Annotated in this window: 64 protein-coding genes (2 of these 64 cut by a window edge); 19 read left to right on the top strand and 45 right to left on the bottom strand. The window is 73.6% G+C overall.

The annotated features are described in order from the left end of the window. On the top strand, positions 1-569 hold the 3' portion of the coding sequence (locus B0I33_RS00975; protein WP_106176567.1) for a TRM11 family SAM-dependent methyltransferase. Its footprint begins 478 nt before the window's first position; 569 of the gene's 1047 nt are visible here — the last part of the coding sequence; its start codon lies off the left edge, out of view; the stop codon is at positions 567-569. 181 nt (positions 570-750) lie between these two features. On the opposite strand, the gene rbfA is transcribed toward B0I33_RS00975, so the two are convergent. The 6 genes from rbfA to rimP all read right to left on the bottom strand — a co-directional run bounded on the left by rbfA (position 751) and on the right by rimP (position 6579). Beyond that, positions 751-1230 carry a 30S ribosome-binding factor RbfA gene (gene rbfA, locus B0I33_RS00970; protein ID WP_106176566.1) on the bottom strand — a complete coding sequence of 160 codons (480 nt, stop codon included), beginning with the start codon at positions 1228-1230 and terminating at the stop codon, positions 751-753. A 33-nt stretch (positions 1231-1263) separates the two neighbouring features. Beyond that, positions 1264-1560 (bottom strand): DUF503 domain-containing protein, encoded by a 297-nt coding sequence (locus B0I33_RS00965; RefSeq protein ID WP_106176979.1) that lies wholly within the window; start codon positions 1558-1560, stop codon positions 1264-1266. Between the two features lie 74 nt (positions 1561-1634). After that, the gene (gene infB, locus B0I33_RS00960) at positions 1635-4523 is read right to left on the bottom strand and encodes a translation initiation factor IF-2 (protein WP_106176565.1); all 2889 of its coding nucleotides are present in this window, start codon (positions 4521-4523) and stop codon (positions 1635-1637) included. Positions 4524-4586: 63 nt separating this feature from the next. After that, the gene (locus B0I33_RS00955; protein WP_245900413.1) at positions 4587-4856 is read right to left on the bottom strand and encodes a YlxR family protein; all 270 of its coding nucleotides are present in this window, start codon (positions 4854-4856) and stop codon (positions 4587-4589) included. 140 nt (positions 4857-4996) lie between these two features. After that, on the bottom strand, positions 4997-6043 hold the full coding sequence (gene nusA, locus B0I33_RS00950; protein ID WP_106176564.1) for a transcription termination factor NusA: 1047 nt from the start codon (positions 6041-6043) through the stop codon (positions 4997-4999). After that, positions 6040-6579: a ribosome maturation factor RimP gene (gene rimP / locus B0I33_RS00945; RefSeq protein ID WP_106176563.1), complete on the bottom strand. Its 540-nt coding sequence runs from the start codon at positions 6577-6579 to the stop codon at positions 6040-6042. The genes nusA and rimP overlap by 4 nt, the downstream gene beginning before the upstream one ends. Positions 6580-6680: 101 nt before the next feature. Here rimP and B0I33_RS00940 point away from each other — a divergent pair, with 101 nt between their 5' ends. Continuing rightward, complete coding sequence (locus tag B0I33_RS00940) at positions 6681-7628, top strand: ferritin-like domain-containing protein (RefSeq protein ID WP_106176562.1); 948 nt, start codon at positions 6681-6683, stop codon at positions 7626-7628. Positions 7629-7661: 33 nt separating this feature from the next. Here the strand turns inward: B0I33_RS00940 and B0I33_RS00935 are convergent, their stop codons facing one another. The 5 genes from B0I33_RS00935 to B0I33_RS00915 all read right to left on the bottom strand — a co-directional run bounded on the left by B0I33_RS00935 (position 7662) and on the right by B0I33_RS00915 (position 12541). Beyond that, positions 7662-8321, bottom strand: a complete 660-nt coding sequence (locus B0I33_RS00935; protein WP_181193133.1) for a hypothetical protein — start codon at positions 8319-8321, stop codon at positions 7662-7664. Between the two features lie 25 nt (positions 8322-8346). Then, positions 8347-9375 (bottom strand): aminotransferase class V-fold PLP-dependent enzyme, encoded by a 1029-nt coding sequence (locus tag B0I33_RS00930; protein ID WP_106176561.1) that lies wholly within the window; start codon positions 9373-9375, stop codon positions 8347-8349. A gap of 134 nt (positions 9376-9509) precedes the next feature. Next, positions 9510-11015 (bottom strand): PH domain-containing protein, encoded by a 1506-nt coding sequence (locus B0I33_RS00925; RefSeq protein WP_106176560.1) that lies wholly within the window; start codon positions 11013-11015, stop codon positions 9510-9512. Beyond that, positions 11012-11566, bottom strand: coding sequence for a PH domain-containing protein (locus B0I33_RS00920; protein WP_106176559.1), 555 nt, complete (start codon positions 11564-11566; stop codon positions 11012-11014). Before B0I33_RS00920 ends, B0I33_RS00925 begins: the two co-directional genes overlap by 4 nt. Before the next feature lie 9 nt (positions 11567-11575). Continuing rightward, positions 11576-12541: a threonine ammonia-lyase gene (locus tag B0I33_RS00915; RefSeq protein WP_106176558.1), complete on the bottom strand. Its 966-nt coding sequence runs from the start codon at positions 12539-12541 to the stop codon at positions 11576-11578. Between the two features lie 71 nt (positions 12542-12612). Between B0I33_RS00915 and B0I33_RS00910 the strand changes: the two genes are divergently transcribed. After that, on the top strand, positions 12613-13551 hold the full coding sequence (locus B0I33_RS00910; protein ID WP_106176557.1) for a LysR family transcriptional regulator: 939 nt from the start codon (positions 12613-12615) through the stop codon (positions 13549-13551). Here B0I33_RS00910 and B0I33_RS00905 read toward each other — a convergent pair. The 6 genes from B0I33_RS00905 to B0I33_RS00880 all read right to left on the bottom strand — a co-directional run bounded on the left by B0I33_RS00905 (position 13505) and on the right by B0I33_RS00880 (position 19815). Next, positions 13505-14653 carry a CapA family protein gene (locus B0I33_RS00905; protein WP_106176556.1) on the bottom strand — a complete coding sequence of 383 codons (1149 nt, stop codon included), beginning with the start codon at positions 14651-14653 and terminating at the stop codon, positions 13505-13507. The genes B0I33_RS00910 and B0I33_RS00905 overlap by 47 nt on opposite strands. Positions 14654-14693: 40 nt before the next feature. Next, a complete protein-coding gene (locus B0I33_RS00900; protein WP_106176976.1) occupies positions 14694-15800 on the bottom strand; it encodes an MBL fold metallo-hydrolase in 1107 nt (368 codons plus the stop codon). Between the two features lie 140 nt (positions 15801-15940). Further along, on the bottom strand, positions 15941-17500 hold the full coding sequence (locus tag B0I33_RS00895) for an AMP-binding protein (RefSeq protein ID WP_106176555.1): 1560 nt from the start codon (positions 17498-17500) through the stop codon (positions 15941-15943). Between the two features lie 61 nt (positions 17501-17561). Then, positions 17562-18017 (bottom strand): MaoC family dehydratase, encoded by a 456-nt coding sequence (locus B0I33_RS00890; RefSeq protein WP_106176554.1) that lies wholly within the window; start codon positions 18015-18017, stop codon positions 17562-17564. Continuing rightward, the gene (locus B0I33_RS00885; protein ID WP_106176553.1) at positions 18014-18892 is read right to left on the bottom strand and encodes an amidohydrolase family protein; all 879 of its coding nucleotides are present in this window, start codon (positions 18890-18892) and stop codon (positions 18014-18016) included. Before B0I33_RS00885 ends, B0I33_RS00890 begins: the two co-directional genes overlap by 4 nt. Positions 18893-18903: 11 nt before the next feature. Further along, complete coding sequence (locus tag B0I33_RS00880; protein ID WP_181193132.1) at positions 18904-19815, bottom strand: SDR family NAD(P)-dependent oxidoreductase; 912 nt, start codon at positions 19813-19815, stop codon at positions 18904-18906. Positions 19816-19885: 70 nt separating this feature from the next. On the opposite strand from B0I33_RS00880, the gene B0I33_RS00875 reads away from it, so the two are divergent. Further along, positions 19886-20338 (top strand): MarR family winged helix-turn-helix transcriptional regulator, encoded by a 453-nt coding sequence (locus B0I33_RS00875; RefSeq protein WP_245900377.1) that lies wholly within the window; start codon positions 19886-19888, stop codon positions 20336-20338. A 285-nt stretch (positions 20339-20623) separates the two neighbouring features. Here B0I33_RS00875 and polX read toward each other — a convergent pair whose 3' ends face one another. Further along, positions 20624-22345 (bottom strand): DNA polymerase/3'-5' exonuclease PolX, encoded by a 1722-nt coding sequence (polX, locus tag B0I33_RS00870; RefSeq protein WP_106176551.1) that lies wholly within the window; start codon positions 22343-22345, stop codon positions 20624-20626. Positions 22346-22466: 121 nt separating this feature from the next. Between polX and B0I33_RS29805 the strand changes: the two genes are divergently transcribed. Beyond that, positions 22467-23060, top strand: a complete 594-nt coding sequence (locus B0I33_RS29805; protein ID WP_181193131.1) for a hypothetical protein — start codon at positions 22467-22469, stop codon at positions 23058-23060. Further along, positions 23057-23395 (top strand): transcriptional regulator, encoded by a 339-nt coding sequence (locus B0I33_RS29800; RefSeq protein WP_181193130.1) that lies wholly within the window; start codon positions 23057-23059, stop codon positions 23393-23395. Before B0I33_RS29805 ends, B0I33_RS29800 begins: the two co-directional genes overlap by 4 nt. A gap of 12 nt (positions 23396-23407) precedes the next feature. Here the strand turns inward: B0I33_RS29800 and B0I33_RS00860 are convergent, their stop codons facing one another. Next, on the bottom strand, positions 23408-24901 hold the full coding sequence (locus B0I33_RS00860; RefSeq protein WP_106176549.1) for an aminotransferase-like domain-containing protein: 1494 nt from the start codon (positions 24899-24901) through the stop codon (positions 23408-23410). A 115-nt stretch (positions 24902-25016) separates the two neighbouring features. On the opposite strand from B0I33_RS00860, the gene B0I33_RS00855 reads away from it, so the two are divergent. Next, positions 25017-25235 (top strand): hypothetical protein, encoded by a 219-nt coding sequence (locus B0I33_RS00855; RefSeq protein ID WP_245900376.1) that lies wholly within the window; start codon positions 25017-25019, stop codon positions 25233-25235. Here B0I33_RS00855 and B0I33_RS00850 read toward each other — a convergent pair. Further along, positions 25226-25993 (bottom strand): NAD(P)H-dependent oxidoreductase, encoded by a 768-nt coding sequence (locus B0I33_RS00850; RefSeq protein WP_106176547.1) that lies wholly within the window; start codon positions 25991-25993, stop codon positions 25226-25228. The two genes, B0I33_RS00855 and B0I33_RS00850, sit on opposite strands and share 10 nt — an antisense overlap. Positions 25994-26064: 71 nt before the next feature. On the opposite strand from B0I33_RS00850, the gene B0I33_RS00845 reads away from it, so the two are divergent. The 7 genes from B0I33_RS00845 to B0I33_RS00815 all read left to right on the top strand — a co-directional run bounded on the left by B0I33_RS00845 (position 26065) and on the right by B0I33_RS00815 (position 32588). Further along, positions 26065-27084: a GlxA family transcriptional regulator gene (locus B0I33_RS00845; RefSeq protein ID WP_106176974.1), complete on the top strand. Its 1020-nt coding sequence runs from the start codon at positions 26065-26067 to the stop codon at positions 27082-27084. A 118-nt stretch (positions 27085-27202) separates the two neighbouring features. Next, on the top strand, positions 27203-28171 hold the full coding sequence (locus tag B0I33_RS00840) for a sigma-70 family RNA polymerase sigma factor (RefSeq protein WP_106176546.1): 969 nt from the start codon (positions 27203-27205) through the stop codon (positions 28169-28171). Between the two features lie 173 nt (positions 28172-28344). Beyond that, a complete protein-coding gene (locus B0I33_RS00835; protein WP_106176545.1) occupies positions 28345-29421 on the top strand; it encodes an ATP-dependent DNA ligase in 1077 nt (358 codons plus the stop codon). Beyond that, a complete protein-coding gene (gene ligD / locus B0I33_RS00830; RefSeq protein WP_106176544.1) occupies positions 29418-30422 on the top strand; it encodes a non-homologous end-joining DNA ligase in 1005 nt (334 codons plus the stop codon). The genes B0I33_RS00835 and ligD overlap by 4 nt, the downstream gene beginning before the upstream one ends. Positions 30423-30503: 81 nt before the next feature. Further along, positions 30504-31055 (top strand): TetR/AcrR family transcriptional regulator, encoded by a 552-nt coding sequence (locus tag B0I33_RS00825; protein WP_106176543.1) that lies wholly within the window; start codon positions 30504-30506, stop codon positions 31053-31055. Further along, positions 31048-31782, top strand: coding sequence for an ABC transporter ATP-binding protein (locus B0I33_RS00820; protein WP_106176542.1), 735 nt, complete (start codon positions 31048-31050; stop codon positions 31780-31782). Before B0I33_RS00825 ends, B0I33_RS00820 begins: the two co-directional genes overlap by 8 nt. Beyond that, positions 31779-32588, top strand: coding sequence for an ABC transporter permease (locus B0I33_RS00815; protein WP_219927099.1), 810 nt, complete (start codon positions 31779-31781; stop codon positions 32586-32588). The genes B0I33_RS00820 and B0I33_RS00815 overlap by 4 nt, the downstream gene beginning before the upstream one ends. A gap of 36 nt (positions 32589-32624) precedes the next feature. On the opposite strand, the gene B0I33_RS00810 is transcribed toward B0I33_RS00815, so the two are convergent. Beyond that, positions 32625-32927: a hypothetical protein gene (locus tag B0I33_RS00810; protein WP_106176541.1), complete on the bottom strand. Its 303-nt coding sequence runs from the start codon at positions 32925-32927 to the stop codon at positions 32625-32627. Positions 32928-33024: 97 nt separating this feature from the next. On the opposite strand from B0I33_RS00810, the gene B0I33_RS00805 reads away from it, so the two are divergent. Further along, positions 33025-33615, top strand: a complete 591-nt coding sequence (locus B0I33_RS00805) for an SIS domain-containing protein (RefSeq protein ID WP_106176540.1) — start codon at positions 33025-33027, stop codon at positions 33613-33615. 46 nt (positions 33616-33661) lie between these two features. Here the strand turns inward: B0I33_RS00805 and B0I33_RS00800 are convergent, their stop codons facing one another. Continuing rightward, complete coding sequence (locus tag B0I33_RS00800; protein ID WP_106176539.1) at positions 33662-34063, bottom strand: ChaB family protein; 402 nt, start codon at positions 34061-34063, stop codon at positions 33662-33664. Positions 34064-34154: 91 nt separating this feature from the next. Next, positions 34155-34409: a hypothetical protein gene (locus tag B0I33_RS00795; protein ID WP_106176538.1), complete on the bottom strand. Its 255-nt coding sequence runs from the start codon at positions 34407-34409 to the stop codon at positions 34155-34157. 234 nt (positions 34410-34643) lie between these two features. Between B0I33_RS00795 and B0I33_RS00790 the strand changes: the two genes are divergently transcribed. Further along, the gene (locus B0I33_RS00790; RefSeq protein WP_106176537.1) at positions 34644-35120 is read left to right on the top strand and encodes a hypothetical protein; all 477 of its coding nucleotides are present in this window, start codon (positions 34644-34646) and stop codon (positions 35118-35120) included. A 16-nt stretch (positions 35121-35136) separates the two neighbouring features. On the opposite strand, the gene hypB is transcribed toward B0I33_RS00790, so the two are convergent. The 19 genes from hypB to B0I33_RS00700 form a co-directional block, all read right to left on the bottom strand. Continuing rightward, positions 35137-35937, bottom strand: a complete 801-nt coding sequence (hypB, locus tag B0I33_RS00785; RefSeq protein WP_106176536.1) for a hydrogenase nickel incorporation protein HypB — start codon at positions 35935-35937, stop codon at positions 35137-35139. Then, positions 35915-36268 carry a hydrogenase maturation nickel metallochaperone HypA/HybF gene (locus tag B0I33_RS00780; RefSeq protein ID WP_106176535.1) on the bottom strand — a complete coding sequence of 118 codons (354 nt, stop codon included), beginning with the start codon at positions 36266-36268 and terminating at the stop codon, positions 35915-35917. Before B0I33_RS00780 ends, hypB begins: the two co-directional genes overlap by 23 nt. A 10-nt stretch (positions 36269-36278) precedes the next feature. Continuing rightward, entirely contained in the window at positions 36279-37442 is a 1164-nt protein-coding gene (hypE, locus tag B0I33_RS00775; RefSeq protein WP_106176534.1) for a hydrogenase expression/formation protein HypE, read from the bottom strand. Beyond that, entirely contained in the window at positions 37439-38566 is a 1128-nt protein-coding gene (hypD, locus tag B0I33_RS00770) for a hydrogenase formation protein HypD (protein ID WP_106176533.1), read from the bottom strand. The genes hypE and hypD overlap by 4 nt, the downstream gene beginning before the upstream one ends. Positions 38567-38627: 61 nt before the next feature. Beyond that, positions 38628-38900, bottom strand: a complete 273-nt coding sequence (locus B0I33_RS00765; RefSeq protein WP_106176532.1) for a HypC/HybG/HupF family hydrogenase formation chaperone — start codon at positions 38898-38900, stop codon at positions 38628-38630. A 5-nt stretch (positions 38901-38905) separates the two neighbouring features. Beyond that, a complete protein-coding gene (locus tag B0I33_RS00760; RefSeq protein WP_106176531.1) occupies positions 38906-39403 on the bottom strand; it encodes a hydrogenase maturation protease in 498 nt (165 codons plus the stop codon). Continuing rightward, complete coding sequence (locus tag B0I33_RS00755) at positions 39400-39699, bottom strand: hypothetical protein (RefSeq protein WP_181193129.1); 300 nt, start codon at positions 39697-39699, stop codon at positions 39400-39402. Before B0I33_RS00755 ends, B0I33_RS00760 begins: the two co-directional genes overlap by 4 nt. Then, positions 39696-40400: a D-sedoheptulose-7-phosphate isomerase gene (locus tag B0I33_RS00750; protein ID WP_106176530.1), complete on the bottom strand. Its 705-nt coding sequence runs from the start codon at positions 40398-40400 to the stop codon at positions 39696-39698. Before B0I33_RS00750 ends, B0I33_RS00755 begins: the two co-directional genes overlap by 4 nt. Beyond that, positions 40397-40633 (bottom strand): HypC/HybG/HupF family hydrogenase formation chaperone, encoded by a 237-nt coding sequence (locus B0I33_RS00745; protein WP_106176529.1) that lies wholly within the window; start codon positions 40631-40633, stop codon positions 40397-40399. The genes B0I33_RS00750 and B0I33_RS00745 overlap by 4 nt, the downstream gene beginning before the upstream one ends. Beyond that, the gene (locus B0I33_RS00740; protein ID WP_106176528.1) at positions 40630-41268 is read right to left on the bottom strand and encodes a D-sedoheptulose-7-phosphate isomerase; all 639 of its coding nucleotides are present in this window, start codon (positions 41266-41268) and stop codon (positions 40630-40632) included. Before B0I33_RS00740 ends, B0I33_RS00745 begins: the two co-directional genes overlap by 4 nt. A 16-nt stretch (positions 41269-41284) precedes the next feature. Beyond that, positions 41285-41413: a hypothetical protein gene (locus B0I33_RS30650; protein WP_281259331.1), complete on the bottom strand. Its 129-nt coding sequence runs from the start codon at positions 41411-41413 to the stop codon at positions 41285-41287. Between the two features lie 26 nt (positions 41414-41439). Beyond that, on the bottom strand, positions 41440-41646 hold the full coding sequence (locus B0I33_RS00735; RefSeq protein ID WP_106176527.1) for a hypothetical protein: 207 nt from the start codon (positions 41644-41646) through the stop codon (positions 41440-41442). A 45-nt stretch (positions 41647-41691) separates the two neighbouring features. Beyond that, positions 41692-42282, bottom strand: a complete 591-nt coding sequence (locus tag B0I33_RS00730) for a DUF5947 family protein (RefSeq protein WP_106176526.1) — start codon at positions 42280-42282, stop codon at positions 41692-41694. Beyond that, on the bottom strand, positions 42279-42851 hold the full coding sequence (locus B0I33_RS00725) for a NifU family protein (RefSeq protein WP_106176525.1): 573 nt from the start codon (positions 42849-42851) through the stop codon (positions 42279-42281). Before B0I33_RS00725 ends, B0I33_RS00730 begins: the two co-directional genes overlap by 4 nt. After that, positions 42844-44652 carry a nickel-dependent hydrogenase large subunit gene (locus tag B0I33_RS00720; RefSeq protein ID WP_106176524.1) on the bottom strand — a complete coding sequence of 603 codons (1809 nt, stop codon included), beginning with the start codon at positions 44650-44652 and terminating at the stop codon, positions 42844-42846. Before B0I33_RS00720 ends, B0I33_RS00725 begins: the two co-directional genes overlap by 8 nt. Positions 44653-44698: 46 nt before the next feature. Then, positions 44699-45781 (bottom strand): NADH-quinone oxidoreductase subunit B family protein, encoded by a 1083-nt coding sequence (locus B0I33_RS00715; protein ID WP_106176523.1) that lies wholly within the window; start codon positions 45779-45781, stop codon positions 44699-44701. Then, positions 45778-46332: a hemerythrin domain-containing protein gene (locus B0I33_RS00710; protein WP_219927098.1), complete on the bottom strand. Its 555-nt coding sequence runs from the start codon at positions 46330-46332 to the stop codon at positions 45778-45780. The genes B0I33_RS00715 and B0I33_RS00710 overlap by 4 nt, the downstream gene beginning before the upstream one ends. Further along, the gene (locus B0I33_RS00705) at positions 46332-47477 is read right to left on the bottom strand and encodes a hypothetical protein (RefSeq protein WP_106176522.1); all 1146 of its coding nucleotides are present in this window, start codon (positions 47475-47477) and stop codon (positions 46332-46334) included. The genes B0I33_RS00710 and B0I33_RS00705 overlap by 1 nt, the downstream gene beginning before the upstream one ends. A 53-nt stretch (positions 47478-47530) precedes the next feature. After that, a complete protein-coding gene (locus B0I33_RS00700; RefSeq protein ID WP_106176521.1) occupies positions 47531-47959 on the bottom strand; it encodes a PadR family transcriptional regulator in 429 nt (142 codons plus the stop codon). A gap of 221 nt (positions 47960-48180) precedes the next feature. On the opposite strand from B0I33_RS00700, the gene B0I33_RS00695 reads away from it, so the two are divergent. After that, on the top strand, positions 48181-49308 hold the full coding sequence (locus B0I33_RS00695; protein ID WP_219927097.1) for a glycosyltransferase family 9 protein: 1128 nt from the start codon (positions 48181-48183) through the stop codon (positions 49306-49308). A 5-nt stretch (positions 49309-49313) separates the two neighbouring features. Here B0I33_RS00695 and B0I33_RS00690 read toward each other — a convergent pair whose 3' ends face one another. Further along, entirely contained in the window at positions 49314-49772 is a 459-nt protein-coding gene (locus B0I33_RS00690) for a MarR family winged helix-turn-helix transcriptional regulator (protein WP_106176520.1), read from the bottom strand. 170 nt (positions 49773-49942) lie between these two features. Here B0I33_RS00690 and B0I33_RS00685 point away from each other — a divergent pair, with 170 nt between their 5' ends. Then, entirely contained in the window at positions 49943-50917 is a 975-nt protein-coding gene (locus B0I33_RS00685; RefSeq protein ID WP_106176519.1) for an alpha/beta hydrolase, read from the top strand. Positions 50918-50958: 41 nt separating this feature from the next. Here the strand turns inward: B0I33_RS00685 and B0I33_RS00680 are convergent, their stop codons facing one another. Next, complete coding sequence (locus B0I33_RS00680) at positions 50959-51966, bottom strand: endonuclease/exonuclease/phosphatase family protein (protein ID WP_106176518.1); 1008 nt, start codon at positions 51964-51966, stop codon at positions 50959-50961. Between the two features lie 154 nt (positions 51967-52120). On the opposite strand from B0I33_RS00680, the gene B0I33_RS00675 reads away from it, so the two are divergent. Continuing rightward, a complete protein-coding gene (locus tag B0I33_RS00675; protein WP_219927096.1) occupies positions 52121-53056 on the top strand; it encodes a mechanosensitive ion channel family protein in 936 nt (311 codons plus the stop codon). 14 nt (positions 53057-53070) lie between these two features. On the opposite strand, the gene B0I33_RS00670 is transcribed toward B0I33_RS00675, so the two are convergent. Further along, a protein-coding gene (locus B0I33_RS00670; RefSeq protein WP_106176969.1) for a GNAT family N-acetyltransferase crosses the window boundary here: on the bottom strand, positions 53071-53532 show its 3' portion. It continues 24 nt past the right edge of the window; 462 of the gene's 486 nt are visible here — the last part of the coding sequence; its start codon lies beyond the right edge, outside the window; it ends in the stop codon at positions 53071-53073.

Genomic DNA, 53532 nt, shown 5'->3' with positions numbered 1-53532 from the left:
TCGACGCCACCGGAATCGAGACCGACGGCCGGGACTTCGAGGCCTACGAGCAGTTCATCAAGACGTGGCTGCGCACCAAGCGGATCAAGCACACGGCGGAGGCCGGGCAGCTGCGGCGCCACAAGGTCCGGCTCGGGCGGCGGCTGGAGGTGGAGTACGCGCCGACCAAGGAGGAGTACAAGGCGGGCGAGACGCGCACGCTCACCTACCTCAACTGCGACACGCTCACCGCGGACGAGCTGCTGCGGCCGCGGTCGGTGGACGTGATCGTCACCGACGCGCCGTACGGCGTGCAGCACGGCAGCCACCACGCGCGGGAGGCGGGCCCGGCCCGCAACCCCAGGGACCTGCTGGCGGCGGCCGTTCCCGTGTGGACCCGCGTGCTGCGCCCCGGCGGCGCGCTGGGGCTGTCCTGGAACACGAATGTGGTCAAACGCGCCGAGCTGGTGGAGATCCTGACACGCGCGGGCCTTGCCGTACGCGAGGGCGGGCCGTACGACGGGCTGGCGCACCGCGTCGACCAGGCGATCGTCCGTGATGTCCTGGTCGCAGCCAGGCCACGCGAGTGACCATCGTGGTCGGGCTCAGCCACCGGCCGTGCGGATTCCGCCTGCCGCCGCGGCACCTGTAACAGGAACGCCGGTAGCGACTGCGTCGCGCGCCAGCGGCGTCCCTGACGTCGTCGGGCACGTCCCGGACCGTCACCACCGCCAGGGTGGGCGGCGGCGTGGCGGGAACCACGGCCGCCACTCACGACTCGACGTCGTCCGGCTCCTCGCCGTCCTCGTCCTCCCCGGCCTGCCGGGGTGCCCGGTAGGGGTCGGGCTCACCGGCGGGTTTCGCGGACGTCGCGCGCCGCGCCACCTCGGCGTCCGCCTCGCGCGCCTTCGCGAGCAGCTCGTCGATGTGCCGCGCGTCGGCGGGCACCTGGTCGGCCACGAACGTCAGCGTCGGCGTGTAACGCACGCCGGTGCCCTGCCCGACCTTGGTCCGCAGCACGCCGCGCGCGGACTCCAGTGCCGCCGCGGCGCCCGCGAAGTCGGGAGCCGCGTCCAGGTTCTCCCCGAGCACGGTGTAGTAGACGGTGGCGTCACGCAGGTCACCGGTGATCCGCGCGTCGGTGATCGTGACATTGCCGAGCCGGGGGTCCTTGACCTCGTGCTCCAGCGCGGACGCGACGATCTGCGCGATCCGCTTGGCCAGCCTGCGTGCGCGAGCGTGATCGGCCACAGGTATCCCTTTCTCTACGGACAGGCGAACGGGCTACTCGTCCTCGGGACCGAGCAGCCTGCGATGCGCGGAGAGCAGCTCGATCTCCGGGCGGTCGGCGACCAGCCGCTCGCACGCGTCGAGCACCGCACGGACGTGCCCGCCGTCGGCGGCGACCACGGCGACGCCGAGCAGCGCGCGCCGGTGCAGCTCCAGATGGCCTGCCTCGGCGACGGCGACCTCGAACCGCTTGCGGATCTCCGCGATCACGGGGCGCACCACGGACCGCTTCTGCTTCAGCGACCGGACGTCGCCGAGCAGCAGGTCGAGTTCGAGGGCACCGACGAACATGGTCTTCCCGGAGTCGTGGAGGCGAGCGGAGGCGAACCCGGCCGGGCGGGGATCCCGCCCGGCCGGGCCGTCCGTCACGTCCGTGGCTTCTCGCGCTCCTCGTACGTCTCGATCACGTCACCGACCTTGAGGTCGCTGTACTTGCCGAGCGTGAGACCGCACTCGAAACCGTCGCGGACCTCGACCACGTCGTCCTTGAACCGCCGCAGCGAGCTGATCGGCAGGTTCTGCGCGACGACGACGCCGTCCCGCATCAGGCGGGCCTTGGCGTTGCGCCGGATCTGGCCCGAGGTGACCAGGCAGCCCGCGATGGTGCCGAACTTGGAGGACTTGAAGACCTCACGCACCTCCGCCTTGCCGAGCTCGACCTCCTCGTAGATCGGCTTGAGCATGCCCTTGAGCGCCTGCTCGATCTCCTCGATCGCCTGGTAGATCACCGTGTAGTACCGGACGTCGACGCCCTCGCGGGTGGCCCGCTCGGTCGCCTTGCCCTGGGCCCGCACGTTGAAGCCCAGCACGATCGCGTCGGACGCCGTCGCCAGGTCGATGTCGCTCTCGGTCACGCCACCGACACCGCGGTGCACGATGGTGAGCTCGACCTCGTCGCCGACGTCGATCTGCAGCAGCGCCGCCTCGAGCGCCTCGACGGTACCCGAGTTGTCGCCCTTGACGATCAGGTTGAGGGTGTTGGTCTCCTTCAGCGCGGAGTCCAGGTCCTCCAGGCTGACGCGCTTGCGCCGCGCCGCGTTCTCCGCGTTGCGGATGCGGGCCTGGCGGCGCTCGGCGATCTGCCGGGCCACCCGGTCCTCCTCCACGACGAGGAACGTGTCACCGGCGCGCGGCACCGACGTGAAGCCGATGACCTGCACCGGCCGCGACGGCAGCGCCTCGCTGACGTCCCGGTTGTACTCGTCGACCATCCGCCGCACCCGGCCGTACGCGTCGCCCGCGACCACCGAGTCACCGACCCGCAACGTGCCGCGCTGCACGAGCACGGTCGCGACCGGGCCGCGGCCGCGGTCGAGGTGCGCCTCGATCGCGACGCCCTGGGCCTCCATGTCCGGGTTGGCCCGCAGGTCCAGCGCCGCGTCCGCGGTGAGCAGGATCGCCTCGAGCAGCTGGTCGATGTTGATGTTCTCCCGCGCGGAGATGTCGACGAACATCGTGTCGCCGCCGTACTCCTCGGCCACCAGCCCGTACTCGGTGAGCTGCTGGCGGATCTTCTGCGGGTTCGCACCCTCCTTGTCGATCTTGTTCACCGCGACCACGATCGGCGCCTTCGCCGCCTGGGCGTGGTTGATCGCCTCCACCGTCTGCGGCATGACCCCGTCATCGGCGGCGACCATGATCACCGCGATGTCGGTGGCCTGCGCACCACGGGCACGCATGGCGGTGAACGCCTCGTGGCCCGGGGTGTCGATGAAGGTGATGAGCCGTTCCTCGCCCTCGAGCTCCGTCTCCACCTGGTAGGCGCCGATGTGCTGGGTGATGCCGCCGGCCTCGCCCTCGTGCACCCGCGTCTTCCGGATGGTGTCCAGCAGGCGGGTCTTACCGTGGTCGACGTGACCCATGACGGTCACGACCGGGGGCCGGACCTGCAGGTCCTCCTCGCCGCCCTCGTCCTCGCCGAAGGTGATGTCGAAGGACTCGAGCAGCTCGCGGTCCTCCTCCTCGGGGCTGACCACCTGCACGTTGTAGTTCATCTCCGTGCCGAGCAGCTCCAGCACTTCCTCGGAGACGGACTGCGTGGCGGTGACCATCTCACCGAGGTGGAACAGCACCTGCACCAGCGAGGCCGGGTTGGCGTCGATCTTCTCGGCGAAGTCGGTCAGCGAGGCACCCCGCGGCAGCCGGATCGTCTCACCGTTGCCCTTGGGCAGGCGGACGCCGCCGACGCTCGGCGCCTGCATGTTCTCCATGTACTCCTGGCGCTTCTGCCGCTTCGACTTGCGGCCCTTGCGCGAGGGGCCACCGGGACGGCCGAACGCACCGGCCGCGCCACCACGGCCGCCGGGACCGCCGCGGCCACCACGGAAGCCACCACCCGCGGGAGCACCGCCGCTGGGGCCACCGCCACCGCGGAAGCCACCACCGCCGCCGCCACCGCCACCGGGGCCGCCGCGGAAACCGCCGCCGCCACCGCCGCCGGGGCCACCACGGCCACCCGGGCCGCCGCGACCGCCGGGGCCACCACGGCCGCCGGGACCGCCACGGCCACCGGGACCACCCGGGCCGCCGCCGGGACGCGCCGGCCGGGCCGGCATCATCCCCGGGTTGGGCCGGGGCGGCATGTTGCCGGGGGTGGGCCGGTTGCCACTGGGGGCGCCACCGGGACGCGGGCCCGCCGCCGGGCGCTCACCGCCGGGGCGCTGGCCGCGCTCGCCGCCGGGCTGCCCGCCACCGGGACGCGGCTGCGCGGGGCGCGGCGGCGGGGAACCGGCGCCGACGCCGTACGGGTTGTTGCCGACGCGGGGGGTGCGCGGACCCGGCTTGGGGCCGGGCTTGGGACCCTGCGGCTTCGGCGGCACCACGGCCCCCGAACCGGACTGGTCCTGCTTCTCCTGCTTCGGCGGGGCCGACTTCGCGGCCGGAGCCTGCTCCTCCGCCGGCTTCGCGGGGGCGGGCTTCGGACCCGGCTTGGGGCCGGGTTTCGGGGCCTGCTGCGGGCCCGGCTTCGGGGCCGACTCACCGGCCGGCTTCGCGGGCGCCGGGGAGGTGCCCGATGCCGCGGACGACGCCTTGCCGCCCTGCGGGGCGGCCGGCTTCCGGTCGCCGGACTTCGACTGCTTGCCGCCGTCCTTGCCGCCGGTGAACGCGTCCCGCAGCCGCCGGGCCACGGGGGCCTCGACGGTGGAGGACGCGGACTTCACGAACTCGCCCTGCTCTTTCAGCTTGGCGAGAACTTCCTTGCTGGTTACTCCGAGCTCCTTCGCGAGCTCGTGTACGCGGGCCTTGCCTGCCACTGCTCTCCTCAACTGATGAGGTCAGGCGGCGGGACCCGCTGACCTCGTCCTAACGTCGCGCGTTCATGGCTTCAGCTTCACGGCTGACTCATGACGGGTCGACCTGCTTCCTTCTTCCGACTGGACCCGGGAACTCCCCGTGTCCGTGCTGCCCTCGGCGAGCCGCTCCACGTACCGGCGCACGCCGTCGGTGCCGAGCGTCCCAGAAACCCGTAACGCCCTGGGAAACGCCCGCCGCCGTTCGGCCTTGGTCAGGCACCCCGGGTCGGGGTGCAACCATGCCCCTCGCCCCGGCAGCCGCCGACGCTCGTCGACGACCAGGTGCCCGTCCACCGCGACCACGCGCAGCAGCTCTCCGATCAACGCCCGCCGACGACACCCCACACAGGTCCGGACCGGAGTGGCTCCGGAGCTCCGGCGTGCGGAATCCGACCGCGGGCGCTGCACCGTGCCCCAGTTTAGCCCCTCGCCTGTCACTCAGCCGAACCGGCCGCCGCCGCGTGCGGTGAGTCGTCGGGAGCCACCTGCTTCTGCGGCCCGCTCTCCGGAGCGGCGTCACTGCGGATGTCGATCCGCCACCCCGTCAGCCGGGCCGCCAGCCGGGCGTTCTGCCCTTCCTTGCCGATGGCGAGGGACAGCTGGAAGTCCGGCACGACGACGCGCGCCGTCTTGGTGCGCTCGTCGACCACCTTCACCGACACAACCTTGGCGGGCGAGAGGGCATTCCCGACGAACCGGGCCGGGTCCTCCGAGTGGTCGATGATGTCGATCTTCTCACCCGCCAGCTCGCTCATGACGTTGCGCACCCGCGCGCCCATGGGCCCGATGCACGCGCCCTTGGCGTTCACGCCGGGGACCGTGGACCGGACGGCGATCTTCGACCGGTGCCCGGCCTCGCGCGCGACCGCGGCGATCTCCACGGTGCCGTCGGCGATCTCCGGCACCTCCAGCGCGAACAGCTTGCGCACCAGGTTCGGGTGCGTCCGCGACAGCGTGATCTGCGGGCCCCGCGCGCTGCGGGACACGCCGACGACGTAGGCCTTGAGCCGGGAGCCGTGCTCGTAGCTCTCCCCCGGCACCTGCTCGGCGGCGGGCAGCACGCCCTCGGTGTCGCCCACCTGGACGATCACCATGCCGCGCGCGTTGGCGCGGGCGTCGCGCTGGATGACACCGGCGACGATCTCGCCCTCCTTGGCGGAGAACTCGCCGTAGGTCTTCTCGTGCTCCGCGTCGCGCAGCCGCTGCAGAATGACCTGCCGGGCCGTGGTGGCGGCGATCCGGCCGAAGCCCTCCGGCGTGTCGTCCCACTCCTCGGCGACCTGCCCGTGCTCGTCGAGCGTGTGCGCGAGCACCCGGACGTAGCCGGTCTTGCGGTCGATGTCGATCTTGGCGTGCGGCTGGTGGCCCTCGGTGTGCTTGTAGGCCGTGAGCAGCGCGCTCTCGATCGCCTCCAGCACCGTCTCGAAGGGGATGTCCTTGTCCCGTTCGATCGCGCGCAGCGCCGCGATGTCGACGTTCACCTCGACTCCTCCTTCGATGGTCCCTCGCCGTCGATCTTGCCCGACGCGTCGGCTTCCAGCAGCTTGAGCTCCCCGGCAGGCGGCTGCCGGAACTCGATCTCGATGACGGCCTTCGCGACGTCGCGGTAGCGGACGTCCCGGATCGTCCCACCGACCAGGAGGCGAACGGAGTCCTCACCCGCCTCGCCGACGCGGCCGACGAACTCAGCGCCCTCGGTGGGCGTGACGCGGACCTGCCGGAACCGCGCGCGCCGCCAGTGCCGCGCCCGCGTCAGGGGGCGGTCCACCCCGGGCGAGGTGACCTCGAGCGTGTACGCACCCGCGATGAGGTGCTCGTGCTCGTCGAGCACCGCGGACACCGCGCGGCTGACGTCGGCGACCTCGTCGAGGCCCACCCCGTCGTCGCCGTCGACCACGACCTTGACCAGCTTGCGCCTGCCTGCCTGCTGCACCTCGAGCGAGTCGAGGTCGAACCCCGCTCCCGTGACGGCGTCGGCCACCAGTGGCTCCAGCCGGCTGGCGAGTTCGTTGGGCACCGTGATGCTCCCCGTTGTCCTGTTCGCGATGGTGGTTCAGCTTATCTTGCCCAGCCCGGGCGCCGCCGGGCGTCGGGGCCTGCCTGGCAGGATGACTCCACGTGATATCCCGTTCCCCGCTGAACCGGCGTCAACTCCTCCGGGCGGCGGCGCTGACCGCGCTGGCGGCGCCGCTCGCCCCCGCGGTCGCGGCATGCGGCCCCGGCTACGCGGACGCACCCGACCCGCTGGCCCCGCTGCTCGCCCGGGCCGAGGCGGACGTGCGGGCCGCGACCCGGCTGGCGGCGGCCGGATCCGCCGACGCGGAGCTCGCCCGGCAGGTGGCCACCGCCCGCGCCGCGCAGGCCGACGCGCTGCGCGCCGAGGTCGACCGGCTGAACCGGCCGAAGGCGGAATCCACCGGCGCGCCCCCGCCCACGGTCGCCGACCTGGCCGCGCTCGGACGGCGGCTGCGGGAGGCGCGGAGCCAGGCCGTCGGCCTGGTCGGCGAGGTCCCGGCCTACCGGGCGGGCCTGGTCGGGTCCGTCGCCGCGGGCTGCGCGGGACTGCAGCAGCTGGCGAAGGTCCTCGGCCAGGAACAGCCCGGCGAGGTGGACCGGGTCACCACCGGCGAGCTCACCGAACAGGCCGTGACGGCGCTGCAGGAGGCACTGGCCGCCGAGCACGCCGCCGTGTGGGTGTACGGCCTGGTGAGCGCGTTCCTGCCGGCCACGTACCGGACCGGCCTCGAGGACGGCGCCGCGGCGCATCGGGACCGCCGGGACGCGTGCGAGCGGGTGCTGGCCGCCGCCGGGGCGACGCCCCGGCCGCCCGAGCCCGCCTACCCGCCGCCGGAGCCGGTGACCGACGCCGCCTCCGCGGAGTCGCTCGTCGTGACCGCCGAGGCCGACGCCGCCGAGGCCTGGCGCGGGGTGCTGGAGCGCACCGACGACGGCGGTCTGCGCACGCTCGCCGTGCAGTCGCTGATCGGCTCGGCCACGCGTGGCACCCGGTGGCGGATGGAGTCGGGCGCGGAACCCGCGGCCGTCCCCCTGCCCGGCACCCCCTGACCTCCGGGTCCCTTCGGCGCGGGCTCCGGAGGCTCAGCGCAGGGCGGCGGAGAGCTTCAGCGCGTCCTCGGCGATGCGGGCGAGCAGCGCGTCGTCGGAGTGGCCGTCGAAGAAGGCGCACTCGACGATGGTCAGCTCGCGGCCCGCCGACCGCGACTCGTACTCGCCACCGGCCACCTGCGGCGCACCGGGCAGGTTGGCCGTGCCGTCGCGGACGAGGTCGTTGACGTTGCCGGTGCCCTCCGTGTCGGTGATCACCTTCAGCCGCTGCGCCTCGGCGGCCGAGGGCATTGTCACCACGACCACCGACACGAGCGCGCGCGCTCCCGCGCTCTCCGTGCTGTACAGCGCCCGCACGACCCGCTCGCAGGGGTGCTCGGCGAACCAGCCCGCGACGTCGCCGTAGGCGTTGCCCGCGCAGTCGGTCGAGGTCTCCGGGCCGGACGCGGTGACGTAGTGGAACTCGCCGCTGGTCAGCGGGTCCTCCCGGGGCGCCGCGGCGGGCTGCCCGGCCACCCCGGAGTCGTGCCGGATCAGCCACCAGATCAGTCCCGACACCACCGCCACCAGGACCAGCACCCCGGCCTGGAGCGCCGGGTGCGGGCGCCGCGGCGGGGCGGGCGGCGGCGCGGCCCCCACCCTGGGCAACGGCGCCGTGTCACTCGCTCCGGGGATGTACTGCTGTCCAGCCACGGACCGTGACGGTAGTGCACCGGGGTCAGGCCAGGGCCGCCAGCACCCGGTCGACGTCCTCGGCCGTGTTGTAGAGGTGGAAACCGACCCGGGCCCTCCCGGCCCGCACGCTCGCCCGGACCCCGGCCGCGGCGAGCCGCTGGGCCGCGTCCGGCTCCTCGATCGTCACGATCGCGCTGCCCCGCGCCGCCTGCCCCAGCCCTGCCCGCAGCCGGTCGGCGAGCCCCGCGCAGTGCGCGCGCACCGCCTCCCGGTCGAGCGCGGCGAGGTAGGTCAGCGCCTCGGCCGCCCCCGCGAACGGCAGCCACGCCGGGGACAGGTCGAACCGCCGGGCGCCCTCGGCGAGGCGCAGCGGCAGCCCGTACACGGTCTGCCACGGGTCCTCCCCGGCGTACCAGTTGGCGGCGACCGGTGTGGTGCGGTCCAGCACGCGCGGGTGCACGGCGAGCCACGCGGCGCCGCGCGGGGCGAGCAGCCACTTGTACCCGGCGGCGACCACCCAGTCGGCCCAGTCGAGGCGCAGCGGCAACCAGCCCGCGGCCTGCGTCGCGTCGAGCAGGACCGGGACGTTCGCCGCCTCGGCCGCGGCACGCAGGGCGGCGAGGTCGGCGATCCGGCCGTCGGCGGACTGCACGACGCTCACCGCGACCAGGTCGTGACCGTCCACACGCGACGGTAGTGTGGCGAGGGCGGTCTCGCGCACCGTGACGCCCCGGGCGGCCTGCGCGGCGAACGGGAAGGTGAGGCTCGTGAACTCGCCCTCGGCGACGAGCACCCTGGCGCCGTCCGGCACGGCCGCCGCGACCGTGGACACCAGCTGCGACACGCTGCCACCGATGGCGACCCGCTCGGCGGGCACGCCGACCAGCCGCGCGAAGCCCTCCCGCGAGGCGCGCACGGGGGCGTCGAAGTCGCCCGGCGAATCGGCACCGGTGCGCCACCGCCGCACCGCCGCCGCCACCGCGTCGGCCACGTGCTCGGGCGGGACGCCGATGCTCGGTGTGTTCACGTATCCGGCCGGGACGGCGAAGTCGGCGTCGAACGCGTGGCGCATGCGACGACCCTAGCCCCGCGAGTCCCCCGCCCAGGCACGCGAGTCCCCCGCGCAGAGCTCGCGGACTCCCCTTCCGGCACCGGACGCCGAGTCCCGAACGCGGCACTCGGCGTCCGGAACGGGGGACTCGCGGATCAGGTGCGTTCCAGGAACGGACCGAACAGGTCGGGAACGGCCTCCTCGGCGAACGTCAGGCCCTCGCTCTCGCCCACGTCGTGCACGGAGTACGCGCCGCCGCCCGCGGCCGTGGTCGCGGTCAGCGTGAGCAGTCCGCGCCGCCGCTGGAAGATCGACTGCCTCGCCGTCCAGCCGATCACGCCGCGCCGTTGCAACGCGACGGTGCTGCGCCGCACCGCCCCGTGCCGCGCGACCAGGTAGCCGCCGGTGATGCCGTGCCCGAGGTTGCGGTAGGCGTCGAACGCGATCGCCACCGCGACCGGGGTCAGCACCAGCGCGCAGATCCAGGCCAGGTGCAGCAGCACCGGCGTGAGCACGAGCCCCAGCACCAGCAGCGGCGCCACGGCGACCAGCACGGTCAGCAGTGCCCACCGCACCCGCCTGCCGCGCGCCGCGCGCGGATGGCCCCGCAGCCGCACCGACGCCGTCGGCGAGACCTCCTCCCGCAGCACGAGCGCGGCGACCCGGTCGGCCTCGGCGCGGGGCGCGGCGGGCTGCAGCGTCTTCGTGTCGGTGCGCTCGCCCTCCTTCTGCCGGGACAGCCCGGTGGCGACGGCGTCCACCCGGCCCGCGCCGAGCAGCCGGTTGCCCAGCGGCTCGACCACCTCGACGCCGCGCAGCCTGCGCTCCTCCAGCGACACCGAGCGGGTGGTGAGCAGGCCCCTGCGCACGCGCAGCGTGCCGCCCGGCTCGCGTTCGAGGCGGTAGTCCCACCACATCTCCACGAACCACAGCAGTGACCCGACGACGCCGACCACCAGACCCGCGGCCACGAACGCCAGTACGGACACGACCAGCGGAAACGCGCGCAGCTGGTCGAGCGTCCACGAGATGACGCCCTCCTGCATGCCGAACCACTCGGCCACCTGCAGCACGGCACCGAACGCGGCGCCGCCGATCGCGGGCGTCAGGACCGACACCGGGGCGAAGCGGATCCACGACGGGTCGATGCGGGACAGCGTGCCGTCCGCCGCCGCGGCCCGTTCCCGCACGGCGGGCCGGTCGAGCAGTTCCCGGCGCAGCCGCTCGCCCTCCGCCGCGGCGACCGGGTGCAGCGACAGCGAGCTCTCCCCCGCCCCGGTCTGCTCTCCGGTGCCGATCTTGACGTGCGCCAGCCCGAACACCCGCAGCAGCAACCCGGCGGTGACGTCGACGCTGCGGATCCGTTCCGTCGCCAGGGAGCGCCGCTTGCGCACGACGATGCCGCTCACCAGCTCCACCCGCTCGGCGCCGATCCGGTAGCTCGTGCGGCGCCAGCGGATGTCGTCGCCGATGGCCACCGCCCCGATGATCAGCACCATGGCGGGTCCCACCGTGACCGCGGCCAGTGCCAGGGAGAACCTCCCGGACACCGCGACGACCGCGGGCAGCGCACCCACGGCGACGAGCCCCGCGGTCCGCAGCACGGACACCACCACCGTGCGGCGGTCCAGCTTGCGCCACTCGGTCTCGGCCGTGGTCACGTCGCGTCCCCCGGCGTGGCCTGCGTGGTCTCGGTCAGCTGCTGGACCAGGTCGGCCGCCAGCTGGTGATCGAGGCCCTGGATGGTCACCGCACCCTTCGCCGAGGCCGTGCTGACGGTGACGGTGGCGAGCCCGAACAGCTGCTCCAGCGGCCCGCGCTGGGTGTCCACGGTCTGGATCCGGGACATGGGCGCCACTCGCCACTCCTGCCAGAAGTAGCCGGTGCGGGTGTAGACGGCGGAGTCGGTGACCTCCCAGCGGTGCACGCGATACCACCACAGCGGCAGCAGGATGCCCAGCGGGAGTCCGGCCGCCGCGACGGCGGCGGCCGCCACCAGCAGCCACCCCCGCGCGGGCGGCAGGGCGAGCGCGAGGACGACGAGCACCACGAGCGGCGCGCCGGTGATCGCGAGGGTCTGCGTCCACCACCATCGCTTCGCCCGCGGATCGACCCGGTTGACGGGTGGCCGCAGGCGCAGCACCGCGCCGCCGTTGCCGCTGTCGTCGGAGCCTGGGTCGTCGTGGGCGGGCCTTCCCCCGGTCGCCGGCATGGCGCCAGCTTAGGGCGTGCCCCGGTCCCGCCGCGCGCCCTCCTCCGCGAGGACGTCGGCCAGCGCCGGCAGGGCGATGTTGCGGCCCGACACGACCGCCACGGTGCGCTCGCCGGCCCGCACGGTGCCCGCGAGCAGCGCCGCCACCGGAGCCGCCCCGGCGCCCTCGGCGACGAGGCCCCGGTCGGCGGCGAGGTGCCGGATCGCGGCGCGCACCTGGTCCTCGGTGACCGACACCAGCTCGTCGACGTGCTTGGCGATCAGGTCGATCGTGACCGAACCCGGTTCGAGGTTGCCGGCGATGCCGTCGGCGACCGTGGGCCGCACGTCGACGGGGACCTGGCGCCCGGCGCGCAGGGCGGCGGCCATCGACGGCGCCGCGTCCACCTCGACGCCGACGACGCGGACCCCGGGCACGGTGGCGGCCCACAGGCCCAGCCCGGACGCGAGCCCGCCCCCGCCCACGGCGCACACCACGGTCAGCGGGGTCAGCGGGGTGCCGAGCTGCTCGGCGAGCTCGTAGCCGATGGTCCCCTGGCCCGCGATCACATCGGGGTCGTTGTACGGGGACACGTAGTGGGCACCGCGTTCGGCCAGCTCCAGCGCGTGCGCCTCCGCCTCGGCGAAGGTGGCGCCGACCTGCACGAGCTCCACGCCGAAGGTGCGCAGGGCCGCGACCTTGGCCGCCGAGGCGTTCTCCGCCACGACCACGGTCGCCCGCCTGCCGAGCCTGCTCGCCGCGAACGCGACGCCGAGGCCGTGGTTGCCCGCCGACGCGGTGACCACCTGTTCGTTCCCGGGCAGCGCGGCGACCGCGGTGAGGGCGCCGCGCACCTTGAACGACCCGGTCGGCTGCCAGGTCTCCAGCTTCAGCGCGGGCGCGCCGGACCACACCGGGGTGGGCGCCAGCACGTCCCGCACGACGCGCCACGCGCGCTCGACGTCGTCGGGGGACGGGGTGCGTACGGATCGCATACCCCCAGCGTGCGCCGCCCGCGAGCACCATGACCAGTCCTGTCTTCTTCGGGTGAGCGTAAGTTGTCTCTATGCTCGATCCGCGCCGCCTGCGGCTGCTGCGGGATGTCGCCCGCACCGGCTCGATCGCGGGCGCGGCCCAGCGTGCCGGGTGCACGGCGGCGGCCGCGTCCCAGCAGCTGGCCGCGCTGGAACGGCACACGGGCGTGCCGCTGCTCGAACGCGGGGCCCGCAGCGTCCGGCTCACCGAGGCGGGCCGGGTGCTCGCCGAGCGGGCCGACCGCGTCCTGGCCGAGCTGGACGGCGCGGAGCAGGCGCTGCTGTCGGTCGCCGGGCTGCGCGGCGGGCGGCTGCGGGTCGCGGCCTTCGGCACCGCGGCGGGGTTCACCGTGCCCGCGCTGGCCGCGTTCCGCAGGCGGCATCCCGACGTGGAGCTGACGTTCCTGGAGCTGGAACCGGACGAGGCGGTGCCCGCCGTCCGGGCCGGCGACGTCGACCTGGCCGTGACCCACCAGTACGCCCAGCTGCCGAAGCCCGACCTGCGCGGGCTGCGCCAGACCGCGCTGCGCAGCGAGCGGCTGCTGCTGGCGGTGCCGCCGAGCCTGCGGCCCGGCTCCGGGGGCGCCGTGCGGCTGCGGGACTACGCGGACGCGGACTGGATCTCGCCGCGCCCGGCCACGGGCTTCCAGGCGCTGGTGGAGCTGACGTGCCGCGCGGCGGGCTTCGAGCCTGCCGTGCGTTTCCGCACCGACAGCTACGAGGTGATGCTGCGGCTGGTCGCCGCCGACTTCGGCGTGGCGCTCGTGCCGGAACTGGCCGCCGACGGCGGTCACCTCCACGCGGGCGTGACGTTCCGCGCGGTGGCGCGCCCGGCACCGCTGGCGCGGGAGGTGCACGCCACCACCCGGGCCGCCGACTCCTCACCCGCCGTGGAGCTGCTGCTGGCGCTGCTCGTCGAGCGGGTCAGCGGCCGGGGCGGGTCAGCCCGTCCTCGGCGCCGCCGCGGCTGAGCACGATCCCGTCCGTGCGCTCCAGCGCCTCGGCACGCCGGTCGGTCTCGGCACTGCTGGTGAGGTCGACCAGCCGGATCGGCGGCCCCAGCTCGACCAGGGTGGGCACGTACTCGGCGGTCTCGACCACCCAGCGGTCGCCGTCGCGGGTGAACCGGAACCTGGCCGCGATCCCCTCCTCGCTCACGCCCCGCGGTTCCGCGTGCCGGGCCACCGAGTTGCCGAGCCCGTAGGCGACCCATTCGCCGTCGATCCGCTCGATCGGCTGCACCACGTGCGCGTGGTGACCGATGAGGAGGTCGATCGAGTCCTCGGCGAGCAGCTGCCGGGCCAGCCGCCGCTGTTCCTCGGTCGGGTCGTGCTGGTACTCCTGGCCCCAGTGCAGGCTGGCGATCACCACGTCCGCCCCCGCGGCGCGGGCCGCCTCCGCGTCCGCCACGACGGCGGCCGGATCGAGCTCGTTGGCCAGCCACGGCGTGCCGCCGGGCTCGGTGAAGCCGTTGAAGCTGAACGTGTACGACAGGTGCCCGACCTGGGTGCCGTCCACGTCGAACAGCAGCGGTGTGGTGGCCTCCCGTTCGCTGCGGGCGGCACCGGTGTGCCGCAGCCCGGCCTCGTCGAGCGCGTCGAGCGTGCGGGTGACGCCGTCCGGCCCCTGGTCGAGCACGTGGTTGGACGCGGTGGAACAGCCGTCGTAGCCGGTGTCGGCCAGGGCTCCAGCCAGCTCGGGCGGCGCGTTGAACTGGGGATAGCCGCTGTACGGGCCGCCGTCCTCGGCGAGCGGCACCTCCAGGTGGCACAGCGCGAGATCCGCCCGGGAGATGAGCGGCCGGATGCCCTGGAACAGTGGCCGGTAGTCGAACTCCTCCCCCGCGCCGTCGGCGTCGCGGGCCGCCTGCTCGGTGAGCGCGGGGTGGATCAGCACGTCCCCGGTGGCCACGACGGTGAACGACGGCGGGGGCGGCGGGGTGGTGGCCGACGGTGGCGCCCCCGGGGGCGCCGGGACGGCCCTGGGGTCGGCGGGCGCGGCGGTGCAGGCGCCGCCGAGGGTCACGGCTCCGAGCAGGCACAGGGCGGCGGTGCGTCTCGCTGGCCGTCTCATGGGCAGCCTTTCCGGGTCGGGTGGCCGCCATGGTGCCTGGTTACGCAGCGTGCGCGGAAACCCCCGCCGGGGTCGCCAGCGCCTGCCACCACCCGTCGACCGGCGGCGGTGCGGCCACGTCCACGCGCTCGCCGGGGCGGGGCAGGGCCAGCGCGACCCCGTGCTGCTTCGCCGCCTGCCACACGCGGTCCGCCGGATCGGCCCACGGGTGCGGTGCCAGGTTGAAGGTGGCCCAGTGGATCGGCAGCAGCAGCCCGCCCCGCACGTCGCGATGCGCCGCGACCCCCTCCTCCGGCGTCATGTGGATGTCCGGCCAGGCGGCGAAGTAGGCGCCGACCTGCACGAGCGTCGCGTCGAACGGGCCGTGCTCGGCGCCGATCGCGGCGTAGCCGTCGAAGTAGCCGGAGTCACCGGTGTAGAACACGCGGTGCCGGTCGCCGAGCAGCGCCCACGACAGCCACAGCGTGTTGTTGCGCGCGAAGCCCCGGCCGGAGAAGTGCCGCGCGGGGGTCGCGACGAGGCGGGCGCCCGCGACCTCCACCGAGCCGCCCCAGTCCAGCTCGACGATCCGGTTCTCGGGCACGTTCCACCGGCGCAGGTGGGCCCCCACCCCGAGCGGCACCACGAACGGCGCGTCCTGCAGCTCGGTGAGCCGCACGACGGTCGCCATGTCGAGGTGGTCGTAGTGGTCGTGGGAGATGGCGATCGCGTCGAGGCGCGGCAGGTCGGTGAGCCGGTGCGGGACGGGATGCAGCCGCCGGGGCCCGACCGCCTGCGAGGGCGACACCCGCTCGCTCCACACGGGGTCGAACAGCACGCGGGTGCCGTCCAGTTCCACGAGCGAGGAGGCATGGCCGTACCAGGTGACGTGCACACCGGTGTCCGGCGCGGGACCCGCGGGCGGCACGAGCGGCACGGCACCATGCGGGCGCCGGTCCCGGTTGCCGAGGACCAGTTCGCGCACAGCGACCTGGCCGCTGCCCTCGGGGAGGAAACGGGGCCGCAGCGGGTTGTGGAACGCGCCGTCCCGGAACCGGGGCGAGGCCAGCAGCGTGGCGCTGTCCGGCCGTCCGCCGAGCGCGGGCAGCACGTCCCGCGCCGCGTACGCGAACCCGCCCGCGGCCGCCGCACCCACTCCGGCCGCCATGAACCCGAGAATCCGTCCCGCCGTCACGATCGCCACCTGCGTCTCCCTCCCGTCCGGTGACGGGGAAACGCGCGGCCGGGCGGCCGTGTTCCCCGCACGTGCGCGGAACGTGACGAGCGCGACGCGGGGCACCCGGCGGCTCAGGACGGAGGGCGCTCCTTGAGCAGGCGGCGCAGGATCTTGCCGGACGGCGATTTCGGGATGGCGTCGAGGAACTCCACGGCCCGCACCTTCTTGTACGGGGCCACCCGCTCCGCCACCCACGCCAGCACGTCGTCCTCGGTCAGCTCGCCGCCGGCCACCACGAACGCCTTGGGCGCCTCGCCGCCCTCGGCGTGCGGCACGCCGACCACGGCGGCGTCGCGCACCGAGGGATGCGTGAGCAGCACCGACTCCAGTTCGGCGGGGGCCACCTGGTAGCCCTTGTACTTGATCAGTTCCTTGAGCCGGTCGACCACCCAGAACCGCCCCTCGTCGTCGACGCGGACCAGGTCGCCGGTGTGCAGCCAGCCGTCGTCGGTGAGGGTCGCGGCCGTGGCCTCCGGGTTGTCGAGGTAGCCGAGCATGACCTGCGGGCCCCGGATCAGCAGCTCCCCCGCCTCCCCCGGCTCCACGTCCTCGCCGGTGCCCGGCCGCACCAGCCGCGCCTCCGTGTTCGGGGACAGCCTGCCGACGCTGCCCGCGGGCGTGTCCGGGAAGTCGGCGTCGAACACCTGGTGCGTACCGGGGCTCGCCTCGGTCATCCCGTAGCCCTGGCGGATGAGGCAGCCGAGCCCGCGCTCCGCCCGCTCGGTCACGTCCGGATCCAGCGGCGCCGCGCCGCACAGCGCGTACCGCAGCGACGACAGGTCGTACTCCGCCACCTCCGGCGCGGTGGCGAGCGCGAGCACCATGGGCGGGGCGAAGTAGGCACGGGTCACCCGGTGCTCCGCCAGCACGCGCAGGTAGGTCGCGAGCTCGAACCGGGGCAGGGTGACCACGGTCGCACCGGCCAGCAGGCCGGAGTTGAGGATGATCGTGAACCCGTAGATGTGGAAGAACGGCAGCACGGCGGCCTGCACGTCGTCCGCGCCGATGCGCCAGCCCGCCCTGGTCTGCGCGAGGTTGGCGACGAGGTTGCGGTGGGACAGCCGCACGCCTTTCGCGGTGCCGGTGGTGCCGCTGGAGAACGGCAGCGCGGCGACGGCGGTGGCCGGGTCGAGGGCGGGCCGCGGCGCGGGCCCGCCGCCGGCGAGCAGGCTGTCGAAGCCGGGCAGCTCCGGGTGCGTGCCGAGGACGACGACGTGCCGGACCCCGGCGGCGCGTGCCGCCCGCCGCACCTTGTCGGCGGCGGTCTCCGCGACGACCGCCACCGAGGCCCGCGCCGCGCCGAGCTGCTTGCCCAGCTCCTCCTCGGTGAGCACCGGGTTGGCCGGGGTGACCGTGGCGCCCGCGGCCAGCGCGGCGTGCAGGGCGACGGCGTAGCGGGGCTGGTTGTGGCTGACCAGCGCGACCACGTCGCCGGGGCCGACGCCGAGGCGCGCGAACCCGGCGGCACCGGCCGCGACGGCAGCGGCCAGCTCGGCGTAGGTGAGGCGCTCCCCCGTCACCCCGTCGACGAGCGCGACCTTGCCGCCGCGGGCGGCCGCCCCGCCGAGGACGTAGTCGGTGAGCGGGACGTCCGGGATCTCCACGTCGGGCAGCGGACTGCGGTGGATCATGCCGACTCCTCGTCGAGCCTGGGGTGGGTACCGCGGTGGTGTGCTCCGGTGTGCCCGGATGCTAGGCGTAGAACCGGACGACGAGCTGGGCCACGCACGCGGGTTTGCCGCCGCCCTCGATCTCGGCGACGACGTCGGCGGTCAGCTGCAGCCCGTCGCCCGGCACCTCGTCGACCTGTGCCAGCGTGCCGGTCACGCGCACCCGCGACCCGGCGCGGACCGGCGCGGGGAAGCGGACCTTGTTCAGCCCGTAGTTGACCTTCGTGGTCACCCCCTCGACGTCGAGCAGCTCGCCCCACAGCGGCAGGAGCAGCGAGAGGGTGAGGTAGCCGTGCGCGATCGTCCCGCCGAACGGGCCGTCCTTGGCCCGTTCGGGGTCGACGTGGATCCACTGGTGGTCGCCGGTGGCGTCGGCGAACGTGTCGATGCGCTCCTGGGTGACCTCGAGCCAGTCGCTGTGCCCGAGGTCGGCGCCGACCAGGGTCTTGACGTCGGCGAACGCGACCTTCGTCGTCACTTGTCCTCCTGCTGGTCCAGTTTCAGGACACGCACCGCGTTGTCCTTGATGATCTTGGGCCGCACGTGCGGCTTGAGGTCGAGCTGGGCGAAGTCCCGCAGCCAGCGCTCCGGCGTGATGAGCGGGTAGTCCGAGCCGAAGAGCACCTTGTCCTGCAGCAGGCTGTTGGCGTAGCGCACCAGCTGTGGCGGGAAGTACTTCGGCGACCAGCCGGACAGGTCGATGTGGACGTTCGGCTTGTGGTTCGCCACGGCCAGCGCCTCGTCCTGCCACGGGAACGAAGGGTGCGCGAGGATGATCGTCAGGTCCGGGAACTCGACCGCGACCTCGTCGACGAGCATCGGGTTGGACAGCCCGAGCTTGATCCCGCCGCCGCCGGGCAGGCCGGCGCCGATCCCCGTCTGCCCGGTGTGGAACAGCGCGGGCACGCCCAGCTCCTGCGCCACCTCCAGCAGGGGGTACGCGCTGCCGTCGTTGGGCGCGAAGTCCTGGATGCTGGGATGGAACTTCAGGCCCCGCACGCCGTACTCGGTGACCAGCTTGCGGAACCGGCGGGCACCCGCCCTGCCCTTCGCGGGGTCGATGCTGGCGAACGGGATGAGCACGTCGGCGTGCTCGGCGGCGGCGGTGGCGATCTCCTCGTTGGACAGCGCGGGGTGCCCGGTGGCGGACTCGATGTCCACGGTGAACACGACCGCGCCCATGTTGAGCCGCCGGTAGTAGTCGGCGATCTCGGGCAGCGTGGGCGCGCGGTGGTCGGCGCCGAAGTGCTTGGCCGAGGCCTCGAGGAACGCTTGCGGCAGCGACATGTTGCCGCGGCCGTCCGTCTCGATGTGCACGTGGACGTCGATCGCCTCGAGCCGGGTGTGGTCCATGGCGGGTCCCCTCACTGGTCGGCGGGTGGTTCGGGCAGCTGCTCGCCGACGCTTTCCGGCCGCGCGCCCACCGTCGTCGGCCACGCCTGCGCGATCGCGTCCGCGGACCAGCCACCGTCGGCGTAGGCGGAGACCACCTGGGCCGGGTGTGACCACAGCGAGAGGCGGTCGCCGCCGATACCGATGCACTGGCCGGTCACGTCGGCCGCCGCGTCGGAGGCCAGGAAGCCGACGAGCCCGGCGGCGTCCTCGGGGGTGCCGAACGCGAGGGCACGGCGCGCGAACGGGGGCATCGGCTCACCCCGGCGCTGGGCCTCGACGTACGGCGCGAGCGCCGGGATCGTCTCGGTCATGGCGGTGGCGGCCACGGGGATCACGGCGTTGACGGTGATTCCCGCCCTGGCGAGCTCCATGGACCAGGTGCGGGCGAACGCGGCGATGCCCGCCTTGGCCGCGGAGTAGTTGGTCTGCCCGAAGTTGCCGCGCTGCCCCGCGGGGGAGCCGACCAGGATGAGCCTGCCGCCCTCCCCCTGCTCGCGCATCCGCCGGGCGGCGGCGCGGGCGCACGTGAAGGTGCCGCGCAGGTGGACGTGGACGACGGTGTCGAAGTCCTCGTCGGTCATCTTCCAGAGCACCCGGTCGCGCAGCACGCCCGCGTTGGTGACCAGCACGTCGAGGCGGCCGAACTCCGTGACGGCCCGGTCGACGAGCGCCTCGGCGGTCTCGGTCGGGCCGACGGCGGCCACCTCGGCGACTGCGGTGCCGCCCGCGCCGGCGATCTCCTGCACCGCGGCCTCGGCCGTCCCGGTGTCCACGTCGTTCACCACGACCTTCGCCCCGGCCGAGGCCAGCTCCTTGGCGTAGGCGAGGCCGAGCCCGCGACCACCGCCGGTCACGATCGCGACCTTGCCGCTGAGGTCCATCCGGCGCACCTCCCAGTATCAGGTTTCCTGATATAAAGGTGTACCCATCAACGATTAGAGTTGTCAACCATTGGAATGCACATCGAGTCCGGGAGGGATCATCGACGTTCCGGCGGGCAGCGTCGGCTACCTGCTCGCCCGTGCGGGCGGGCGGGCGATCCGCGACCTCAACCGCGCGCTCGAGCCGTACGGGCTGCGCAGCAGGCACTACACGGTGCTGTCGGCGTCCGCCGCACGCGGCGGGCTGTCGCAGCGGCAGCTGGGCGGGGTGCTCGGCGTCGACCCGAGCGCCGTGGTCGCGCTGGTCGACGACCTGGAACGGGCGGGGCTGGTCAAGCGGGAGGCCGACCCCGAGGACCGGCGGACCCGGCTCGTGACGCTCACCGAGCGGGGGCACACGACCCTCGCCAGGGCACGTGAGCTGGCGGCGGAGACCGACAGCGCCCTGCTCGGGCCCCTCAGCGGAACCGAACGCGCGACACTGGAGTCCCTGCTGCGGCGCATCGCCGGCCCGCCAGGGTGAGCCACCGGCACCGGGCACGGGCAACCGTGACGCCGCACGAACCATCGGCCCCGCCCGCGCGGCGTACGGCGTGCCTCGTTCAGGCGGCCGGGATCTCCACCGCGATCTCTGCACGCGTGTCCGCGACCTGTGCACGCGTGTCCGCATCGCGCGACGCAGGCACACGTGCGCAGGTCGCGGACACGGACAGCCGACGCGGCAGCGCACGACGCAGCGCACCGGGCAGACCCAGGCGTTCCGCGCCTCCCCGAACGAACCCCACGGACCGTGCCGGTCCGGCACGCGTCAGCGGCCCTTGCGCAGGAACTCCCGCAACCGCCCCAGGGGCCACGTGTTGATCACCTCGTCGGCGGTCAGCCATCCACGCTGGGCCGTGCCGACCCCGTAACGCAGCACGTCGAGTGAGCGCACGGAGTGCGCGTCGGTGTTGATCGCGAACTTCACCCCGTACCGGCGCGCGTGCAGGATGTCCTCGTCGCGGAGGTCGAGCCGGTCGGGCGCGCTGTTGATCTCCAGGGCGGTGCCGGTGCGGGCGCAGGCGCGGAACACCTCGCCCAGGTCGGCGTCGATGGCGTCCCGGCGGCCGAGCAGCCGGGTCGTCGGGTGCCCGATGATGTTGACGCACGGGTTCTCGCACGCCCGCAGCAGCCTGCGCGTGGTGTCCTTTCCGGACAGTGTGAAGTGTGAGTGGATGGACGCGACGCACACGTCGAAGGTCGCGAGGAAGTCCTCGGGCCAGTCGACCTCGCCTTCCGGGTCGATGTTGAGCTCCGTGCCGTGCAGGAGCGTGAGCGCCGGGTACTCGCCTGCCACCGCGCGCAGCCGCTCGCGCTGGGCGAGCATCTTCTCGTCCGACATCCGCACCATCGGCAGGTTGGGCGCGTGGTCGGTGACGGCGAAGTACTCGTGCCCGCGTCCGGCGGCGGCACCGACCATGTCCTCCAGAGTGGACACTCCATCGGTGAGATCGGTGTGGGTGTGCAGGTCGCCGCGAATGTCCTCCTCGGTCACCAGCTCGGGCAGCTCACCCCGCAGCGCCGCCTCGACCTCGCCGCGATCCTCCCGCAGCGGCGGTGGGATCCACGGCAGTCCCAGCCGGGCGTAGACCTCCTCCTCGGTCTCCGACACGACCAGCTCGCCGGACTCGGCGTCGAACAGCCCGTACTCGGACAGCTTCAGCCCGGCGTGCACGGCCCGTTCGCGGATGCGGACGTTGTGCTCCTTCGAACCGGTGAAGTACTGCAGCGCCGCGCCCCACGCCTGCACCGGCACGACCCGCAGGTCCACCTGAAAGCCCTTCGTCGTGCGCACCGACGTCTTCTTCGCCCCGCGCGCGATGACCTCCGCCACGAGGGGCAGCCGGGTGAAGGCGTCCATCAGCGGCGCCGAGTCGTCGGCCGCGGCCAGGATGTCGAGATCGCCGATGGTCTCCCGGAACCGGCGCAGCGACCCGGCGTGCACGCACCGCAGGCAGCCGGAGACCCCGGACAGCTCGGCCACGATCTCGGCAGCCAGCTCCCAGGCGTCGTCGAGCGGCACCCGGCCACCCGCCTGCCGCAGCAGCGCCACCCCGTGCAGGATGTTCTCCTCGGTCTTCGGGCCGAAGCCCTTGAGGTCGCGCAGCCGCTCCTCGTGGATCGCGTCGACCAGTTCCTCGACCGAGCTGATACCGAGATCGTGGTAGAGCAGGGCGGCCTTCCTCGGACCCAGGGTGGGGATCGCCATCAGCTCCCGCACGCCGGCGGGAATCCGCGCGCGGACCTCCTCCAGCGAGCGGATCGTCCCGGTGCGGAAGTACTCCGCGACCTTGTCGGCGATCGAGCGCCCGACACCGGGGACCGCACGCAGCCGCTTCGCGTCGAGCGTGGAGACGTCCTCGTGGTGGCCGCCGACGGCCCGCGCCGCGCGCTCGTAGGCGCGCACCTTGAAGGCGTCACCACCGGTGATGGAAAGGAGGTCGGCGTACTCCTGCAGCAGAGCCTCGACCTCGTCGTTCCGCCGGGCCATGTTCCCCATCGTACGAGCCGGAGCCGCTCGCCGTGCCGATCCGCCCACGTTCAGTTTGCGTTGCAAACCGGTTTGCCGTAGCCTGACGGTCGTCCGTTTCGCTGGGGGAAAGGGAACGTCCGTGACCGACCACGCCGAGCTGGCGCGCATCCGCTTCGTCACCACGCACTTCGAGTACCTGCAAGGCCTGGCCGCGCTACCGGTGCTTGCCTGGATCGCCCTGGCGATGGCCTGGGCGAGCGACTGGATCGGTGGCTGGCTCGTCCTGGCCGCGATCCCGCCGCTCGCGGCGGCCGCGGTGGCCGCGATCGTCCACTACCGCCGGGCCTACGGCCAGGTGCGGCCCCCGCGAACCGGCACCCGGGACGCGGTCTTCCTCTGGCCCGTGCTGGCGACCGTGGTCGCGGCGGCCGCCGTCGACATCGCCGGGCTGACATGGCCGGTGAGCGTCGAGGGCATCGTGCTGTCCGGCGCCGCGCTGGCCGGTGCCGTGCTGGTCCGCCCACTGACCCCGGCCCTGCTGCTGGTGGGCGTGCCGTGGCTCGTGGTGAGCCTGATCCCGCTGGGTGGCTCCGCCGGTCCGCACCCGCTGTCCACGACCGAAGTCTGGATCCTGGCCTTCTGCGCGGGCAGCGCCGTCCTCCAGGTCTGGGGACACCTCCTCCTGCGCAGGACGCTCCGGCCGCGGCCGGCTCGGAGGGCCTCGGGAACGTGACCGGACCGTTCGAGGAGCTGGCCGGGCTGGACAAGCTGATCCACGAGCCCGCCAGGCTGGCGATCACCACCGCGCTGAACTCCTGCGCGGAGGCCGACTTCCTGTTCCTGCAACGCCTCACCGGCCTGTCCAAGGGCAACCTGTCGGCACACCTGAGCAAGCTCGAGGCCGCCGGGATCGTCGCGATCGACAAGCGGTTCCGGGGCAAGCGCCCGGAGACCTGGATCCGGCTGACCGGCGAGGGCGCGCGGGCGCTCGCCGCGCACTGGGAGCGGCTCGGCGCACTGCGCGAACGGGCCAACACCTGGAGCCCCGACGGCCCGCCGCGTGAGTGAGGACCACGCCGGTCAGACGATGGGGCGCAGCGGCCCGCAGTCGCTGGGTCCGTAGCGGCGCAGCTCCTCCCAGGCGGCAGCCAGCCTCCGCACCAGCTCCCCCATGACGTCGGGCGGGTGCGTGAAGGGCAGCCGCAGGTGGTTGTCGTGGGCACCGGTCGAGTCCATCGCCGAGCCCGGGATCACCTCGACCCCGTGCCGGAGTGCCACCTGGGCGAGCACATCGGCACTGGCGTCGGGCAGCGCCACCCACAACGACGAGCCGCCGTCCGGGTGCCGCCAGCGCCAGTCCGGCAGGTGCTCCCGCAGCAGCCGCTCCAGCAGCGCACACCGTTCCCGCTGCAGCACGGAGCGGTGCTCGGCGAGCTCCGCCAGCCGGGGGACGAGACGGGCCGCCATGGCCTGTTCGATGACCGGGCTGCCGAGGTCGGCCAGCGCCTTGCGGCGCGCGCAGCGTTCGATCAGCCCCGCCGGCCCGCGCACCCAGCCGACCCGCAGACCGCCCCAGACGGCCTTGCCGAGGGACTCGACCGTGATCGTCTCGGCATCCGCACCGGCGAACGCCGCGAGCGGGGCGGGCGGGGCCGTGTCCCCGGTGCCGAGATCGCAGCCCGCGTAGGCGTTGTCCTCCAGCACCGGTACTCCGTGCCGGGAGGCCAGTTCGAGCACGCGCCGCCTGCGCGGTTCGGACATGAGCACGCCGGTCGGGTTGTGGTAGGTCGGCATCACATAGAGCAGTGCCGGGGCGTGCGCGGCCAGCGCCGCGGCAAGGCCCCGCTCATCGATCCCCTCGTCGTCGAGCGGCACGTGGACCAGTTCGGCGTGCGCGGCGCGGAAGACGTCGAGGCAGGCGGGCCAGCTCGGGGCCTCGACCACCACCGTGGAGGCCTGCCGCAGGTACACCTCGGCCACCAGCACGAGCGCCTGGTGCGCGCCGGTGGTAACGAGCAGCTGGTCGGGGGTCGTGGGCACGCCGAGGGCCGTGTAGTGCTCGGCGAGCGCCTCCCGCAGGGCGGGCAGCCCGCGCGGGTGGTAGCCGGGCTCCGCGAGCAGGCTCGCCATGTCGTGCTCGGCCACCTCGCGCAACGTGTCGGCCACCTCCGGCGCACCGCCCTCGGCGGCGCACGCGAGCGAGATCAGCGAACCGGGGCCGTCGATGAGGCGCTGGAAGATCGCGGTGCCCTGGCCGCCGCGGACCCGGCCGTCGCTGTGCGGCGGCCGCACGCCCGCGGCCACCCGCGTGCCGCTGCCCTGCCTGCGCTCCAGTACACCCCGGTCCCGCAGCTCGCTGTAGGCGGCCACCACCGTCGCCCTGCTCACGGCGAGCGAGCGGGCCAGTTCCCGCTCGGACGGCAGCCGGTCCCCCGCCCGCAACGCGCCCTCCTTGGCCGCACGGGCCAGTGCATCCGTCAGCTTGAGATACAGCGGCCCGGAGCCGGCGGTCCAGTCGCCGAGGACGGACGCGAGCCCCGCACCCCGCGAAGAACGATCCACTTCACCCAGCATTGGCTCTTTCTCCGGTCCAGTGATCGGACAAATATAGGCGATAACCGGTCCAATAGCCAGCACTGGACGGCGAAGTGGACCGTGAATGAGATGTCTGGGTGAGAGGGGTTGGACCGTGTCGACGATCCTGTTGCTGCTCGTGGTGGGCGCACTGCTGACCGGACTGGGGCGGGCCGTCCGGCTGCCGTACCCGGAACCCGCCGTGCTGGCCGACACGGAACCGCGGCTCGCCCGGGACCTGGTGGCGGGGCTGCTCGTGCTGCGCGAGGTCAGCCTGGCGCACGGTGCCCGCCTGGACGCCTTCGCCGGACGGCCGCGGCAGCCTCACGCGTAGTGCGCGCCGGGCCCGGCCACGCCGGGTGCGATGTGCGGGCGCAGCACGAGGTCGTCGTCGTAGTCGCCCCCGTCCTGGTGGCGGAAACGCACCGGCTCGGTGTCCTGCAGGGTGGCGAGCCGGTCCCGCAGGCGGGCCGCCGCGGCCGCGTAGTCGGCCTCGGTGGCCCGGTCCGCGCCGTACACCGCGAACGGCGGCAGCGCCGCCATCCCCGTGTACCAGAACAGGCCGTGCTGGACGGGGAACAGCACCCCGTCCAGGTCGCCGTGGATGCCGCGCGGGCCGAACGACGCCTCCCGCGCGCCGATCGTGACCACGACCAGCGCCCGCCGGCCGGCGAGGCCGCCGTCGCCGTAGCGCCGGGTGCGCCCGGTGACCGGATCCGTGACCCCGAAGGCGAAGCCGTTGACGAACACGCGGTCCACCCAGCCCTTGAGGATCGCGGGTGGGCCGAGCCACCAGAGCGGGAACTGCAGCACCACCGTGTCCGCCCACGTCAGTTTCTCCTGCTCGGCGCGGATGTCCGGGCTCAGCGTCCCGGACCGGTGGGCACGGCGGGCCGCGGGGCCGACCAGAAGCCGGTCCTCGCTGCCGAGCCCGAAGTCGGCCGCCTCCACCACCGGGTTCCACTTCATCGCGTACAGGTCGGACTCGCGGACCCGGTGGCCGAGCCCGCGCAGCGTGCCGACGCCCTCCTCCCGCAGGGCCCCGCTCAGTGATCGCTCCTCCGGATGCGCGTAAACCCACAGCACGTTCATGCCCCGAGCGTGCCGCCCCGGCCGCGGCGGCGACGAGTGGCCCGATGGACAAGATGTGCAAGAATCGGGCCATGAAGGCCCCGCACCGCGTCGCCGTGCTCGTGCGGCACGGGGTGGTGCCGATGGAGCTCGGCCTGGCCCACCAGCTGTTCCGCCAGGCCCGCTCCCCCGGCGGCGCACCCCTGTACGAGGTGCTGACCTGCGCGCCCGAGGCGGGCGAGGTCCGCACCGACGCCGACTTCCCCATCCACGTCGCCCACGGGCCGGAGGCACTCGCGACGGCGGGCACCGTGCTCGTGCCCGCCACCCACGAACCGGACGAGCCGGAGACCCACGGGCGGCTCGGCCCCGCGCTCGCCGCCGCGCTCGGCCGGATCCGCCCCGGCACCCGGGTCGCCTCCATCTGCACCGGCGCGTTCGTACTCGCCGCGGCGGGCTGGCTCGACGGCCGCCGCGCCACCACGCACTGGCAGTCGGTGGCCGACTTCCGCGGGTTCTTCCCTGCGGTGCGGCTCGAGGAGGACGTGCTCTACGTCGACGAGGGCGACGTCCTGACCTCGGCCGGGGAGGCCGCGGGCATCGACCTGTGCCTGCACCTCATCCGCCGCGACCACGGCGCGGCCGTCGCCAACGAGGTGGCCAGGGCCACCGTGGTGCCGCCGCACCGGGAAGGCGGCCAGGCCCAGTACGTCCGGCGGCCGGTCCCCGAGCCGCGGCTGTCCTCCACCGGCGCGGCGCGGGCGTGGGCGCTGGAGAACCTGCACCGGCCGCTGTCGCTGCGGGAGCTGGCCGCGCGGGAGGGGATGAGCACGCGGACGTTCACCCGGCGGTTCCGGGAGGAGGTCGGCATGTCCCCCGGCCGGTGGCTGGCGCAGCGCAGGCTGGACCGGGCGCGGGACCTGCTGGAGCGCAGCGACCTGCCGGTGGACCGGGTCGCGGCCGACGCCGGGTTCGGCACGGCGGCGTCGCTGCGCCAGCACCTGCACGCCGCGCTCGGGGTGTCGCCGAGCGCCTACCGCGCCACCTTCCGCGGGCCCCGGGAAGCCGCAGGTCGCGCGGGAATTTCGGCACCCGCTTGCGCGTTGAGCTGAGTGCGCGTCGCGCCGCTCTCGCGAACCCCAGCCCCGACACCCCCAGCCGGCAATCCGCCTGCCGTCGCGGGCCGAATCCCTGCTGTCAGCGGCGCCGCGTGGAAGAGAGGTGACCACGATGGCCAACGCCACGAAAACCGCAGACCGCCGCGGCGCCCAGCACGGCCACGAGGAGCCGGACCTGGTGCGATTCTACCTGGACGAGGTCGGCAGCACCCCGCTGCTGACCGCGCAGGAAGAGGTCGACCTCGCCAAGCGGATCGAGGCGGGCGTGTACGCCGCCGAACTGCTGCGCCAGGCCGACGCGGGTGAACGCGACCTGGACATCGACCGGCGCGACCTGGAGGCCGTCGCTCGCGACGGGGCGGACGCCAAGAGCCACATGATCCGCGCCAACCTGCGGCTCGTCGTCACGGTGGCGCGCAAGAGCCGCAACGCGGCCCTGCCGCTGCTCGACGCCATCCAGGAGGGCAACCTCGGCCTGATCCGGGCCGTGGAGAAGTTCGACTACGTCAAGGGCTTCAAGTTCTCGACGTACGCGATGTGGTGGATCCGGCAGGCGATCCAGCGGGGCAACGCGTTCCAGGCACACACCATCCGGCTGCCGATGCACACCACCGAGCAGATCGCCAAGCTCGACCGGGTGGAACGCACGCTGCTCGCGCGCGGCGACCACGAGCCCACGGTGCAGGAGCTGGCGGACGAGTCCGGCCTGCCCGTCGAGCGCGTGACCGAGCTGCGCACGATCTCGCGCGCCACGATGAGCCTGGACGTGCCACTCGACGAGGACGGCGAGCTGCGCATGGGCGACCTCGTCGCGGGCGGGGAGGGCGCCGAGACCGTCCTGGCGTACGAGCGCGGCGCCCTGGCCGAGGACGTCAAGGCGTCCCTGGCGACCCTGCCGCCGACCGAGGCGATGATCGTCTCGCTGCGGTACGGCCTGCACGACGGCCACCAGCACACGCAGCAGGAGATCGCCCAGCGGCTCGGGCTGCCCCGCAAGCGGGTGCGCAGGCTCGAGGAGACCGCGCTCGCCCAGCTGCGGGAGTCCAGCCGCCGCGACTCGCTGCTCGCCTGGGCCAGCTGACCCGCGAGCCGTGTCCGCGCGCTACGCGCACGTGTCCGCCGTCTGTGCCCACGTGTCCGCCTCCTGGGTACGGCGCCACCGCGCGAGCCGTACCCAGGGTGCGGACACGTGTGCCTGGATGCAGGACACGCGTGCGCAGGACGCGGACACGCGCGGCGGCTTACGATCAGCGGGTGGACCTTCCCGTATCGCCGCCGGTCAGGCCGATGCTGGCGACCTCGGTGCGCGAGATCCCGCGCGCGCCCGGGCTCACCTACGAGCCGAAGTGGGACGGGTTCCGCTGCATCGTCTTCCGCGACGGCGACGAGGTGGTGCTCGGATCCCGCAACGACCGGCCGCTGACGCGGTACTTCCCCGAGCTCGCCGACCTGCTGCGGGAGGCCCTGCCGCCGCGGTGCGTCGTCGACGGCGAGATCGTGATCGTCACCGAGCACGGCCTCGACTTCGAGGCGCTGCAGCTGCGGCTGCACCCCGCCGAGTCCAGGGTCCGGCTGCTCGCGGAGCGGACACCGGCGAGCTTCGTCGCGTTCGACCTGCTGGCGCTCGGGGACAGCGACCTCACGGGCGAGCCGTTCCGCGAGCGGCGCCGGCTGCTGGAGACCGTTCTCGACGACCGCCTGGCCCGCGTGCACCTGACCCCGCTGACCACCGATCCCGAGGTCGCGCGGGACTGGTTCACCCGGTTCGAGGGCGCGGGATTCGACGGCGTGATGGCCAAGGACGGCGACCTGCCGTACGAGCAGGACCGGCGCACGATGTGGAAGGTCAAGCACGAGCGCTCCGCCGACTGCGCCGTGGCCGGTTTCCGCTGGCACAAGGACGGCAAGGGGGTCGGCTCGCTGCTGCTCGGCCTGTACGACGAGCAGGGCGTGCTGCACCACGTCGGCGTGGCCGCCAGCCTGCCCGCCGCCCGCCGCCGCGAACTGGTCGACGAGCTGGCTCCGCTGCGGGACAACGCCCTCACCGGACATCCGTGGCGGGGCTGGGCCGAGGCGCAGGGCGAGGTGGCCGGACGGGTGCCCGGCGGGCAGAGCCGGTGGAGCGCGGGCAAGGACCTGTCGTGGGAGCCGCTGCGGGTTGAGCTGGTCGCCGAGGTCCGCTACGAGCACGTGCAGGCGGGCCGGTTCCGGCACGGCGCCCGGCTGGTCCGCTTCCGACCGGACCGGGACCCCCGTTCGTGCACGTACGCCCAGCTCGACGAGGTGCCCCCGGCGGAGCTGCGGACCCTGTTCACCGAGGTGGCCCGGTGAGCGCCGGCGTGACCCTCGACGTGGACGGCACCGAGGTCACCCTCTCCCACCCCGACAAGGTGTACTTCCCCGAGCGCGGCGAGACCAAGCTGGACCTGGTGCGCTACTACCAGGCGGTGGCCGGGCCCCTGCTCGGCACGCTGCGCGGCAGGCCCCTGTTGCTGGAGCGCCACCCGGACGGCGCGGGCGGCAAGTCCTGGTTCCAGAAGCGCGTGCCGAAGTCCGCGCCCGGCTGGCTCACGACCGCCGTGGTGGCCACGCCGAACGGCACCACGAGCGAGGCGCTCGTCGCCGCCGACCTGGCGCACGTGCTGTGGGCGGTCAACCTCGGCTGCCTCGGCTTCCACGTGTGGCCCTTCCACGCCGCCACGCCCGAGGTCACCGACGAGCTGCGCGTCGACCTCGACCCCTCGCCCGGGGTCACGTTCACGCAGCTGCGGGAGGCGGCGGCGCTGACGCGGGCCCTGCTCGACGAGCTCGGCATCGAGGCCCACGTGAAGACCACCGGTTCCCGCGGCCTGCACGTCTACGTGCGGCTGGAACCCCGCTGGAACAGCTACGAGGTGCGCGCGGCGGCCGTCGCGCTCGCCCGCGAGCTGGAACGCCGCCACCCCGGCCTCGTCACCGCGCAGTGGTGGAAGGAGGAGCGCGGGGCGCGCGTGTTCGTCGACTACAACCAGAACGCGCCGCACAAGACCGTGTTCGGCGCCTGGTGTGTGCGGCCGCGCCCGCACGCCCCGGTGTCCACCCCGATCCGCTGGGACGAGGTGGGTGAGATCGACCCCGCCGAGCTGACGATCGCCACCGTGCCGCGCAGGCTCGCCGAGCACGGCGACCCGTGGGCGGGCATGAACGAGCGCCCGCAGTCGCTGGAGCCGCTGCTGGACCTGTCCCGGCGCGACCTCGCGAACGGGCTGCTGGACGCGCCGTGGCCACCGGTGTACCCGAAGCAGCCCAACGAGCCGCCCCGGGTCGCCCCCAGCCGCGCCCGGAAGCCCTGACTCGCCCGCCGGAGCACACACCGGGAGGCCGCCACCGGACGGCCACGCCCACCCTGAAATGTTACCTGATAACATTTCAGGGTGGGCAAGTGGGACCGGACGCATGAGCGGATCCAGCGCGTGGCGCTGGAGCTGTTCGAGCGGCACGGTTTCGAGGCGACGACGGTCGCGCGGATCGCCGCCGCGGCGCAGGTCACGGAGATGACCTTCTTCCGCCACTTCCGGTCCAAGGAACGCCTGGTCCTCGACGATCCGTACGACCCGCTCATCGCCACCGCGATCGCCGCCCAGCCCCTGTCGCTCGGCCCGTTGCGGCGCGCGGCCCGCGGCGTCCGCGAGGCGTGGTCCCGGCTCGACGAGCCGGACAGTGACCTGGTCCGCAGGCGGGTGCGGATCGTGGCGGGCTCCCCCGCGCTGCGCGCGGCCGCCTGGCGGGACAACGAGGCGACCCAGCGGCTCATCGTGGAACAACTCGTGGCGGGCGGCACGGAGCCCCTGCGCGCGGAGGCCGCCGGCGCCGCGGTGCTCGCCGCGATCACCGCGGCGCTCTACGCCTGGGCCCGCGACGACGATCGCGCCCTCGCTTCCGCCGTGCTGGGCGCACTGGACACTCTGGACGGCGGGAATGGTTGAGCGGCGCATCGTCGCGAACGGACTGTCGCGCGCGTTCTCCCCGGCCGCGGGTGTGCGCGGCATCGACCTCGCCGTGGCCCGCGGTGAGATCCACGCCCTCGTCGGCCTCAACGGCGCTGGCAAGACCACCCTGATGCGCCTGGTGCTCGGCATGCTCCGCCCGGACAGCGGCACGTGCGCGATCGACGGCCACGACGTCCGGACCGCGCCCACCGCCGTGTGGGCGCGGGTCGGGCATCTCGTCGACCACGCGCTCGTCTACGGCGACCTCGACACCCGCACCAACCTGGTTCTCGCGGCACGCCTGCACGGTGTCCCCCGCGCCCGCGTCGGCGCGGCGGTCCGGGACATCGTCGACGAACTCGACCTGGGGCGGTACCTCGGTGTGCGGGCGCGAGCGCTGTCCCAGGGCAACCGGCAACGTGCCGGTCTCGCGGCCGCGCTCCTGCACCGGCCCACCACGATCGTCCTCGACGAGCCGACCAACGGGCTGGATCCGGCCGGCGTCGTCGCGCTCCGCTCCACACTGCTGCGCCGCGCCGCCGGCGGCGCGGGCATCCTGGTGTCCAGCCACCACCTGGACGAGGTCGCCCGCGTCGCCGACCGCATCACCGTCGTCAACCACGGCAGGATCGTCGGTGGTCTCGACCCGGACGGCACCGACCTCGAACGCGCCTTCTTCACCCTCGTGCACCAGGACGACCAGCAGGCGGGAGGCGCCGCGTGAGCGGCGGGGCGGACCGGGAAAGCTCGGTGCGGAGGGACAGGGCCGACCGCATGACCGGCACCGCCGTCGTGGTCGAGGCACGCAAAACGTTCGGCTCCCGGGTCGTCCTCACCACCACCGCCGCCCTCGTCGCGGGCATCGCGATACTGGCGGGCGCGCTCACCGCCGCCGGCCGCGGTGGCAACGAGCGGGTCCTGGACCGGCTCGGACCGCTCGCCGAGCGCACCGGGTGGGACCTGCTGCTCGGTGTCGTGGCCCAGATCACCGCGCCCGCCGCGTTGCTGGGCTTCGGTGTCGTGCTGAGCTGGATGTTCGGCCGCGAGTTCGCCGACCGGACGGTCGGCGCCCTGTTCGCCCTTCCGGTACGCCGCACCGCCCTCGCCGCGGCCAAGATCCTCGTCTTCCTCGGCTGGGGCGCCGCGGTCGCCACCGCACTCGCGGCCCTGCTCCTCGCCGCCGGGCTGATGATCGGCCTCGGCTCCCCCGACCAGGGCGTCCTCGCGGCGCTCGCCCGCCAGCACCTGCTCGCCCTGCTGTCCGCGCTGCTGGCCACTCCCGCCGCCTGGGTGGCCACGCTCGGGCGCGGGCCGCTGCCCGGGATCGGTGCCACCCTCGGCCTCATCGTCGCCGCACAGGTCGTGGTCGTGGCCGGCGCCGGCGGCTGGTTCCCGGTTGCCGCGCCCGCGCTCTGGGCGATCGAACCGGCCTCGGTCACTCCGGTTCAGCTCGCCCTCGTCACCACGGTGCCGCTGATCTGCGCGCCCGCGACGCTCCTTTCCTGGCGGCGTCTCCAGCTCGACCGCTGACCACGGGCACCCTCGGTGGCACGCGGCGGCCCGGTGTCACCGGCCGCCCTCGCGCTGGCGGAGCCGGAAGAAGTTGCTCTCGTTGCCCTGCTTCCGATGCTCCTGGTAGACGAACTCCAGATCGCGCTTGTCGAAAGTGGACAGCCAGTCCTCCCAGGACACCGGCTCCAGGTTCTCCCCGCCGTAGCCGGGGAAGTCGAGCCGGAGCCGCCCGAGGTGGTCGCCGTACTCGCTCCCGGGAGCCCTGGCCGGGGTCGCGCCCCGATCCTCGGCCCACCGCCTGATCTCGTCGTGGTCCGTCGTCACGAGCGTCTGCCCGGGGTATTCCTCGTCGGCCACCGTGGATCGTCCTTTCCTTCCGCTGCGTGCTGCCGGGGAGGAGGTACCCCCGCGCTGCGGAGGTTTAACCCGGCGCACGGCGGTTACCCGGGTGCCGATGTGCGCCCTGACCGTGTCGCCCGCGAACCTCGTGCGGGGTCATCTCAACCCGCTCGACCGGACACTGGCCGTGCTGCGGCACCGCGCGGAGCTGCTGGCGCGCTGGGGCGGCGTGCTCGGCGAGCGGCTGCGGGCGGGGAACCGGTTGCTCACGGCGGGCGACGACGCCTCGGCCCACGCGGCCCGGTACTTCGCCACCGAGACCGTCGGCCGGGACGATCCGGCGCGGCGGCCGTTCGCGGCGCTCGCGCTCGGCCCCGACCTCGCATCCGACAGCGGCGAGGCCTTCGCCCGGCAGGTGACGGCGCACGCGCGGCCCCGCGACGTGCTCGTGCTGCTCGCCACGCCCGGCGGGGAGCACGTCCTGGTCCGCGCGGCCGAGGAGGGCAGGAAGGCGGGGGCGACGGTGTGGGCGCTCACCGGCCCGGAGCCGGGACCGCTGGCGTCGGCCGCCGAGGAGACCCTGAGCCTGCGGGGCACCGCGGCCACGGTGCCGGTGGGCCACCTCGTGGCCGTGCAGCTGCTGTGCGCCGCGGTGGAACAGGCACGGCCGCAAGGCCGCGACCACATCGGCGACCTCGCCGTCTGAGCCGCCCGGCCAGGCATGCCGCGCACGCCCGGCGGGCGGGCCCGTCCTACTTCTTCCTGGCCTTGGCGGTCTGCCGCCCGCTCGCCTTCTGCAGGGCCCGCACCAGCTCCTGCTTGCTCATCGAGGAGCGGCCGCTGATGTCCAGCTCGCGGGCCCGCTCGTAGAGGTGCTTCTTGCTGGCGGAGGCGTCCACGCCGCCCGCCGTCCTCGCGGGCTTCTGCCCCGCGCCGCGGCGGGCCTGCTCGTCGGAGGGACCGCGCTGCTCCTTGGGCTCCCAGTGGTCGCCGACCTTCTCGAACGAGTGCTTCAGCGCCGCGAACGCCGTCTGGTGCGCCCGCCGGCCCTCGCCGTAGGTCTCCACCGCCGAGTCGTGCGCCTTGATCCACGTGCGCTGCGCCTTCCTGGGCGACCGCTGGATCGTGCTGGGCAGTTCCTCACGTGCGGGCATCGGACTCACCTTCGCTCGGGTTCTCGGTTCCGATCAACGCGTACCGTGGTTATCCGGACCCGGCCCGGCCCAAACGCCGACGCGCGGCGGGTCAGTCCAGCTGGTTGGCGCTCTCCGCGGCCGCCCGGCGCCACGACTCGATCTCGGCTCCCATCCCGTCGAGCACGTCGATGGCGCTGGTCGCCCTGCCCTCCCGCAGCTCCTGCTCGGCGCGCCGCGCGAGCTCCGCCATCCGTTCGGGAAAGCCCTCCGCGGCGAGCGGGTCCCGCTCACCGTGCCGCCAGTCCTCGGGCCGCGGGCCCGGCGCGGCGCGGCGGATCTCGACCGGTTCGTCGTGCTGGCTCATCGTGACCTCGTGCGGAACGGTTGCGCTGCCCGGGGAAGAGATGGCTCGCCGGTGCTCGGCAGACCGGTCGGGGTGGGGGCAATCGGCCGCCGGCCCGGCGAGCCATCCTCGCGGGGACGGCCGCGGTACTCGGCGCGGCTGTCCCAGGCCCGGGACACCGGTGTGCCCGCGGACGGTCCCGGTCAAACATGCCCACCCGGTTTCGCGGCTGGTCCCCGGTGGTACCGCCTCCGGATGGAGGAACGGCAGACCCACCAGCATTCGCGCACCACCGAGATCGCGCACGCGGCGCTGCGCGGCGCGGTGGCGGCGATGAGCATGAGCGGGTTGCGGGCCCTCACCACGCGCCTCGGCCTGATCGCGCGGACACCGCCGGAAGTCGTCACCGAGGAGGGTGGCCCGGACGTGCTGCGGCGGCTGACCCGGCGGCAACGGGAAGGGCTGATCATCCTGCTGCACTGGGCCTACGGCGCGGGCGGCGGCGCCGTGTTCGGTGCGCTGCCCGACCGCGTCCGGTTGAAACCGTGGGCCGGGCCCGCGTACGGCACGGCGGTGTGGCTGGGGTTCGAGCTCGGCATCCTGCCGGTGCTGGGCCTGCGCCTGCTGCGGCAGCAGTCCACCCGGGAGCGCCTGGCGCTGGCCGCCGACCACCTCCTCTACGGCGCGGTCCTGTCCGAGCTGCGCGCCAGGCCGCGGGACACGGCCGGCTGAGCGGCCGCGGCACCGGTCAGCGGGCGGGCACCGGCACCGCCGAGGTCAGCCAGCCGTACCAGTCGTCGAGGCCCTCCCCGGCCACGGCGGACACCGGCAGCAGCTCGGCGTCCGGGTTCACCCGGCCGAGGTGCCGGTGGAAACGCTCGACGTCGAACCGCAGGTGCGGCAGCAGGTCCACCTTGGTCAGCAGCACGAGGTCGGCGCCCCGGAACATGTGCGGGTACTTCAGCGGCTTGTCCTCGCCCTCGGTGGTGGAGGCGAGCACCACCCGCCGCGCTTCGCCGAGGTCGAACAGCGCGGGGCAGACGAGGTTGCCGACGTTCTCGACGAACACCAGCGTGCCGCTGCCCGGATCGAGGGTGCGCAGCGCACGCTCGATCATCTCCGCGTCGAGGTGGCAGCCGGAGCCGGTGTTGATCTGCACCGTCCGGCAACCGGTGGCGCGCAGCCGCTCGGCGTCCATCGGGGTCGCCTGGTCACCCTCGACCACCATCACGGGGCGCGCGCGGGACAGCTCCCCCACCGCGCGTTCCAGCAGGGTGGTCTTGCCCGAGCCCGGCGAGCTCATCAGGTTGACCGCGCAGACGCCCCTGGCCCGCAGCCACTCCCGGTTGCGCCGGGCGGCCCGGTCGTTCTTGGCGAGCACGTCCTGTTCCAGGACGACGGTCTCGTGCTCGTGGCTGTGGTCGTGATTGTGCTCGTGACTGTGGTCGTGGCTGTGTTCGTGGCTGTGTTCGTGGCCGTCCTTTCCGAGTTCGTGGCCGGGTTCGTCGATCGTCCCGGCGCCGCCGTCACACCCGCACGTCGCGCACATCGCGCTGCACCCTCACTTCCCGGATCCGCAACTGTTCTCCCGAGAGCACCTCGAGGTCGAGGCCGCCGCACGCGCAGCCGCCGAGGAGATCGGCGAGCGCGGACTCCGCTCCGCACCCGCGGCAGCGGGCCCGCCCCGGCGGTTCGTCGATCACCAGCTCGGCACCCTCGACCGGCGTTCCCGCCGCCACGACGTCGAAGCAGAACCGGATCGCGTCGACCTCCACTCCGGACAGCCGGCCGATCTCCAGCCCGACGCGCAGCACGTTCCGGTCGCCGACCTGCTCGGTGATGCCCGAGACGATGCTCTGGGCGATGGACAGCTCGTGCACGGCCGCCGCCTCAGCAGATCCGGGGCAGCGGGTCGCCCACGAGCAGGTCGACGATGCGGGTGCCGCCGAAACCCGTCTTGAGCAGCACCAGGCCCGGCGGGTCGTCCCCGACGTGCCCGATCACCCTGGCGCCCGCGCCCAGCGGCTGCGACCGCAGCGCCGCGACCGCGGTCTCGGCCTGCGCACCGTCCACCACGGCCACGAACCGGCCCTCGCACGCGACGTACAACGGGTCGATGCCGAGCAGTTCGCAGGCGCCGCGCACCTCCTCCCGCACGGGCACCGCGTCCTCCTCGACCACGACCGACACCTGCGCGGCCCGCGCCACCTCGTTGAGGACCGTGGCGACACCGCCGCGGGTGGCGTCGCGCATGGCGCGCACGCCCGGCACCGCGTCGAGCAGCCCGCGGCACAGCCCGTTCAGCGGTGCGGTGTCCGACTCCAGGTCCGCGTCGATGTCCAGCTCACCGCGCTCCAGCATGATCGTCACGCCGTGGTCGCCCACCGGCCCGGAGACGAGCACGGCGTCCCCGGGCCGGACGGTGTGGACGCCGAGCGCGCGGTCCGGGTCGAGCGTGCCGATGCCCGTGGTGTTGAGGTAGCAGCCGTCGCCCGAGCCCTTGCCGACCACCTTCGTGTCCCCGGTGACGAGCGCGACGCCCGCCGCGTCGGCCGCGGCCGTCATCGACGACACGATGCTGCGCAGGTCGGCGACCTCGAACCCCTCCTCGATGATGAAGCCGCACGACAGGTACCGCGGGGTGGCCCCGGCGACGGCGAGGTCGTTCACGGTGCCGTTGACGGCAAGGTCGCCGATGTCGCCGCCGGGGAAGAACAGCGGCGACACCACGAACGAGTCGGTGGTCATCGCCACCCGCTCCCCGCCGACCGTCAGTTCGGCGGCGTCGCCGAGCGGCTCCAGCGCGGGATTGCGAAACGCGTCCAGGAACACCGCCTCGACCAGCGTCTGGGTGGCCTTCCCGCCCGCGCCGTGCGCGGAGGTGATCCGGTCCTCGCGGACCTTCGGCCTGCGCCTGCGTGCCTTGTCGATACGGTCGAGCACCCGCTGCTCGCGGTCGCCGGGATCGCCGGGGCCACCGGGGCCGCCGCCGGTGGTCGCGCCGTGCTCGGACACGGCCCGCTCCGCCCACGGCGCCAGTCGTTCGGTGCTCATGCGCCGGTCGCCTCCTTCACGCGCTGCCGGGAGAACCGGCCGAAGTTGTAGTAGGCGGCGCAGGCGCCCTCGGGCGACACCATGCACGTGCCGATCGGGGTCTCCGGGGTGCACGCGGTGCCGAACACCTTGCACTCCCACGGCTTCAGCACGCCCTTGAGCACCTCGCCGCACTGGCACGCCTTCGGGTCGGCGACCCGTACGCCCGGCAGGGAGAAGATCCGTTCGGCGTCGAACGCGGCGAACTGCTCCCGCAGCCGCGTGGCCGAGTGCGAGATGAAGCCGAGACCGCGCCACTCGAAGTACGGCCGCAGCTCCATCGTCTCGGCCATGGCGCGCAGCGCGACCTGGTTGCCCTGCCACGGAACCACCCTGGCGTACTGGTTCTCCACCTCGCTGCGGCCCTCCTTCAGCTGCACCAGCAGCTGGTAGATGGACTGCAGGATGTCGAGTGGCTCGAAACCGGCCACCACGAGCGGTTTGCCGTAGTCCCTGGCGATGAACTCGTACGGGCGGCAACCGATCACCGTGGACACGTGGCCCGGCCCGAGGAAGCCGTCGAGCCGCAGGTCCGGCGAGTCCAGAATCGCCTTGATCGCCGGGATGATCGTGACGTGGTTGCAGAACACCGAGAAGTTCCGGATGCCCTCCTGCCGGGCGCGCAGCAGGGTCATCGCGGTGGACGGCGCCGTGGTCTCGAAGCCGATGGCCATGAACACCACGTGCTTGTCGGGGTTCTGCCGGGCGAGCTTGAGCGAGTCGAGCGGGGAGTACACCATGCGGATGTTGGTGCCCTCGGCGTTGGAGTCGAAGAAGTTCCCGCCCGAGCCGGGCACCCGCATCATGTCGCCGAACGACGTCATCAGCACGTCCGGCGTGCTCGCGATGTGGATGGCGTCGTCCACGCGGCCCATCGGGATCACGCAGACCGGGCAGCCCGGCCCGTGCACCAGCTCGACGTTCTCCGGGAGGTAGTCCTCCAGGCCGTGCTTGTAGATGGTGTGGGTGTGCCCGCCGCACACCTCCATGAACTTGTAGTGCCTGCCCGGCTCGCACAGGCCCGCGATCTTCGAGGCCAGCGCCCTGGCCTTGCCGGCATCGCGGTACTCGTCGACGAAACGCATGGTCACCTACCGTCCCGCTCGCCTCGTGAGTGAGAAACGTGGTTAGAACGACGTTTCTCACTCACGAGTCGAGCATCGATTGCTTGAGGGCGTCGACCTCGTCGGTGTAGTTCTGTCCCATCCCCTCCAGGAACTCCAGCGTCGCCCGCGCCTCCTCCTCGTCGATCTTCGACAGCGCGAAGCCGACGTGGATGAGCACCCAGTCGCCCGGGCTGGGCGGCTCCTCGAGCAGACCCACGTTGATGGCGCGCCGGACGCCGCTCACCTTCACCCGCGCCAGGTCCGGTTGTTCCGGCACGGTCTCGACGACCTCGCCGGGGATGCCGAGGCACATCGGTGTCACTCCTCTCTTGTGGCGGCCGCCGGGGCGCGGGCGGCCTCCGCCGCGGCCAGCTGGAGTGCCCTGCGTGCCGCCGGGTCCACGACGGCGGCGACGGCCGGGCTGAGCCCGATCCCCTCGTCGACGCGTTCGGGTTCGCAGCCGAGGACGAGCACGCGGCCGGGCACGCCGCCCAGCCGCCGCAGCAGCGCCAGCACCGCCGCCGGGGTCATGGCGTGCGCGTCCACGTCCGCGTCCGCGCACGAGTCCGGGTCGGCCTCGATCTCGTACAGCGTGCCCGGGGCGCCGCCCCGCGACACCGTGTCCACCAGGACGGTGCTGGCGAACCGGCCGTCCAGCATCTCGTAGGCCAGGTGCATCCCCCGGATCCCGTAGTCGGCGACGCGCACCCGCTCCGGAACGTCCATTCTGGACATCCGGAGGGCCACCTCGCTGCCGAACCCGTCGTCGCCGAGGAAGATGTTGCCGATGCCGGCGACCAGCACGCGCGGGGTCACGGCGTCTCCCCTTCCGGGAGCGGCTCCGCCTCGGCGGTGGTGAAGTAGCGGTACTGCGCGCGCTCGTGCAGCAGCTCGGCGGCCGGGTCGCCGTCGATGGTCACCGCGAGGAACACGGTGCCGTCGACGTCCTCCCGGATCGCCCGCACGGTCGCCGTCCGGCCGGTGACGAACATGTCCTGCGCGTCGGTCCGGCCGGCGGGCCGCAGCACCACCCTGCTGCCCCGGCGCGCCCGCGTACCGCCGAGCGGCACGCTGTCCAGCTCCGGCTGATCGGTCACCTCCGGCCGGTTCACGTGGCCCACCCCGGCGCGGGCTGGTCGAACGGGTGCCCGCCGGGCACGCCGTCGGCGGCCAGTTCGGCGAGGACGTGGTAGATCGTCGTCTGCGCCTCCTGGATGCGGTGCACCGACGGCGACGGCACGACGAACAGGTGGTCGATCGAGCCGAGCTCGGCCATCTTGCCGCCGGTGTCGCCGGAGATGCCGACCGTCAGCATCCCGCGCCTGCTCGCCTCGTCGAACGCCGAGAGCAGGTTGGCGGAGTTGCCGCTCGTCGACAGCCCCACCGCGATGTCCTCGGGCCGGGCGAACGCGGCGAGCTGGCGGGAGAACACCACGTCGAACCCCACGTCGTTGCTCAGGGCGGTGACCACGGCGATGTCAGCGGTCAGCGCGAAGGCGGGCATCGGCGGGAAGCCGGGCGGCGGGTCCATGAACGTCGTCGCCAGGTCCTGCGCGTCGGTGGAGCTGCCGCCGTTGCCGAAGGCGAACAGGCGCCCGCCCCGCGCGAACCGCCCGGCCATCGCGGCCCCGCACGCCGCGATCCGGGCACCGTCGCGCCGGTGGACCTCCCGGCGCAGGTCCACGATCTCCCTCGCTTTGTCCACAGTGGACTGACGGACCTCCGCCAGCACGCCGTCGACGTCGGCGGCGCCGGACTCGGACCCGGAGTACAGGAACGGGTAGAGCGCCTCGAGATCCTGCTGCGAGGTCATGCGGGTGCCTCCTCACCGGGCTCGCGGGGCAGCACCGCGATCGCCTCCTTGGCGTGCACGAGCACGACGTCACCGGGTGCGGCGGCGACGAGCGCCACGCTCACCTCCTCCGCGTGCCCCGTCCCGGGGTCCACGACCGCCAGCCCGTCGGCGAGCAGCCGCGTCACGCGGACCGGGACGGCCTCGTCGGAGCAGGTCACGCAGACACCGTCCGGGCATTCGGGCACGGTCACCGGCTCATCACCTCCCCGGTGAGCACACCGGGATGCTCGAAGAAGACGTGCACCAGTTCCCACAGGACGTGGTACGTGGTCACGTGGACCTCCTTGACCACGCGCGGGTCGGTCGACGCCGCGCCGAGGACGTGGTCGACGGACCGGCTGCGCGCGATGTCGCCGCCGTCCCCGCCGACCAGCGCCACCGTCAGCAGCCCCAGCGCACGGGCCTTCTCCAGGCCGCGCAGCACGTTGTCGCACCGGCCGTCCTCGGAAAGGCCGAGCGCGATGTCGTCCGGCGTGGCCAGGTAGCGCAGCTGGTGGGCGAACACCTCGGCGAAGCCCACGCGCCGCGCGACGCCGGTCATGGTGGCCACGTCGGCCGTCAGCGAGATCGCGGGCAGCGCGCGCTTGCCGACGATCACCGGGTGTACGAACTCGACGGACACGTGCTGGGCGTCGGTGGAGCCGCCGCCGTTGCCGAACACGATCAGCTTGCCGCCGCGGTGGAAGCGTTCGGCCATCGCGTGGCAGGCGCGGGCGACCGGCTCGGCATCGGCGATGAGGGCTTCCAGTGGTGCGACCCGGGCGTCGAACGCCGCCGCCACGCGGTCGTCGAAGAACTTCCTGTCCCGTACCTCGGGGGACGTCATCGGCTCGTTCCCTTCCTCAGTCGCGCAGCCTCGCCATCCGCCACATGCGGATCTCGCGCACCAGCCCGGGATACTCGCGCACGAGGATGCCCAGGACCGCCGCGCCGATCAGGACGCCCTGCGCGATCAGGATCTTCTTCGCCATGGTTGGCCTCCGTCGTTGGTCACCGCTCAGCCCGGCGGGAGGTTCGGCATGATCTTGAGGATGGCGTTGTGCCGCTTGGGGTGGATGCCGGTGGAGCGGCGGGCGTCGGCGGTGCCGTCGTCGTGGTGCCCCGGCTGCTTGTGATACGGCCCCTTGTTGCCCTGGTGGATTCCCGGCACGTGGGTCGACTCGTCGATCCTGCCCTGTGCCGTGCCGACCCGGATCCGGCCCATCGTCTCCTCCTCTGGTGCTTCCGCGGTGCCACGGCGCCGCGGTGGTCAGCGTCGTTCGGTCAGTTCGGTGAAGAAGCGCTCGATCTCGCGCCAGACGGTGCCGCCGCCGGAGAGGCCCCGCCACTCCCGGCGGACCACGGCCACGAGCCGGAAGCAGTCGTCGAGCGGCACCAGCCAGTGCTCCCGCGCGCCGCGTGCCGTGTTGACCAGCAGCGCCTCCGTCTCCGGCGCCAGCTCCCGCAGCGCGGGCACCCGGTCGAGGACCGACCGCCACGCCGCGGGGTCGACGTCCCACCGGGTGGCGCCCACCGGGCTCGGGTAGTGCGCGAGCACGCCCCCGTCGTCGCCCACCACGACGTAGGCCAGGCCCACGGGGACGCCGAGCGCACCGGCCGGCACGTCGGGCAGCCGCGTGCGGCGGGTCGGCAGCAACCGGTAGTGCCCGTCGCTGGCGGCCTCCCGGCTGAACAGGATCGAGCACGCCCGGCAGCAGCACCGCGGTTCCCGGACCGCGGTGTCGAGCAGGTGCCGGTGGTCGCCGGGCACGGGCTCGGCGCACAGGTCACAGCGCTCACCGGCCTCCGCCCGGCCCGTGTTCGCCGACCGGACGACGCGTTCGAGCGCGGCGCTCCTCACGGGCCGCCCCCCGCGGCGGCCGTGCGGCTCAGCAGGGACTCCACGGGGATGAGCGAGGGTTCGCCTCCGCCCGTGGGTTCGCGCACCGGTTCCACGTCCCGCAGCTCGGGCGCCAGCGCCAGCACGGACTCCCGGACGGCCTGTTCCAGCGTGCCGTCCGGGGAACCCGCCGAGCCACAGCCGCAGCCGCCGCCGGAGACCCGCACGCGGGCGACGGCTCCGTCGATCCCGAGCAGTTCCACACCGTCGCCCCGGGTGCCCAGGTGCGCGCGGAGCCCGTCGAGGGCGCGGCGCACGCGGTCGGCGACCGGCTCGGGGTGGATGTCGTGCAGCACCATGAGGTGCCCGACGAGCTCGTCGGCGGAGAACCGGCCTGCCCGGTCGGCGGCGAGGTCCACCATCCTGGCCAGCGCCTCGCCGTAGACGTCGGTGAGCGTCCGCACCGCCTCCAGGGCCGTGTCCGCGGTCGGCCCCGGGTAGCGCTCGACGTGAGCCAGCAGCTCGTCCAGCCGGGCGAGCCGCCGCTCGACGGCGCCATCGTCGAGCCGCGTTCCGCCCTGGCTAGCCATTGATGCCCCCGAAGGTCGGCGAGTGCAGCTTGCGCAGTTCCTTGCCGCCGCCCAGGTACATGTGCACCCCGCAGGGCAGGCACGGGTCGAAGCTGCGGACGGCGCGCATGATGTCGACGCCCTTGAAGTCGTCCGGCCCGTTCTCCTCGAAGATCGGGGTGTTCTGCACCGCGTCCTCGTAGGGCCCTGGCGTGCCGTAGCTGTCCCGCGGGCTGGCGTTCCACGGTGTCGGCGGGTACGGGTGGTAGTTCGCGATCTTCTTGTCCTTGATGACCATGTGGTGGGAGAGCACGCCGCGGACGGCCTCGTGGAAGCCGCAGCCGACGGCCTCGTCCGGCACCTCGAAGTCGGTGAAGATGCGGGTGTCCCCGGCCCGCACCAGGGCCAGCCCGTCCTCGACGAACTTCAGCGCCATCGCGGCGGCGTAGGCGACGAAGTACACGCGGGCGCGGTCCCGCTCGATCGCGTTGGACAGCGGAGCGCCCTGCTTGTCGTGCGGGATCTTCCACTCCAGCGTCATGTCCGGCAGCTGCTCGCTCTTCGGCAGGGAGATCCGCACACCCGAACCGGTGGACTTCACGTACGGCGTGTCCACCATCCCGGACAGCGCGGTGGACCACAGCCGCGCGAACGGGCCGCCGCCGGTGTCCAGCGCGAGGTGGTCCTTGCCGTCGAACCAGCGCGGGCTCATCACCCAGCTGTAGTTGTTGTCGAAGTCGCGCTTCTGCGGCACCGGCACGGTGGTCTGGTTCCACGGGTGCCGCATGTCGACCGGGTTGCCGAGCGGGTCCCGGGTGACGAACGGCTCCTCGTTGACCCAGTCCTCGTAGAACGAGCTGCCGAGCATGATGCGCATGCCGAGGTTGATGTCGACGAGGTTGTTGGTGACGATCTCGCCGTCGACGATGACGCCGGGCGTGACGAACATGGCCTTGCCCCAGTCGTTCATCGACGCGTAGCGGTAGTCGCAGACGGCGGGGTCGTTCCACGCGCCCCAGCAGCCGAGCAGCACGCGGCGCCTGCCGACCTCCTCGTAGCCGGGCAGCGCCTCGTAGAAGAAGTCGAACACGTCGTCGTTGAGGGCGACCGACTTTTTCACGAAGTCGAGCACGCGGACCAGCCGGGACAGGTAGTCGGTGAACGTGGTGGGCTCCGGCATCGTGCCCACCCCGCCCGGGTACAGGGTGGACGGATGCACGTGCCGCCCCTCCATGATGCAGAACATCTCCCGGGTGATGCGGCTGACCTGCAGCGCCTCCTTGTAGACGGCGCCCTCGAAGGGGTTGAACGACCGCATGATGTCGGCGATGGTCCGGTAGCCGTGCACGGCCGCGCCGGGCGCCTCGGTCTTCTCGGCCCGCGCGAGGACACCGGGGTTGGTCTCCTTGACCATCGCCTCGCAGAAGTCGACGAAGACGAGATTGTCCTGGAAGATCGTGTGGTCGAACATGTACTCGGCGGCCTCGCCGAGGTTCACGATCGTCTCGGCCAGCGGCGGGGGCTTGATGCCGTAGGCCATCTGCTGCGCGTAGTGCGAGCACGTCGTGTGGTTGTCCCCGCAGATGCCGCAGATGCGGGTGGTGATGAACCCGGCGTCGCGAGGGTCCTTGCCCTTCATGAACACCGAGTAGCCGCGGAACAGGGACGACGTGCTGTGGCACTCGGCCACCTGGCGGTTCGTGAAGTCGATTTTGGTGTAGATGCCGAGGTTGCCGATGATCCGGGTGATCGGATCCCAGGCCATCTCGACGAGTTCGCCCTCCTCCTGGCCGGCGCTGCGCCGGGGTTGGGTGGCCGTCATCGCTGCCGTCCTCCTGCCGTGGTGGTGTGCGCGTCCGGGAATCGGGTCAGGGCCGGTATCGCGGGTCGTAGCCGCTGGTCAGCGCCGGCCCGTTGTGGTGCCACTTGGGTTCCTTGTTCGCGGCCACGTTGCTGATGGCACGCATGCGCCGGATGAAGGCGCCGTAGGGCTTGTTCAGGATCGACGACAGGCTGCCGCCCGTGGGCTCGTCCATGAACGGCATGAACATGTCCGGGAAGCCCGGCATCGTGCACGCGATGCAGATGCCGCCGACGTTCGGGCAGCCGCCGACCCCGGACATCCAGCCGCGCTTGGGCACGTTGCAGTTGACGATCGGGCCCCAGCAGCCCACCTTCACCTGGCACTTCGGCGAGTTGTAGTCCTTGGCGAAATCGGACTGCTCGTAGTAGGCGGCGCGGTCGCAGCCCTCGTGCACGGTCTTGCCGAACAGCCACTGTGGACGCAGCTTCTCATCGAGCGGGGGTGGCGGCGCGGCGCCCGCGGCGTGGTAGAGCACCCACGTCAGGGTCTCCATGAAGTTCTCCGGCTGAATCGGGCAGCCCGGCACGTTCACGATCGGCAGCGCCCCCTCGGACCGGAAGTCCCAGCCGAGGTAGTCGGCGAGTCCCATGCAGCCGGTCGGGTTGCCCGCCATCGCGTGGATCCCGCCGTAGGTGGCGCACGTGCCCGCGGCCACCACGGCCCACGCCTTCGGTGCGAGCTGGTCGATCCACCAGTTGAGGGTCAGCGGCTCCCCGGTGTCCGGGTCGTTGCCGAACGAGGTCCAGTAGCCGTCGCCTTCGATGATGTTCTGGTTGGGGACCGAGCCCTCGATCACGAGGATGAACGGCCTCAGCTCGCCCCGCGCGGCGGCCCGGAAGGGCCGGAGGAAGTCCTCGCCGCCCACGCTCGGGGAGAGCACCTTGTTGTGGAGGTTGACCTTCGGCAGGCCCGGGATCAACCCCAGCACCACGTCCTCGATCGCCGGCTGGCCCGACGCGGTCATGGACACGGTGTCCCCGTCGCAGCTCATCCCCTCGGAGATCCAGAGGATGCTGATCTCGTCGAAGCCCTGCCGGTGCTCCGCGCGGGCCGCCTCCCGGCCCGGTACGCCGCTGTCCACGCTCATGTCTGCGGTCTCCCTTGCAGTCGGTCTCGGAGCCGGTCGTAGATGGCGGCCACCGGGCCCGCGAAGGTCAGGCCCGGCGGCCGGTCCGGGGCCCGCGGGTGGGGGCGGGTCGGGGCGGTCCGCTTGGCCTTGTCCAGGGCCTCCCCCAGCTCGTCGAGGGCCTGCTGGTCGAGTGCGCCGCGCAGCTTCGGCAGCAGCTCGCCCTCCTCCTCCCGCACGTGCTCGGCGACCTCGCGGCGCAGCTCGGCCATCAGCGAGTCCATCCGCTCGTCGCCCGCGGGCATCGTGTCGAGTGCGGCCAGGGTCTTCTTCACGTCGCGGTGCTCGGCGAGGTGCTCGTCGATCTCGCGCGCGCCGTCCGGCAGGACCTTCCTGGCCAGCGGGTAGACCATGAGCTCCTCCAGCGCGGCGTGCTTGGACAGCTCGCGGACGGTGATCTGGACGACGCCGCGCCGCTGCTCGGCGGAGGCGGCCGCGTGGTAGTCGCGGAAGAGCTGCTCGACCATGCGGTGGTCGTGCGCGAGGAGTTCGATGGCGTCCATGCGGGCCATCAGGTCTCTCCTTCGTCGGTCGCGTTCGTGGTGGGTTCGCGGGGCACGGTGGGATCGGGGCGCAGCGAGCGGACCGCGCCGTGCAGCCGGGCCAGCACCTCCTCCGGCATGCCGTGCACGCGGTCGAGGATCTCCGCGGCGCGCGGGTCGGTGGCCCGTGCCTCGCGCTTCTCGTCCTCGGTCAGCGTCAGCGTGCGCAGGGAGAGGATCTCGTCGATCTCCGCGGCGTCGTGCAGGTCGCCGGGGCTTTCCGGGGCCACCCGCGGGTCGTCGTAGAGCAGGATCGGGGAGGACAGCATCCCGGTTCCGGTGCCCGGGCCGGCGTCGTCGCCCGCGAGCACGGGGAACGTGTGCACGTTGCGGCACCGGCGCGCGTGCGACCCGGCCCACGCGGGCGGGTCGATCAGCGAGGGGAAGCGCAGTCCCTCGCCGCGCAGCAGGGTGTGCGCCGCGATCAGCGAGTGGCGCAGCACCTCGGGGCGCGGAGTGTCCGGCCCGGCCGACGAGCCGGTGTTGGCGGTGGTCAGGGACAGCCGGAAGGCGGGCACCGGGGCGTCGAGGCGTTCCGCGGCGAGGGTGGCGGTGGCCGCCACCGGCCACCGCCACCGCAGCACGCGGCCGCGGTCGCCGAGCGGCTCCGTGTCGGTCGCCCCGGGCGCGCCGACGTCGAACACGCGGCCGCCGCCGAGGATCTCGGCCAGCGTCACCACGAGGTCGTGCTCGCGGGGCACCGCCTCGTCGAACGTCAGGTGCGGCCGCCCGCCGTACTCGAGCGACTCGACGGGTTCGTGGCCGCCGTCCGCCGTGCGGCGTTCCACCCGCTTCGCCTGCAGCTGCAGGTACCGGACCCGGGCGCGCAGCACGACCCCGGCGGGGTCGGCGCGGGTCTCCACGAGGCATTCGGTGTGCTGCCGCCACGACTCGACGGAACCGGCCACGCTCTCGGCGACCGGTCCCACCCGTTCCGCCCACGCTCGCGGCGCGAGGACGCCGAACTGCCAGCGGACCCGGTTCTTGGGCGAGGACTTCCGGTAGGGGTAGAGCAGGTAGCCCTCGTAGAGGATCGCGTCGGCGACGGCGCGGATCCGCTCGAAGCCGGAGTCGTCACCCGGCACGCCGGCCACGGTCCCCGCCGCGCTGCTCACCCGTCTCGGCCTCCCGCCACGGTCCCTCTCGCTGGGCTACGACCACCCGGACACTAGGAAGGCTCCCGGGCTCCGGTAAGTGCTCCCGCACCCATCGAGCGGCCCTGCTCCGGCACGGCCGAGGAGACGCGGTGGTACTCGGCGAGGAACGTGTCCAGCGTGTGCACCAGGTCGACCGCGGCGGCGCGGGTGAGCTCGAGCGCCTCCTCCCCCTCGGGAGTGATCGCGTAGACGCGGCGGTCCGGCCCGGTGCAGGCGGAGTGCTGCCACGACGCTCGCGCGAGGCCGTCGGCGTGCAGGCGGCGCAGCGCCCGGTAGATCGACCCGGGCGCCTGCTCGGTGAGGCCGAGCCGGGCGAGGCGGGACCTCAGCTCGTAGCCGTGCGCGGGACGCTCGCGCATCAGCAGGAGCAGACAGGCGTCGAGCAGACCTCTCGGATGGCAGAAGTCCCCGCCGCGGTGTCGTACGGCCCCGTCCGTCATGGCGTCATCGCCTCCTCGGCTCGCGCGTACCGCACGGCTCGCATACCCGGCCGCCGACCGGGCAAACGTCCCCGAACGGGTCACTCACGCGGTGCCGATCGCGGCGACCATGCCGCCGTGCCCCGGCGCGGCCGCCGCGGACGATCTCGCACGGCGCCGGTGACGGTGTCCATCGAGGACGCCGGGCCCGCCGGGAGTCCGGTTCGGACTGCCCGGGGGGCGTGGCCGGCGACGAGTCGATCGGCGCGGGCAGGCATGATCGGGGACAGGTGGGGAACAGCCTCACCATGCCCGTCCTGCGCGACCCCCGCCTCCGCCGCATCGCGCTGGTGCGGCTGAGCGTCGGCCTCGGCGACCTGATCTGCTCGGCGCCCGCCTGGCGTGCACTGCGCCGGACCCGGCCGGACCTGCGGATCACCGTGGTCACGTGGTCCGAGACGGCGCCGGTGCTGGCCCGCCTCCGGCGCTACGCCGACGAGCTGCTGCCGTTTCCCGGATATCCCGGCATCCCCGAACGGCCGCCCCAGCCGGAGGCGCTGCCGGACTTCCTCGTGGCGGCGCACGCCCGCCACTTCGACCTCGCGGTGCAGTGCTACGGCGACAATCCGCGCGCGAACGAGGTCACCGAGCTGCTCGGGGCGAACCGGATCGCCGGGTTCCGGCCCGGCGGGTGGGAACCCGCGCGCGATCCCGGGCTGCACGTGCCGTATCCCCGCGAGACCCACGAGGTGGACCGGCATCTGCGGCTGATGGAACGGCTCGGCGCCGAGGTGCCGCCGGGGGCGGGCGAGCTGGAGTTCCCGCTGCGGGCGGCCGACCACGCCGAGTGGGCGCGCCTGCGCGACCGGTTCGGGTTGCGCCCCGGCGAGTACGCGGTGCTGCATCCGGGCGCGGGCGCCAGCAGCCGCCGGTGGCCACCCGAGCGGTTCGCGGAGGTGGGCGACGCGCTCGCCCGGCGCGGGCTGCGGATCGTGCTCGGCGGGGTGCGGGCCGAGCGGTACCGGACCGGCCGGGTCGCGGCGGCGATGACCCAGCCCTCGCTCGACCTGGCAGGCCGGACGTCCCTCGGTGGCTACGCCCTGCTGCTCCGCGAGGCCCACGTGCTCGTGGGCAACGACACCGGCGCCACGCAGCTGGCCGCCGCCGTGGGCGGCCGGACCGTCACCGTGTTCCTCGCCGGGGATCCGGTGCGCTGGGCGCATCCGCCGCCCCGGCACCGGATCGCCCGGGTTGAGGTGGGCTGCAACCCGTGTCCCCACCTGGACTGTCCCATCGACTTCCGCTGCGCGTACCGCCTCGGGGCGGAGGAGGTTCTGTCCGAGATCGACGCGCTGGACGAGCCGGGCTGACCGGGTCAGGAACCGAGGCCGGTCCGGTAGCGGGTCACCGAGTCGGTCAGCCGGTTCAGCGTGACCCGCAGCTCGTCCAGCTGCGCCGCGTCGAGGCCCATCGCGTCCCCGACGAGACCGGGCAGCGGCACCGCCTTGTCGCGGAGCCGGTCGCCGTCCCCGGTGAGCGTGACCCGCACGGAGCGCTCGTCGTCGCCGCGGCGCTCGCGGCGCACCAGGCCGGCCTTCTCCAGCCGCTTGAGCAGCGGCGACAGCGTGCCGGAGTCCAGCGACAGCGCCTTTCCGAGCTCCTTCACGCCCCGGTCGCCGTGCTCCCACAGGTCCAGCATCACCAGGTACTGCGGGTAGGTGAGGCCGAGGTCGTCGAGCAGCGGCCGGTACAGCGCGGTGACGGCGCGCGAGGCCGCGTGCAGGGCGAAGCACACCTGCTCGTCGAGCCGGGGGGTGGCCGCGTCGACCGCCATGGGACCTCCTTCTCGGTAACTGCCCAGTCAGCCCATGCTGCCGCAGCAGGGGGCCGGACGCAAATGAAGTGGCCATCATCTCATCGGGCGCAATTTAGTTGTGCACAATTCAACTGCGCTCTACTGTTCTTCCTGTCCGCACCACCCACTCAGCACCCGAGGAGCACCGCATGACCGCCAACCCGCACCAGCTGTCCCTCGAACCCGCGGCACAGGCCTTCGTGGAGGCCACCGCGCAACCGCCGTTCCTGTACGAGCTGGGCCCCGCCGAGGGCCGCCGGACCGTCGACGAGGTGCAGTCCGGCGACATCGCCAGACCCGACGTGGACATCACCGACCTCACCGTGCCCGGCGGGCCGGACGGGGACGTCGACGTCCGCATCCTCCGCCCCGCGGGCAGCTCCGGCCCGCTGCCCGTGCTGGTCTACCTGCACGGCGCGGGCTGGGTGTTCGGCAACTCCCACACCCACGACCGGCTGGTCCGTGAGCTGGCCGTGGGCGCAGGGGCGGCCGTGGTGTTCCCGGAGTACAGCCGCTCCCCCGAAGCGCGCTACCCCGTCGCCGTCGAGGAGAACTACGCCGTGGCCGCCTGGGTGGCCCGGCACGGCGCCGAGCACGACCTGGACCCGTCGCGCATCGCCATCGCGGGCGACTCGGCCGGCGGCAACATGGCCGCCGCGGTGACCCTGCTCGCCAAGCAGCGCGGCGACGTGCGCTTCCTGCAGCAGGTGCTGTTCTACCCGGTCACCGACACCACCCTGGAGTCGCCGACCGAGTCCTACCGCCGGTTCGGCGCGGGCGGGTACTTCCTCACCACCGAGGGCATGCGCTGGTTCCTCGACCAGTACCTGCCCGACCCCGCGCGGCGCGCCGAGATCACCGCCTCACCGCTGCGCGCCACCGTCGACGACCTGGCCGGGCTGCCGCCCGCGCTGGTCATCACCGCCGAGGCGGACGTGCTGCGGGACGAGGGCGAGGCCTACGCCGCGAAGCTGCGGCAGGCGGGGGTGCCGGTGACCGCCGTGCGGTACCTCGGCACCATCCACGACTTCGTGATGCTCAACGCGCTGCGCGAGACCCACGCCGCCGAGGCCGCCATCGGGCAGGCGAGCGCCGCTCTGCGGACCGCGTTCGGCACCGCCTGACCGGCCCGGCTCCGGGGTGGGCGACGCGCGAGCCGCGTCGCTCACCCCCGGGGCAGTACGGCCAGCTCAGCCACGACGGCGTGGTGGTCGGTGCCGGGCACGACGTGCTCGCTCACCGACACCGCCGCCAGGCCGGAGCCGTACAGCACGTGGTCCAGCTGCAGCAGCGGCGGGAACGTCCCCCGGGCGGGCCACGTCGGCGCCCAGCCGTGCCCGAGCTCGGCGTGCGCGTCGGTCAGGCCCCCGGCGAGCAGCTCGCGCATCGGCGTGTGATCGAGGGTGGCGTTGAAGTCGCCCAGCAGGACGACGTCCGGTCCGGCGGCGCCCCGCAGCGCGGCCAGGTCGCGGGCCCACCGCCCGGGGTCGCCGTACGGGTAGTACAGGTGCACGGCCACCAGCCGCACGTCCCGGCCACCGACCCGCGCCGTCGCGGCCGTCTGCGGCCAGGTGGTGGGCGCGTCCAGCAGGCCCGCGTCCCGCAGCGGCAGCCGGGAGTAGATCGAGGTGTCGATCTCGGGGTGCAGCTCGCGGTAGGGCATCAGCTCCCACATCCCCGCGTCGTCCAGTGCCCGCACCGCGTCGTGGCTGGTGAACTCCTGCACGGCGAGCACGTCGATCCGCTGCTCGCGCACCAGGTCGACGAGGGCGTGCGGGTCGGCGCCGCCGCGCAGCGTGTTGCTGGTGGCCACGCGCAGCGTCGGCGCCTCCGGCGGGATGTCGGTGCCGTCCGCGACGAACCGCGGTGTCAGCAGGGCCAGCTGGACGACGACGAGCGCCAGCGCGGTCAGCACCAGCGCCGGGGAGCGCAGCGGCAGGGTCACCAGCAGCAGCACGACCGACACCGCCGCGACGTACGGCAGTCCGGACACCGGGATCGCGAGGTAGGTGCCGTCGTCGAGCCCGGCGAAGCGGACCACGAGCAGCGCGGCCACCCCGGCGAGCGCGAGCAGGCACGCCACCCGCAGCACCACACGCGGCCGCAACCACGAGCGCGCCGGCCTCCCCGCGGACCCGCGCGCGGCACCCGTCGTGCCCACGGTCCCCGTCATGGCGGCTCACCCCCTTGATCGCCCACGGTAGCGGCACGCTCGCCCGCGGTCCGGTGTGGTGGGTCCCACCCGGTCGCGACCCCGCGTCCGGCGGCTCCAGCCGGCTCGTGTCACCCTCGCCCCGCGGGGGACCGCGGAGGGAGAGGAGCAGAGCATGCCCATGCCGGCGGCGCAGGCCGACCCGGTCAGCACCTGGCTCGACCAGAACGCCAGCGGACTGATCTCCGGTGCGATCAACATCGCGATCGTCGTGGTCGTCGCGCTCGTGCTGCGCGCGGTCGTCGGCCGCGTCATCGACCAGCTGACCCGGCGCATGGTCAGCTCCCGCGAGCGGCTCAACCGCTCCCGGGTGGGCGGCCGGATCGTCCACGCGGCCGAGACCTCGCGCGGCGAGCGCCAGCGGCAGCGGGCGCGGACGATCGCCTCGGTGCTCAAGAGCGTCTCGACGTTCGTGATCTTCGGCGTCGCGTTCGTGACGGTCCTCAGCCAGGTCGGCATCGACATCGCCCCGATCCTGGCCAGCGCGGGCGTTCTCGGCCTGGCGATCGGGTTCGGCGCGCAGAGCCTCGTGCAGGACTTCCTGTCCGGCCTGTTCATGATGGTCGAGGACCAGTACGGCGTCGGCGACGTGATCGACGCGGGGGACGCGGTCGGGACCGTCGAGGCGGTCACCCTGCGCATCACGAAGATCCGCGACCTCAACGGCGGACTGTGGTACGTGCGCAACGGCGAGATCCTGCGCGTCTGCAACATGAACCAGGACTGGGCCAACGCCGTCGTCGAGCTGCCGCTGGACTACTCGGTCGACGTCGACGGCGCCAAGGACGTCATCCGGCGCAGCATCGAGGAGTTCGCCCAGGACCCCGAGTACGCGGCGAAGATCGTGGGGGCACCGGAGATCAGCGGGGTCGTGGCCATCGGCAACGGCGCGGTGACCGTGCGGGTGCTGGTCACCACGCAGCCCGGCGAGCAGTGGGCGCTGGGCCGGGCCCTGCGGGGCCACCTCAAGGGCGCCCTCGACCGAGCCGGGATCAAGGTGGCCTACCCGGTGCTGCCGGTGACCGGGGCGGGCGCGGCCCAGCAGGGCTGAGCCGCGGGGGCGCGTCAGAGCCTGCGGTGCATGACGTGCAGGCCGACGTAGCCGTGCTCCGGGTGCCGGAACGCCTCGGGCACCGTGCCCACGATCTCGAAGCCGAGCGAGCGCCACAGCGCCACCGCCCGGGTGTTGGTCTCGACCACGGCGTTGAACTGCATCGCGCGGTAGCCGTCCGCACGGGCCAGGTCGAGCACGTACTCGCCGAGCGCGCGGCCCGCGCCGCGACCGCCGTGGCCGGGGTCGACCAGGAAACTCGCGTTGGCGACGTGCGCGGCGGGCCCCTGGTAGTTGGGGCACACCTTCGCCGAGCCGACGACCACGCCGCCGTCCTCCGCGACGACCGTGCGGCCGGGCGGGTCGAGCATCCACATCGCCCGCGCCGCGTCCTCGCCCAGGTCGCGCGGCAGCGTGTAGGTGGTGCCCTCGGCGACGATGCGCCGCAGGAACGGCCAGATCGCGGGCCAGTCGGC

The sequence above is a fragment of the Prauserella shujinwangii genome (assembly GCF_003001955.1).
GTDB classification, from domain to species: Bacteria; Actinomycetota; Actinomycetes; order Mycobacteriales; family Pseudonocardiaceae; genus Qaidamihabitans; species Qaidamihabitans shujinwangii.
This window is presented reverse-complemented; position numbering and strand designations above follow the sequence as displayed.

Excerpts from the sequence above, each read along its gene's own strand:
- B0I33_RS00965 (WP_106176979.1), bottom strand. The coding sequence starts at position 1,560 with ATGTTCGTCGGTGCCCTCGAACTCGACCTGCTGCTCGGCGACGTCCGG.
- B0I33_RS00930 (WP_106176561.1), bottom strand. The coding sequence starts at position 9,375 with ATGCGCCACGCGTTCGACGCCGACTTCGCCGTCCCGGCCGGATACGTG.
- B0I33_RS00920 (WP_106176559.1), bottom strand. The coding sequence starts at position 11,566 with ATGCCGGCGACCGGGGGAAGGCCCGCCCACGACGACCCAGGCTCCGAC.
- B0I33_RS00915 (WP_106176558.1), bottom strand. The coding sequence starts at position 12,541 with ATGCGATCCGTACGCACCCCGTCCCCCGACGACGTCGAGCGCGCGTGG.
- B0I33_RS00910 (WP_106176557.1), top strand. The coding sequence starts at position 12,613 with ATGCTCGATCCGCGCCGCCTGCGGCTGCTGCGGGATGTCGCCCGCACC.
- B0I33_RS00905 (WP_106176556.1), bottom strand. The coding sequence starts at position 14,653 with ATGAGACGGCCAGCGAGACGCACCGCCGCCCTGTGCCTGCTCGGAGCC.
- B0I33_RS00900 (WP_106176976.1), bottom strand. The coding sequence starts at position 15,800 with ATGGCGGCCGGAGTGGGTGCGGCGGCCGCGGGCGGGTTCGCGTACGCG.
- B0I33_RS00895 (WP_106176555.1), bottom strand. The coding sequence starts at position 17,500 with ATGATCCACCGCAGTCCGCTGCCCGACGTGGAGATCCCGGACGTCCCG.
- B0I33_RS00885 (WP_106176553.1), bottom strand. The coding sequence starts at position 18,892 with ATGGACCACACCCGGCTCGAGGCGATCGACGTCCACGTGCACATCGAG.
- B0I33_RS00880 (WP_181193132.1), bottom strand. The coding sequence starts at position 19,815 with ATGGACCTCAGCGGCAAGGTCGCGATCGTGACCGGCGGTGGTCGCGGG.
- polX (WP_106176551.1), bottom strand. The coding sequence starts at position 22,345 with ATGGCCCGGCGGAACGACGAGGTCGAGGCTCTGCTGCAGGAGTACGCC.
- B0I33_RS00860 (WP_106176549.1), bottom strand. The coding sequence starts at position 24,901 with ATGCTGGGTGAAGTGGATCGTTCTTCGCGGGGTGCGGGGCTCGCGTCC.
- B0I33_RS00850 (WP_106176547.1), bottom strand. The coding sequence starts at position 25,993 with ATGAACGTGCTGTGGGTTTACGCGCATCCGGAGGAGCGATCACTGAGC.
- B0I33_RS00845 (WP_106176974.1), top strand. The coding sequence starts at position 26,065 with ATGAAGGCCCCGCACCGCGTCGCCGTGCTCGTGCGGCACGGGGTGGTG.
- B0I33_RS00840 (WP_106176546.1), top strand. The coding sequence starts at position 27,203 with ATGGCCAACGCCACGAAAACCGCAGACCGCCGCGGCGCCCAGCACGGC.
- B0I33_RS00820 (WP_106176542.1), top strand. The coding sequence starts at position 31,048 with ATGGTTGAGCGGCGCATCGTCGCGAACGGACTGTCGCGCGCGTTCTCC.
- B0I33_RS00805 (WP_106176540.1), top strand. The coding sequence starts at position 33,025 with ATGTGCGCCCTGACCGTGTCGCCCGCGAACCTCGTGCGGGGTCATCTC.
- B0I33_RS00800 (WP_106176539.1), bottom strand. The coding sequence starts at position 34,063 with ATGCCCGCACGTGAGGAACTGCCCAGCACGATCCAGCGGTCGCCCAGG.
- B0I33_RS00795 (WP_106176538.1), bottom strand. The coding sequence starts at position 34,409 with ATGAGCCAGCACGACGAACCGGTCGAGATCCGCCGCGCCGCGCCGGGC.
- B0I33_RS00790 (WP_106176537.1), top strand. The coding sequence starts at position 34,644 with ATGGAGGAACGGCAGACCCACCAGCATTCGCGCACCACCGAGATCGCG.
- hypB (WP_106176536.1), bottom strand. The coding sequence starts at position 35,937 with ATGTGCGCGACGTGCGGGTGTGACGGCGGCGCCGGGACGATCGACGAA.
- hypE (WP_106176534.1), bottom strand. The coding sequence starts at position 37,442 with ATGAGCACCGAACGACTGGCGCCGTGGGCGGAGCGGGCCGTGTCCGAG.
- hypD (WP_106176533.1), bottom strand. The coding sequence starts at position 38,566 with ATGCGTTTCGTCGACGAGTACCGCGATGCCGGCAAGGCCAGGGCGCTG.
- B0I33_RS00765 (WP_106176532.1), bottom strand. The coding sequence starts at position 38,900 with ATGTGCCTCGGCATCCCCGGCGAGGTCGTCGAGACCGTGCCGGAACAA.
- B0I33_RS00750 (WP_106176530.1), bottom strand. The coding sequence starts at position 40,400 with ATGACCTCGCAGCAGGATCTCGAGGCGCTCTACCCGTTCCTGTACTCC.
- B0I33_RS00740 (WP_106176528.1), bottom strand. The coding sequence starts at position 41,268 with ATGACGTCCCCCGAGGTACGGGACAGGAAGTTCTTCGACGACCGCGTG.
- B0I33_RS30650 (WP_281259331.1), bottom strand. The coding sequence starts at position 41,413 with ATGGCGAAGAAGATCCTGATCGCGCAGGGCGTCCTGATCGGCGCGGCG.
- B0I33_RS00735 (WP_106176527.1), bottom strand. The coding sequence starts at position 41,646 with ATGGGCCGGATCCGGGTCGGCACGGCACAGGGCAGGATCGACGAGTCG.
- B0I33_RS00725 (WP_106176525.1), bottom strand. The coding sequence starts at position 42,851 with ATGGCTAGCCAGGGCGGAACGCGGCTCGACGATGGCGCCGTCGAGCGG.
- B0I33_RS00720 (WP_106176524.1), bottom strand. The coding sequence starts at position 44,652 with ATGACGGCCACCCAACCCCGGCGCAGCGCCGGCCAGGAGGAGGGCGAA.
- B0I33_RS00715 (WP_106176523.1), bottom strand. The coding sequence starts at position 45,781 with ATGAGCGTGGACAGCGGCGTACCGGGCCGGGAGGCGGCCCGCGCGGAG.
- B0I33_RS00710 (WP_219927098.1), bottom strand. The coding sequence starts at position 46,332 with ATGGCCCGCATGGACGCCATCGAACTCCTCGCGCACGACCACCGCATG.
- B0I33_RS00700 (WP_106176521.1), bottom strand. The coding sequence starts at position 47,959 with ATGACGGACGGGGCCGTACGACACCGCGGCGGGGACTTCTGCCATCCG.
- B0I33_RS00690 (WP_106176520.1), bottom strand. The coding sequence starts at position 49,772 with ATGGCGGTCGACGCGGCCACCCCCCGGCTCGACGAGCAGGTGTGCTTC.
- B0I33_RS00685 (WP_106176519.1), top strand. The coding sequence starts at position 49,943 with ATGACCGCCAACCCGCACCAGCTGTCCCTCGAACCCGCGGCACAGGCC.
- B0I33_RS00680 (WP_106176518.1), bottom strand. The coding sequence starts at position 51,966 with ATGACGGGGACCGTGGGCACGACGGGTGCCGCGCGCGGGTCCGCGGGG.
- B0I33_RS00675 (WP_219927096.1), top strand. The coding sequence starts at position 52,121 with ATGCCCATGCCGGCGGCGCAGGCCGACCCGGTCAGCACCTGGCTCGAC.